The organism is Paenarthrobacter sp., assembly GCF_031180005.1.
Taxonomy (GTDB): Bacteria; Actinomycetota; Actinomycetes; order Actinomycetales; family Micrococcaceae; genus Arthrobacter.
The window spans coordinates 113,217-169,747 of the sequence record NZ_JAPSHI010000003.1; the positions used below are offsets into that span (position 1 = coordinate 113,217).

Here is a 56,531-nt window from a genome sequence, read left to right on the forward strand (position 1 = left end):
ACCAGGTCTGCGCGGACCAAGGGCTCACCTCCCGTGAGGCGGAGCTCCCGCACGCCTAAAGCGTTGACGCCGATGCGGACAATGCGGACGATTTCGTCTTTGGTCATCACCGCTTGTTTCGAGAGCCATTCCAGCCCCTCGGCAGGCATGCAGTAGGTACAGCGGAGGTTGCATTTGTCCGTCAAGGACAGGCGCATATCCGTCGCACGCCGACCATAGCGGTCCCACAGCCCGGCGGGCGTGCCTGCAGGACGTGGGGGCGGAACTGCCACGCCGCTTTCCGTGCTGCCTGTGGCACCGCCCGAGGGGGGTACCGGCATGCCTAGCTGAACACTCATAAATTCAGGCTACGCCACCTCGGCTGGATCAGTGACACCCGTTATAGTCGCAGACCTCCAGCCACGCAGTGGTGATTCAGGCAGTTCTTACGGATTCCATACACTTGTGCTCCCTGGGCCCGGATCGAGTGCTGCGCAACGTCCGCAAACCTATGCTGAAAGCGTGACCACAAATACGGCATCATCAGCGGAGCCCGGAAATCGTCGCATCCTCCTGGTAGAGGATGAACAGACCATCGCCGACGTTGTCCGCGATTACCTGCTGAAAGCAGGATTCCAAGTGGACATGGCGGGGGACGGCTTCACCGCCCTCAAGCTGGCAGCCTCACGCCAACCCGATCTGGTGATCCTGGACCGGATGCTGCCGGGACTGGACGGTGTTGAGGTGTGTCGCCGACTCCGCCAAAGCATGAGCGTGCCCGTCATCATGGTCACGGCCCTGGGAACCGAAGACGACCGGATTCTGGGCTTGGAGATGGGAGCGGACGACTACGTCACCAAACCCTTCTCTCCGAGGGAACTGGTCCTTAGGGTGAAATCACTACTGCGCCGGAGCATCAAGGACTTCGCGCCCGAACCGCCGGTTGAAGCCGCAGGACTCGAACTCGATCCCGCTTCCCGGACAGTCACGCATGATGGAGTTCCCCTGGCACTGACCGTCCGCGAATTCGACCTCCTGGCTTTTTTGATGCGCAGGCCACACCAGGTCTTTAGCCGGGAAGAACTTATCAAGGCAGTGTGGGGATGGGACTTCGGCGACCTGTCCACGGTCACGGTCCACGTCCGGCGCCTGCGGGAGAAGATCGAAACCAACCCCACCAAACCCGAACTACTCAAGACCGTATGGGGTGTCGGCTACCGCTTCGACAACAAGCGGTATGACGCCGTCCCTGTGAGTCCGGACGATGAAGAGGGTGAGCATGGAGGGCAGTGAGCTATGGACCATCCTCGCGTGGGTCCTGTTCTGGGCCGTGCTCATCGGGGCCGCCACATGGGTGCTCCTCCGGCTGCTTCGCCGGGCGTCGGTACTCGCACAGATCTGCTTGGTGGTGGTGGCTACCGTCGCCGTGCTGGTGGCGGGAATGGTCAGTGCCTTCAACGCAATGTTCATTTCCGCGAGGGACCTTGAAGTCATGTGGTACATTCTCGCCACGGCCTCGGCTGTTGCCGTTGCGCTGTCCCTCATGTTGGGTGCGGGCGTCTCCAGGAACGCTGCGCACTTGGTTGACGCCGCCCGGCGCCTGGGCCGGGGCGAAACCCTGGAAGACACCGTGGCCGACGGTCGGGGGAGTGCTCCGGCCATGACGTCCGAACTCGCAGGGCTGGCCAAGGAACTTGAGGCCAGCAGCCGTAACCTGGCCGAATCCCGGGAACGCGAAGCCGCCGTAGAGACTGCCCGACGCGAGCTTGTGTCGTGGATTTCCCATGATCTCCGAACACCCTTGGCCAGCATGCGCGCCATGACCGAAGCCCTTGAGGACGGTATGGCATCAGATGTGCAGGGCTACTACCGGAAGATCATCGGGCAGACCGAACAAATGACGGCCATGGTCAATGACCTCTCGGAACTGTCCAAGATCCAGGCGGGCACTCTCCGCCTGAGCACGGAACCCTTGGACCTTTACGACCTCGTCAGCGATGCGCTCTCGGACCTCGCGCCCTTGGCCGCGAAACGCGGCATCAGGCTCGACGGCGGCGGGGACCGCGAGTGCATGGCCGTGGCGGACGGACCAAGCCTCGCCCGGGCCGTGCGGAACATACTCCTCAACGCAATCATCTACAGCAAGCCGGGCAGCGATGTCCACGTCAGTGTTGGACGGGACGGCCTTGGTTGGGAAGGCGTTGCAGGGAAGAACGCTGGAAACGCCATTATCGCCGTACAGGACCAATGCGGAGGCATCCCGGACGAGGACCTCCCGCATTTGTTCCAAACGGGCTGGCAGAAAGACCCCGCCCGTGGAGCGAGCGAAGCACTGCAGGGCAGCTACAGCGGTGCCGGCATCGGCCTCAGCATGGTGGCTGGAATCGTCAAGGCACATAGGGGATCAGTCAAGGTGGACAACGTCGACGGCGGTTGCCGCTTTGTGTTGTCACTTCCGGCTGGAGGAACCCCACCCGAGTCTTCGATGCCTCACAGCCATCAACCCATCGCAACGGACAACCGCCTCGGAGGCACCACATGAGTACGCCCGCACCCGGTACCACCAAGCAGCGACGCCTTAGGGGGAAGGCTGCGCTGTGGGCTGCTGCCGCGGGGTTGGCTGCCGGCGCAGCCGGGATCGCGGCAGGCGAGCTGACCGCCGGCCTCTTGAGCCCTTTGGTTTCGCCGGTCACGGCCCTTGGCGGAGCGGTGATCGACGCCGTGCCGCCAGGGGTCAAAGACCTGGCAGTGCAGTTATTCGGAACCGCCGACAAGGTTGTGTTGGTCGCTTGCATCGTAAGCGTGGCAGGAATCCTTGCAGCGCTAGCTGGTGTCTTGGAACGCAACCGCAGCGGATGGGGCCTTGCCCTCGCCGGTCTGGCGGGTGCGGCAGGGCTGACCGCCGTCGTCACCCGAGCCCAGACAAGCCCCCAGGCAGCCCTTGCACCAATTGTTGCCGCTGTTCTCACCATGGTGCTGCTACGGACCCTCGTGCGTCGGCTTGCAACTTGGGAGCCCTCGGAAGAAACCCCCGCCCGTGGGGAAACGCCACTGGCTCGGCGGAGCTTCCTGAATGCCTTGGCTGGGACCTCCCTTGCCGCGGTCGTAGCGGGAACAGTGACCACCATCCTCACCAGGGCGACAGCGGTGGCGTCCGGTTTCCGCGGCTCCATGACGCTTCCGCAACCCGCTGCGCCGCCGCAAGCCATCCCGGCAAACGCGTCCCTGTCCGTGGATGGCCTCAGCCCTTTGGTCACCCCTAATGCCGATTTCTATAGGATTGACACTGCATTGGCAGTCCCGGCGATCGATCCCCCTGCCTGGAAACTCAAGGTCACAGGACTGGTGGAACGCGAAATTGAAATCGACTTCGCTACTCTCCTCGCCAAGCCAATGACAGAACGCCACGTCACCATCGCCTGCGTGTCCAACAACGTGGGCGGCGACCTCATCGGCAACGCGCTCTGGCTGGGTTGGCCGGTGAGGGAACTATTGGCAATGGCCGGGCCAAAAGCCGGCGCGGATATGGTCCTGTCCACCAGCAACGACGGATGGACGGCCAGCACTCCTTTGGAGGCCCTTACAGATGACCGCGACGCGCTCCTGGCCGTCGGCATGAACGGTGAGCCGCTGCCACTTGAACATGGATTCCCGGTGCGGATGATCGTACCGGGACTCTACGGTTTCGTCTCGGCCACCAAATGGCTAACGGAACTGAAAGTCACACGATTCACCGACGACACCGCGTACTGGACGACTCGGGGCTGGAGCGATCGCGGGCCCATCAAAACGCAATCGCGCATCGATGTGCCCCGCAGCGGAAGAAGCGTTCAAGCGGGCCAGGTCCAATTCGGCGGTGTGGCCTGGGCCCAGCACAGGGGCATCAACCGCGTGGAGCTGCGCGTGAATCGCGGATCATGGCAGCAGGCTATGCTGGCTGGCGCAATCTCCACCGACACTTGGTGCCAGTGGCAATTGGGCATCGACCTGACGCCAGGTGAGTACGAAGTGCAGGTCCGGGCCACCGATTCCACAGGTGAACCCCAGACCGAAGACAAGGCACCTGTGGCTCCCGATGGCGCCACGGGCTATCACACCATCAACATCAAGGTGGGATGAGGCCCTAGTCTGGGTACGTCCGGAGAATTCCCGGAAGCAAGTGTGTCCACACAGGAGGATATCCGTGCCCAGATCTGTTGCAGCCCACCGCCAGGCAGTGGTGGATCTGCTCACCGGCGTCGTTTCGGGGAAGGGCAACGTCACCCTGCCACTGCTGGAGGCGCTGGGTAAGGCGCTGGCCGTCGATGTCTACGCGCCGCTCTCCTTGCCCCCTTTTGCCAATTCCCAAATGGACGGTTTCGCCGTCCGCTCTGCAGATATTCCCGACGGCGGTGCAGAGCTCCAGGTAGCTGAGCCGGTTCCGGCAGGTGCCGCGCCGGCAGCACTCAAACCGGGTTTTGCCGCCCCCATCATGACCGGGGCCATGATCCCCGACGGTGCCGACGCCGTCGTGCCCATTGAAAGGGCGACGCCAGACTCTTTCCCGGACCCTGCCACAGTGGGGGCTGTTGTAGAACTGCCTCCGGTCGCTCCCGGCACCTACGTGCGGGACAGCGGCAGCGACATCGCGAAGGGCGCACTGGCGCTGCCCGCGGGTACGCGGATGGGACCCGCGCAGTTAGGGCTTTTGGCGGCGTTGGGGCTGACAACCGTTGAAGTCCGGGAACCATGGCGCGTCCTCCTGGTCACAACCGGCGACGAGGTAGTGGAACCGGGGGAAGACCTCACGGCCGGCAAGATTTTCGACTCGAACGGAACACTCCTCGAGGCCTCCATGCGACAGGCCGGCCTGGATGTGGTCCGTACTGGAATATCCGATGACGATCCCTCCAAGCTGCTGGCGGTCCTCCGCCGTCACGCCGCGCCGTCGGACAGGCGTGTCGATGTCATTGTTACCACGGGGGGAGTGAGTAAGGGCGCCTACGAAGTGGTCCGGCAAGCACTGGCGAACCAGCCGGTGGATTTCCTCCCGGTGGCCATGCAGCCAGGTGGACCGCAGGGACTGGGCAGTTTTGACGGTGTTCCGTTCCTTGGCTTCCCGGGAAACCCGGTCAGTTGCCTGGTCTCATTTGAGATGTTTCTCAGGCCGGCACTTTCGCGGGTACTGGGAACGCCCGCGCCGAGGCCGGTGATGAAGGCCCGCTTGGCCGAATCGCTGGCCTCGCCGGAAGGCAAGCACCAGGTCCGTCGGGGGACCTTGGACCCGGACGGAACGGTCCGGATGGAAGGTGGTGCAGGTTCGCACCTCGTCCATGCCCTGGCTCGGGCGAATGCCTTGGTTCATATACCCGGCGACGTCACGGAACTCACCGACGGGGACGAAGTGGAAGTATGGATGCTGTGAATCAAACTCCCGCGACTACAGAACACTCCGGTGGCCTGACCCACCTCAGGCAGGACGGAACTGCACAGATGGTGGATGTCTCCGAAAAAGCCGTCACCACACGTGTTGCAACTGCTACTGCAACTGTCCGCAGCACCCCCAACGTATTGACACTCCTGGGTGCCGGCGAGCTGCCCAAGGGCGATGCCCTCGCCGTGGCCCGGGTAGCAGGGATCATGGCGGCGAAGAAGACTCCTGAGCTGATTCCGCTGTGCCATCCGTTGCCGATCTCCAAGGTCACTGTGGACTTCGAGCTGGGCACCGACTCGGTTGAAATCCTGGCCACTGTCAAGACACGGGGGGTGACCGGCGTCGAAATGGAGGCATTGACGGCAGCTTCCGTAGCGGCCCTGAGCGTCTACGACATGATTAAGGCCGTGGACAAGCACGCAGTGCTGACCGATATCCGCGTGCTGGCAAAGAGCGGCGGGAAAAGCGGCGACTGGGACATCTCCGGTGAGCCAACCGTAGAGGAGGCCGGCGCATGAGCGCGTGCGAGCCGAACGCTCTGCGGAAGGCCGGCGTCGTCATCGCATCAACCCGCGCAGCCGCAGGCGTGTACGCCGACGAAACGGGTCCGATCATCCTCGATTGGCTCAACGAGCACGGTTTCGACACTTTTCCCACCATGGTTGTGCCGGACGGTGAACCGGTTGGCGCTGCCCTAAGGGCGCTCCTGACGCAAGAGCCCGCCGTGGTCATCACCAGCGGTGGAACGGGTCTTAGCCCGGATGACCGCACCCCCGAAATGACGCTGCCGCTGCTCGAACGCGAGATTCCGGGCATCATGGAGGGTATCCGGCGCACCGGTGCCGCCAAAACCCCCATGGCCATGCTGAGCCGTGGCCACGCCGGGGCAGCGGGAAGGACTTTCGTCATCAACCTGCCTGGATCCCCGAAGGGCGTCATGGACGGATTAGCCGTCCTGGACCCTGTTATCGGGCACCTCTGCGAGCAACTGGAAGGAAGCCATGGGCACTGAAACAAACTTTGAGGTGGTCAGCGCTGTCCTTAGCGCCGAGCCCATTTCCGTGGACCAAGCCATCACGGCGGTCGAATCCGATACCGCCGGGGCAGTGGTCAGCTTCAGTGGCGTCGTTCGAAATCACGACGGCGGCAAGGCGGTGGACCGTCTAAGCTACAGTGCGCATCCCACGGCGCATCAGGTGATGTCAGACGTCGTTGCGCAGTTGGTCGCCGAGCACTCCGGTGAAGCCGCGCAGCCCGTTCGGATCTGGGCTGCCCACCGGATCGGCATGCTGGAGATCGGTGATCCCGCGCTGGTCTGTGCTGTGGCTGCCGCCCACCGCGGCCAGGCATTCGCCGTATGCTCCGAGCTCGTGGACCGGGTCAAAGAGCAGGTCCCCATCTGGAAGGAACAGTTCTTCACTGACGGCACCGTGGAGTGGGTTGGAGCAGGGGAGTAGGCCGGAGTAACGGTTCCTGCCGGGCTCCGGCCCGGCGGTAGGGTTAACGGCATGACCGAACAACTTGCTGTTGCAGTGCTGGGCGCCCACGGGCGTATGGGAATCGAAGCCGTTAAGGCTGTTGATGCAGCCGAAGACATGAACTTGGTAGCCGCTCTCGGCCGCGGCGATTCCCTGGAGAAACTGCTCCACGCTGGTGCGCAGTACGTCGTTGACCTGACCGTTCCGGACATCACGGAGACCAACGTTCGGTTCGCCGTGGAACACGGCATCCACGCAGTTGTAGGTACCACGGGTTGGGATACCCACCGGCTTGATTCCTTGCGGAACCTCTTGGAACAGAAACCGGACACCGGCGTTTTGATCGCCCCGAACTTCGCCCTCGGATCGGTGCTTGCGTCCGCGTTCGCTGCGAAGGCGTCACAATACTTCGAGTCCGTGGAGATCATCGAACTGCACCACCCCAACAAGGTGGATGCTCCATCCGGAACCGCAGTGAGGACGGCACAGCTGATCGCCGAGGCGCGCCAGGAAGCCGGCGTCCCGGCGAGCCCGGACGCCACTGAAACCGCGTTGGATGGCGCCCGGGGCTGTGACGTGGACGGGGTTCGTGTCCACAGCGTGCGCCTCCGTGGCCTGGTGGCTCATCAGGAGGTGCTTTTCGGCGGTCCCGGTGAGCAGCTGACGCTGCGCCACGATTCGTTTGACCGCGCCTCCTTCATGCCCGGCGTCCTGCTGGGGCTTCGGAAAGTTGCAGCCAACCCCGGTCTCACCGTGGGCTTGGACGGCTACTTGGACTTGGGGCTCTAGGACCATGGGCAATTTCTGGACTTCTTTGAAGAGGAACCGCACCAAAATCTGGGTGGGGGCCATCACCCTGCTGTTGGTGCTTTACCTGGTGGTTTCCGTCCAACGTTCGTTCCTCTTGCTTGGCGACCCCAACCTGGTAGCCAAGGGAATTGGAGCGGCCTATCTGGTCCTGCCGGTTGTTGGCGCATGGGCACTCATCCGTGAGCTGCTTTTTGGTGCCCGTACCGAGCAGATGGCCAAGGTCCTGGAGGCCGAGGGCGGGTTGCCGGTGGATGACCTTCCCCGCACTCCGGGCGGGCGAATAGTCCGCGCTGCTGCTGACGCCGAGTTTGAGAAGTACCGCGCAGAGGCCGAGGCCGCTCCGGAGGACTGGCGCTCCTGGTTCCGGCTGAGCTGCGCCTACGACGCCTCAGGCGACCGCAAACGTGCCCGTGCGTCCATGCGCGACGCCGTGAAGCTCTTCAGGTCTCAACCCACTGCAGCGGGCCGGTGACTGCCCAGTCTTGATGCGGTGTGGGCTACCCATTCCAGTGGTCCACGGCGTTGGAGAACGGCGAAACAGACTCCGATGACTACCGCAGTGAGTGCTTGGGCCCAGTACATGCCCTCGTCCGTCCACCCCGAGGGCAACGGCTGGTTGGTGAAACCGGACACTACCCAAACGTGGGCTGCATAGAGGCTCAGGGTCATGGCCCCGGGCCCGCTCAGCAGGATCAGGAAGTTGACCTTGATCCGCTCCGCCAGGGTGCCGAGCAGCAGGAACAAACCGACCACTGCCGCAGCTACGCCACCGCTATGCAGCAGGTCAAGGCTGGTCCCCGCATGCGGGGCTGCAGTGGCAAGCCACCACCAGGAGCCTGTCTGTTCCAAGCCGGTGACATTTACCTGAAGCATGCTCTCCAGTGGATATCCCCTGGTGACCGGGAGGGCTGACAATGCAGTCCGTCCGCCCCATGCTTCCATGGCCAGGATTCCGGCGACTTTTGCCAAGCCGGCCACCGCGATTCCGCAGGTAAGCAGCAGAACCTGGACCCTCGCCGTCGTCAGCGCCAATCGTCCAATCACCAATCCGAGCAGCAGGTACGAGATCCACTGGAATACCGGGTAATAGCCGGTGAAGAAGAGGTCGGCGAGGAGGCGTCCCGGCGTCCCGACATCCTCCCAGTTGGGGTTGTGTCCCAACTTCAGGGGAGGGTTGGCGTCCAGCAGCAGAGGCCGTACCAGATACGCCAGCAACGGGGACAACAGGATCCAACCCAGTGCCCAGAAGCAGAGCGCTTTGAGCCGGAGGCCAAGGAACGGCAGGATGCACAGGAACAGGACGGCGTAGTGAACCAGGATTATGGCGACGTTGACATCCAGGCCGCCCAGCATCAGTCCGACGACGGCGATCACCAAGGCGCGCATGGCAACTCCACCTCGTGCCGCCCACAGTTCCGTGCCGCTGCGGGGCTCCTGCTTGCCTGTACTGAGCGCCAACCCGATGCCGGCCAGTACGGCGAAGAGCGCCGCGGACCGTCCTGAAAACACCAGCCCCACGAACGTCGGCTCCCACTGAGGGGAGGGTCCGAAGGTGGGCATCAAGTGCGTGGCCATCATTCCCAACAGCGCCGCGCCCCTGGCAGCATCTATCCCGGTAAGCCGCCCGGCGATCGGCCGGCCGCCGGGCGCTTTTCGCGTCGGGGCCGTCTCTTGCGAAGTCATGCAGCGATCGTCTCATAAGCCGCTGTGCGGCAACTGTGATGTGACACAAACCCCCTTGTGTTCGAATATATGTTCGAATAACATTGCCGCATGAACGATGTTCCCAAGCAGCCGGAAGGCCTTCAAGGGCCCATGAAGGCCATGAGTCCCGGTGTGGTCGATTTCCTGTTCAGGCAACTCGTGGCCGGCGAGCCTCCGGAAGACACTCAATGGCGCCGCGAAGGTACTGCCCTGGCTGAGCAGATACCGGGAGCCGAGCTGGCCCGCCGGTTATCCGAGACGGATCTGGCATCGCTGACGCCCCTTGAACTCTTTGAGTACGTCCGCGCCTCGCAGCGTCTTGTGGCATGGGCGGAACAACTCAAGGAGCGGGCTGTGGCACACTACTGCGCGGAGGAGCCCGCGCGGGCTCCGAAGCCGGCGTGCTAATCGCCGAATAGGATGGCGGGGTGAGCAATCCACCGCAAGTGGCCCAGCGTCCCAAACCGCTGGCTGGCCGAACATCGGCAAGAAGCCTGCCATGGTGAATGAGGACCATCAGGCGGGACCCATTCTTCCAACCAGCCGGTCACAGGGTAACGTTTTTCGTATGTCTGACTTGCGCGCCCACGTTCCCGCCCTTGGTACCCTGCTGACCGCCATGGTCACCCCGTTCACTGAGGACGGCAAGGTGGACTATGACCAGGCCGCAGCGCTGGCGGAAAAGCTCGTTCAGGATGGTTGCGATGGACTCGTGGTCACCGGTACCACTGGAGAGACCTCAACCCTCACGGACGATGAGAACCTTGGCATGTTCCGGGCCGTAAAAGAGGCCGTTGGCGGCAAGGCCGCCATCATTGCCGGGACCGGCACCAACGACACCGCCCACTCCGTGCACCTCTCGCAGCGTGCAGCCGAACTCGGCGTCGATGGTCTCCTGATTGTCACCCCTTACTACAACAAGCCCAGTCAGGCAGGCGTTCGCGCCCACTTCGAGACGATTGCCTCGGCCACGGACCTGCCCGTCATGCTCTACGACATTCCGGGCCGTTCCTCCATTGCAATCGCTCCCGAAACCATGATTGCGCTCGCGAAGCACCAGAACATCGTGGCCGTCAAAGACGCCAAAGCGGACTTCGCTGCCGCCACGCGCGTCATGGCTGAGACGGACCTGCTCTTCTACTCCGGTGATGACGGATTGACGCTGCAGTGGATGGCGCTGGGCGCTGTCGGCCTGGTGGGAGTCACCACCCACGTCGCTACACGCCGCTTCCGTGAGCTGATCGACGCCGTTAACGCCAGCGACCTCGCCAAGGCAAGGGCCATCAACTTTGAACTGGAACCCGTCATCCGTGCAACCATGACGCGGGTCCAAGGCGCTGTAGCCGCCAAGCAGATTCTCAAGTGGCAGGGAGTCCTGCCCAACTCGGTTGTCCGTTTGCCCCTCGTGGAGCCGGACGCGGCCGAGATCGAAATCATCCGCGGGGATTTGGCGGAAGCCGGAATGGACTTCGACGTCCAGGACGGTTCCGCCGGAAAGTAGCAAAACATGACCCAAACCGCCCTTCCCGGACTGGTTACTCCGCCGAAACTGCCGAAAGGCACGCTGCGGATTGTCCCGCTCGGTGGACTGGGAGAGATTGGCCGAAACATGGCCGTCTTCGAAATCGACGGCAAACTGCTGGTGGTTGACTGTGGCGTGCTCTTCCCCGAGGAGACCCAGCCCGGCGTCGACTTGATCCTGCCTGATTTCTCCTACATTGAGGACCGCCTGCAGGACATCGTAGGCGTCGTGCTGACCCACGGCCACGAGGACCACATTGGTGCTGTTCCCTACCTCCTGCGTCTCAAGGCCGACATCCCTCTCATCGGATCCCAGCTGACCCTTGCCCTGGTGGAAGCCAAGCTTCAGGAACACCGGATCAAGCCGTACACGCTGACCGTTACGGAAGGGCAGGTGGAGCAGTTCGGCCCATTCGAGTGCGAGTTCGTGGCAGTAAACCACTCCATTCCGGATGCGTTGGCAGTTTTCATCCGCACAGAGGGTGGAAACGTCCTCCATACGGGCGACTTCAAGATGGATCAGTTGCCGCTGGATGGTCGTATCACGGACCTCCGGCACTTTGCCCGCTTGGGCGAAGAAGGCGTGGACCTGTTCATGGCAGACTCCACCAACGCGGACGTGCCGGGCTTTACCACTGCCGAGAAGGAAATCGGCCCCACCCTGGACCGCTTGTTCGGACAGGCCAGGAAGCGCATCATCGTAGCGTCCTTCTCGTCCCACGTGCACCGTGTCCAGCAAGTCCTGGATGCCGCAGCCAAGCATGGCCGCAAGGTGGCCTTCGTGGGCCGATCCATGGTCCGCAACATGGCCATCGCAGCCAAGCTCGGTTACCTCGATGTCCCGGAGGGCATCCTGGTGGACATCAAGAACATCGACAACATGCCGGATGACCGCGTAGTCCTCATGTCTACCGGCTCTCAGGGTGAGCCGATGGCCGCGCTCTCCCGTATGGCCAACGGCGACCACCGTGTGATCGTGGGCAAGGGCGATACCGTGATCCTTGCCTCCAGCCTCATCCCGGGCAACGAGAACGCCGTTTTCCGTATCATCAACGGCCTCCTCAAGCTCGGTGCCGATGTGATTCACAAAGGCACAGCAAAGGTCCACGTGTCCGGGCACGCAGCCGCCGGTGAGCTGCTCTATTGCTACAACATCCTCGAGCCCCTCAACGCGATGCCCGTTCACGGCGAAACCCGCCACCTGATTGCCAATGGCAACATCGCGCTCGAATCGGGCGTTCCCTCCGAGGGCATCATCCTGAGCGACAACGGCACAGTTATCGACCTCAAGGACCACAAGGCGCATGTGGTCGGCCAGGTGGAAGTCGGTTTCGTCTATGTAGATGGTTCCAGCGTGGGCGAAATTACGGATGCCGACCTCAAGGATCGTCGCGTCCTGGGGGATGAGGGCTTCATTTCCGTTATCACGGTCATCAGCCGCACCACCGGCAAGATCGTGTCCGGCCCGGAGATCCACGCCCGTGGCGTGGCCGAGGATGACTCCGTCTTTGATGAGATCATTCCCAAGATCAACGCCGCGCTCGAAGAAGCTGTGCTTAACCACACGGACCACACCAACCACCAGTTGCAGCAGGTGGTTCGCAGGATCATCGGCACGTGGGTCAACCGCAAGCTTCGCCGCCGTCCCATGATTATCCCGGTAGTCCTGGAAGCGTAGCCAACCGGCAACATGCATGCCCAAGGGGGCCTGAAATCCGCGGATTTCAGGCCCCCTTGGGGTAGCGTGGCACTTATGGCGACCCGTACTACCTCCACGCCACGAGGCAGCTCCAGCAGTAAATCCGGCGGCACAGGCCGGAGCACAGCCGCATCCAAAACCAGCGGAGCTGCTTCGAAAAGCAGCGCTGCCGCGAGCAAAAGCGGGCGTGGCAGTACTGCCCGTACCAAGCAAGCGGCCGCCGTCGAGCCTCAAGCTCCGCTGCCGTTGCGAATGCTCTCAGGTTTCTGGCAGGGGATCGGTCATGTAGTAGGTGCCGGGGTGCGGCGCATCGGTTATGACGTCAGCGATCTCGACCCCGATGACCGCCGGGATGGCGCAGCGCTGTTCAATTTGATCTTGGGTATCGCGATCGCCACCTTCGCCTGGTGGGGTCTGACGGGCTGGCTCCCGGACATGGTCTACAGCGTGGTCAACGGCACGTTCGGGTGGATGTCCCTGGTCCTGCCCTTCATGCTGTTCGTCTGTGCTTTCCGGCTTTTCCGAAAGCCGCAGGACGGTCGTGGGAACAACCGTGTGGGCATTGGCTTCATGATCATGACCCTTGCCGGTTCGGGCCTGGCCCATGTCATTGGCGGCCTCCCCACAGTGGCGGACGGCTTCGACGGACTGCGCAAGGCTGGCGGAATGCTGGGCTTCCTCGCAGCTGCGCCGTTGGCTGCAATCCACGTGGCTGTCCCCGTTGTCCTTTACGGACTGTTGGCTTTTGTGTCCGTGTTGATTGTCACGGCCACGCCGTTTGGTGCCATTCCGTCCCGGATCAGGGGTGCGTACGAACACCTCATGGGTGTTGACCTTATGGACGAGTCCGGCAAGGACGCCCACGACCGCAGCTACCTCTACGAGAACGACGCCGCCGCCAAGCCAAAGAAGAAGAAACGTATGCGCTTCTTCGGCAAGGACGAGGAAACAGATACGAGCTTGGAGGGTTACGTCGGGGACGAGGCTTTCGAGCACGCCATAGTCGACGACGACGAAACTCCAGGTGCGTCCGCACCGCGCGTTCCGCCGGGTGTACGTCGTCCAACGCAGGCAGAGATCGCCGTCGGGAAGATCAAGGCCGCCCAAGGCCTGGGTGCCACCCCCGGGATCGAAAACCCCACCGAAGCCATTCCGATTCTTACTCCGGAGATGACCGCCCCCGCGGCTCCCGCAGCCCAGGTTCCCGCGAAGCCTGCAGGGGCGCCGCTCCCGCAGACACCCATTCCGCAGCGCACGGAGCAATTGTCCCTTGCAGGCGATGTTACCTACACCCTTCCGGCATCGGACTACCTGACGCCCGGCTCCATTCCGAAGGAGCGCACGGAAGCCAATGACGCCGTCGTCGCTGCACTGACCGATACCCTGACGCAGTTCAACGTAGAAGCCGCGGTGACCGGCTTCAGCCGCGGTCCCACTGTGACGCGCTATGAGATCGAACTGTCTCCGGGTACCAAGGTGGAACGCGTCACCGCGTTGTCCAAGAACATCTCTTACGCCGTGGCGTCCAGCGATGTGCGCATCCTGAGCCCGATTCCCGGCAAGTCCGCCATCGGCATCGAAATTCCCAACACGGACCGTGAAACCGTGTCACTGGGCGATGTACTGAGGAGCCAGAACGCACGACGGACCGACCACCCGATGGTCATGGGCGTCGGCAAGGACGTCGAGGGTGGCTACGTGGTGGCCAACCTCGCCAAGATGCCCCACTTGCTCGTCGCCGGTGCCACCGGTGCCGGTAAGTCGAGCTTCGTGAACTCCATGATCACCTCCATCCTCATGCGCGCCACGCCGGATGAAGTACGCATGGTCATGGTTGACCCCAAACGCGTGGAACTCACGGCCTATGAGGGCGTCCCGCACCTCATCACGCCCATCATCACCAACCCCAAGAAAGCCGCTGAAGCCTTGCAGTGGGTGGTTCGCGAGATGGACGCCCGCTACGACGACCTCGCAAATTACGGCTATAAGCACATTGACGATTTCAACAAAGCGGTCAGGGCGGGCAAGGTTGTGCCGCCTGTGGACTCCAAGCGAGTTATCAAGCCCTACCCGTACCTGCTGGTGATCGTTGACGAGCTGGCCGACCTCATGATGGTTGCCCCTCGCGACGTTGAAGATTCGATTGTCCGAATCACCCAGCTCGCACGTGCCGCCGGCATCCACTTGGTGCTTGCAACGCAGCGCCCATCCGTGGACGTCGTGACGGGCCTGATCAAAGCCAACGTTCCATCCCGTATGGCGTTTGCGACATCGTCCGTTACGGACTCCCGTGTTGTGCTGGACCAGCCGGGCGCCGAGAAGCTCATTGGACAAGGTGACGCGCTGTTCCTTCCCATGGGTGCTTCCAAGGCGATGCGTGTCCAGGGTGCCTGGGTTACTGAATCCGAGATCCATAAGGTTGTGGAGCACGTCAAGGGACAGTTGCAGGCCGTCTACCGTGACGATGTCGCTGCCGAGGCGCCCAAGAAGCAGATCGACGACGACATCGGAGACGACCTCGAGGTCCTGCTTCAGGCAACAGAGCTTGTGGTGACCACGCAGTTCGGCTCAACGTCCATGCTGCAACGCAAGCTCCGTGTGGGCTTTGCCAAGGCCGGGCGCCTCATGGACCTCCTGGAGTCCCGCGGCGTTGTCGGTCCCTCGGAGGGCTCCAAGGCGCGCGATGTCCTGGTCAAACCCGATGACCTCGCCGCGGTGCTTGCCGCGATGAAGGGCCAGGAGTCACCCGCAGCGCCCGACGCACACACTGCGGCCCTGAGCGATAATGCGAACTCGAACATCGCCGTCGGAGGCTATGCCGAAGACCTTGTCCAGGCGGACCTGGACAACCGGACGCAGGCCATCGAATATTACGACGGCGCTGATGGGCCGAATGACGACGAAGAGGGTGGCGAGGACGCTTGGTCACTGACGGGGCGTTAGCCCAAAGAAGGTAGCCTTGTGGGGTGACTACAGCCGAGGGTGATAACGCAACTTCCAGCAGCTCCGACGTCTGGAACCTACCCAATATCCTCACGATGCTCCGGATCGTCCTGGTTCCCTTCTTCGTATGGTTCCTGGTGGCGGACGACGGCGAGTACGGGATTTGGCGTTGGGCGGCTGTTGTGGCCTTCGCAATCGCAATCTATACGGACAAGCTCGACGGCGACATCGCCCGGGCGCGTGGCCTGATCACCAATTTCGGCAAGATTGCCGATCCCATTGCCGACAAGCTGCTGATCGGTTCCGCGCTGGTACTCCTCTCCATCCTGGGTGAGCTGCCCTGGTGGGTAACCATCCTTATCCTGGTACGCGAATGGGGAATTACCGCTCTTCGGTTCGTAGTTATCAAGTACGGCGTCATGCCGGCTTCCCGTGGTGGCAAGCTGAAAACGGTAGTCCAGACCGTGGCCATATTCCTTTACATCCTGCCGCTGAAGGCGATCGCTCCGTGGCTCGGGGACGTCGCCTTCTGGGTCATGATGGTGGCGCTGGCCATCACCTTGTGGACCGGCGTCGAGTATGTTGTCCAAGCTTTGAAGCTTCGCGCGGCCGGGCGGCGTGCATGACGCACAATGAGGGCGCATCAGCCGCCGCGCAAACGTCGACGGCGGCAGTCGCTATTGCTCTTGGGAGCAAACTCACAGTGGCTACGGCTGAGTCGCTAACCGCGGGAATGGTTGCCGCAACGCTGGCCAACACGCCGGGAGCGTCCGGGATGCTGCAAGGTGGCGTGGTTGCTTACCAGAACGCAGTGAAGGCCGGTGTTCTGGGGGTGCCGCAGAAGCTGCTTGCCGATGTCGGATCCGTTGACGGTCAGGTAGCCGAAGCCATGGCCGACGGGGCCCGGCGCATCTGCGGCGCCGATCTTGGAATTTCCACCACGGGTGTGGCCGGACCAGAGCCGCACGACGGCAAAGCAGTAGGAACCGTGTTCATCGGAATTGCCGGTAAATCCGGAACCGAAGCGTTTGAGTACAGTTTTTTGGGGGACAGACAGTCCATAAGGGAGCAGGCTTGCGAGGCCGCCTTGGCGCGTCTGCTTGCTGCACTGAGTGACGTTGGTTACCGTTCGTAAAGTAGTCGGGAACAAAAACTGATTGCCAATAGTTGTGTCATTGTGTCGCTTCGGAAGAGCCGGGGCGCCTAGGATGTAAAAACCAACCCGGTCCGCCAGCCAGCGAACCGGATGAATGAGGGAGCAAGGCGATACAGATGGTAAAGCAGCCCGTATCCGTGAACGGCGTTGTCCGCTGGAAGGATGTGGGCTTGGCTGATCAGGCACAGAGCGAACAGAAGGAGCGCAAAATGGTTGTACTACGCCACGAGATCGGTGATGTACTGCGCGATGTCCGCCAGCGTCAGGGCCGTACCCTCCGCGAGGTTTCGCACAGCGCCCGCGTCTCACTTGGCTACTTGAGTGAAGTTGAACGCGGCCAGAAGGAGGCTTCGTCCGAGCTCCTGTCCTCTATCTGCACAGCCCTGGATGTTCCGTTGTCCCACATGCTTCGCGAAGTCAGCGACCGCGTGGCCGTCGCAGAAGGTGTTGCAGTTCCGGACACCGTTCCGCAGGAATTCTCCCAGCGCTACGGTCGCGACCTGGACCTCACGGACGACTTCCCGCAAGGAATGCTCTCCGGAGCCCGGTAACCGTTCCACCAGAACCATGGAAAAGGTCCCCAGCCTCAGGCTGGGGACCTTTTTTCATGAGTTTGGTATGTCGGTTGCGGCAGGTGCTGCTCAAACGTCTGCGGGCTTGTCCTCGTCGTCGATTTCCTGCTCCTTCACGTTGAGTACGCCGTCACCGTAAATGGCGTTGAGGCGGCCCATGTAGTCAGCAAGCGTCTGGACATCCTCCAAAGGCCATTCGCCAAGTCGTTCACGGAAGACCTGCCTGCGGGCATCTTGAACCTGGTGCATCTTCTCTTCGCCCTTGTCCGTCAATCGGATGGACTGGGCCCTGCCGTCCTGGGGATCCGCTTCCTTATAGACGAGGCCAATGCTCTCCAGGAAGGCGATCTGGCGACTTACGGAAGGCTTGCCCACCCCGATGCAGGTGGCGAGATCGGTGAGTCGGATAGGGCCCTCCTTGCGAATGACTGTGAGGAGCCCATAGGCGGCCGGTTCCATGTCCGGATGTACCTGGCGTGACAACTGATGCGAGATGGAACGGGCGCGGCGCCAGAGCAGGCTCAGCTGGTGTTCTACCTGCTGGAGGGCGTCGTCCACGGCGTTGCCTGGCACGGCAGGACCTGGCGTGCTCTGGAGGGGATTGCTCATGGCAACCATTCTAGAGTCCGGCGCCATGAGAGACTCTATCCGTGAGGGCAAGTGACTTTTGGCGATTAATGGACGACGAATTCGGGGCAGGCTACTCCCGGGTCCTGGCCAACTCGCTGGTACTTGCCGGCGTCGGCGGGAGAACTGCCGTAGAGGCTTTGGCCTCCGGTTATCAACCTCGGGAAGTCTGGTTGGCCGTGTGCGAGGTCCAGGACGTTCCCCCCGAACGCAGGCTGGGCAGGGACATCAAACCGGCGTCCAACTGAAGTCCGGCGCTTGGGGGTGGCTGCCCTGCAGGTTGGGACACGCCGGAACGTTGTTCGAATATCTGTTCGGATGGGGATATGCTCCTGTGAGAGGAAAATTGTTCTCGAAGGACGCATTCCAGAGCTTCCAGCAGCCCAGGTTATCCACATAGGCAGCGCAGGCTACTAAAAATGTCAGAGCACCGTAATAGCGTCAGACATGACAGGAAAGCGGCCTTTCGGGCCACTCCACAGCGAGAAAGCATCAGAGGTGTGAACCATGGCGGCAACCCCGGATCGTGAAAAGGCGCTCGAAGCAGCGCTTGCCCAGATCGACAAGCAGTTCGGCAAAGGCTCCATCATGCGCCTGGGTGATGACACCCGCGCCCCGATTGAGGTCATTCCAACCGGCTCCATTGCACTGGATGTCGCCCTTGGCATTGGCGGCCTGCCTCGGGGGCGCGTGGTGGAAATCTACGGTCCGGAATCCTCGGGTAAGACCACCGTGGCCCTTCATGCTGTAGCCAACGCGCAGCGCGCAGGTGGCATCGCGGCGTTCATTGACGCCGAGCACGCACTTGACCCGGACTACGCCGCCAAGCTTGGTGTGGACACTGATGCACTTCTGGTCTCACAGCCGGATACCGGTGAGCAGGCATTGGAGATCATGGACATGCTGGTGGGCTCCGGCTCGCTGGACATTGTGGTCATTGACTCCGTGGCTGCACTGGTACCCCGCGCCGAAATCGAAGGCGAAATGGGCGACTCCCACGTTGGTCTCCAGGCCCGACTCATGAGCCAGGCCCTCCGTAAGATCACGGGCCGCTTGAGCCAGACCAAGACCACCGCCATCTTCATCAACCAGTTGCGTGAAAAGATCGGCGTGTTCTTCGGATCTCCCGAAACCACCACTGGTGGTAAGGCCCTGAAGTTCTATGCCTCAGTGCGCATCGATGTTCGTCGCATCCAGACTTTGAAGGAAGGTGCCGACTCCGTCGGTAACCGCACCAAGGCAAAGATCGTCAAGAACAAGATGGCTCCGCCCTTCAAAATCGCCGAATTCGACATCATCTATGGTCAGGGCATCTCCCGCGAGGGAGGCATCATTGACATGGGTGTTGAGCACGGCATCATCAAGAAGTCGGGCTCGTGGTTCACGTATGACGGCGATCAGCTGGGCCAAGGAATGGAGAACTCGCGCCGATTCCTGCGTGACAACCCCGAGCTCGCCCAGGAACTGGAGCGCCTGATCAAGGAAAAGCTTGGCGTGGGTGTTGTCAAGGCCGAAGAAGATTCTCCGAAGCTGAAGGCCGTTGACGGCTAGGAGAGGCCCGGATCCGGATTCTTCCGTTGCGGCCGATCCCGAACCTGATCCCGAATCCGTGGCGCGTGCCATCGTCCTGAGGCAGTTGACGATGGCGCCGCGGAGTCGGCTTCAACTGTCGCGGAAACTCGCTGAACGGAATGTTCCCGAGCATGTGGCTGAGGCAGTTCTGGACCGTTTCGAAGAAGTCCAACTGATCGATGATGCTGAGTTTGCCAGGATGTGGGTCCGCAGCCGTTCCCAGAGCAAGAAGCTAGCCAAGGGCGCAATCCGTCGGGAACTGGCAGACAAAGGCATCGAGCTTGATGCGGCGGAGGAAGCCCTTTCGCAGGTGAGTGACCAAGACGAAGAACTGGCTGCCCGGGAGCTCGTTCAGCGCAAGCTGCGGCCCAGCATGGATCTGACGGACCGGGCCGAACGGGACAAGTACACCCGACGGCTTGCGTCGATGCTGGCGCGCAAGGGGTACGCACCGTCCATGGCGTTCAGGATCGTCGGTGAGGTGCTGGCAGAAGCCGGTACCCTTGAGTAGTGAGTTTGACCATTCCTTCCCCATCAGCTGCCGCCACTCCTTCTGCCGAGCCCAGGACCTATCAGGTTCGGACTTTTGGCTGCCAGATGAACGTCCATGATTCAGAGCGCATGGCGGGGCTTCTGGAAGAAGCCGGTTACGTACCCGCTGACGGTGAGGTTGCCGACGTCGTGGTCTTCAACACGTGCGCTGTGCGGGAGAACGCAGACAACAAACTCTATGGAAACCTTGGCCAGCTTCGGCAGGTTAAAGAAGCGAACCCCGGAATGCAGATTGCCGTCGGTGGTTGCCTGGCCCAGAAGGACCGCGACACCATTGTGAAGAAGGCGCCGTGGGTTGATGCCGTGTTTGGAACGCACAACGTGGGAGCCCTACCGGCCCTGCTGAGCCGCGCCCGGCACAACAACGAGGCGCAACTCGAGATTCTCGAATCCTTGGATGTGTTCCCGTCAACGCTCCCTACCAAGCGTGACTCTGTGTATGCGGGGTGGGTGTCAATCTCTGTGGGTTGCAACAACACCTGCACGTTCTGCATAGTGCCCTCGCTTCGTGGCAAGGAAAAAGACCGGCGTCCCGGGGAGATTCTGGCGGAAATCCAGGCTCTCGTGGATGACGGAGCTGTGGAAGTCACGTTGCTCGGCCAGAACGTGAATTCCTACGGTGTGGAATTCGGTGACCGCCAGGCGTTCTCCAAGCTCCTGCGCGCATGCGGTGAAATCGAAGGTCTGGAACGTGTTCGTTTCACCAGCCCCCACCCCGCTGCATTTACGGACGATGTCATAGACGCCATGGCTGAGACACCCAACGCCATGCCGCAGTTGCACATGCCGCTGCAGTCCGGCTCGGACAAAGTGCTGAAGGACATGCGCCGTTCGTACCGTTCCAGCAAATTCCTGGGAATCCTGGACAAAGTGCGTGAACGGATCCCGCATGCCGCCATCACTACCGACATCATCGTGGGCTTCCCGGGCGAAACCGAGGAAGATTTCCAATCGACCCTGGATGTCGTGGAGAAGTCACGGTTCGCGTCCGCGTTCACGTTCCAATACTCCAAGCGGCCCGGCACCCCGGCTGCAGACCTTCCGGAGCAACTGTCAAAGGCCGTGGTGCAGGAGCGCTACGAACGCCTCACAGCGCTGCAGGACCGAATTGCCGCGGAAGAGAACGCCAAGCAGTTGGGGCGGAAAGTGGAAGTCCTGGTCACAGCGCAGTCAGGACGAAAGGCCGGCGAAACACATCGGTTGTCCGGCCGCTCGACGGACCAAAGGCTGGTGCACTTCTCAGTGCCGGCCGGAGCTGAAACTCCGCGGCCGGGTGACTTCGTCACGGTGACAATCACTGAGGCTGCGGCCTTCCACCTGGTAGCCGACCCTGCAACAGCAAGTGATTACTTTTTGCGCCGCTCCCGTGCCGGCGATGCCTGGGATCGCTCGCAGGCTGATTCTTGCGGGGTCCCGGCAACAGGATCGGCGTCGGGCAAGACGGGTGTGTCATTGGGCATGCCAACGTTGCCTGTTCGCCAAGCTTAGGGCCTGAGGCAGGATCTCATGTCGTTCTCCCGTCCGGAACCTCCTCAGCCTGTCATCGCCGTTGTTGGTCCCACTGGGTCCGGTAAGTCGGATCTGGGCGTCAATCTCGCTCTGGCCTTGAACGGCGAGGTGATCAACGCCGACGCCTTGCAGTTCTACCGCGGCATGGATATCGGAACTGCCAAGATCACTGTGGAAGAGCGCAGGGGTGTGCCACACCATTTGCTGGACACCATGGACGTCACGCAGGAAGCCAGCGTGGCGGACTTCCAAGATGAATGCCGCGCAGCCATCCAGGACATCCATTCACGGGGAAAGCGCGCCATCATTGTAGGTGGATCCGGACTATATGTGCGGGCTGCGCTGGACGTGCTGGAATTCCCGGGCACTGATCCGGTGCTCCGCAGGCATCTGGAAGAAGAGTTCGAAACCAAGGGGCTTGGGCCGCTGAGAGCCCGCCTTGAGCAAGTTGATCCCGTCTCGGCTGCCCGCCTCGGAGACGCCCGGCGAGTGATCCGGGCCCTGGAAGTGCACGGCCTCACTGGTCGCCCTTTCAGCTCTTTCATGCCCCAGCGCGAGTATTACCAGCCGGCCCTCCAGATTGGATTGGCGGTGGATCGGGATCAGCTGCGGGAACGTCTGGCGCTAAGGGTGCATCGGATGGTGGAAGCAGGGCTCCAACAGGAAGTCCAACGACTCGACGCCGTCGGGTTGCGGAGTGGCAAGACAGCTTCGCGCGCTTTGGGTTACGCCCAATTCCTGAAGGTTCTGGACGGCGGGATGACTGCGGATGCCGCCGCCGAGGAAACCATCGTGGCTACCAGGCAGTTTGCACGGCGCCAGCTGACATGGTTTCGGGCGGATCCACGAATCACTTGGCTCGAGTGGCAGGATCCGGAGCTTCTGGCTAAGGCAGTCAAAGCAGCCAAGGCGGTTGCTGCAGCCAGCGCGCCCACGAGCTAAGCGCTGCAATTTCTGGCCATACAGCCGCGGCAGGTAGCCTAGATCCATGGATGAAACCGCCGCAGTTCCCGCCCCGCAGCCCGCAACTGCCGGTGCTCCAGTGCCAGCTTCCAGCCTCGCCGGCCTGGAGTTCTCCAAGGGGCACGGAACGGGCAATGACTTTGTCCTCATCGCTGATCCCGGTGACGCCCATGAGATCACCGCCGAGCACGTGGCGCAGTTGTGCGACCGCCACGTGGGCATCGGGGGTGACGGTCTCATCAGGGCAGTTCCTTCCCGTTTTCTCCCGGAAGGTCGTGTCGCCCTTGAGCAGGATCCCGAAGCGGAGTGGTTCATGGACTACCGCAACGGAGATGGTTCGCTCTCTGAAATGTGCGGCAACGGCGTACGCGTCTTCGTTCATTTCCTGATTGCGCAGGGCCTGGTGGACCTTGGCCCCGGTCAGACTCTCACCATCGGCACTCGTGGCGGCGTCAAAAAGGTTGTGAGGACAGCCAACGGTTATGCCGTGGATATGGGCCCATGGGAGTTCATCTTCCCCAAGGAAGCCACCAGCAAGGCCATGGATGCACTTGTCAGCGCCGACGGCCTGGAAGTGGCGCGGCCCGGCCTGTCAGTCAGCATGGGCAATCCCCATACGGTAGTTGCCCTTGCGGAACTCAGTGAGCTTTCAGCCACACAGTTGTTCAAGGCCCCCGTGGTGGATCCCAAGCCCGCAAATGGGACAAACGTGGAGTTCGTTGTTCCCGCGGAGCCACTGGTGGAAGACGGCATAGGAACCATCACCATGCGTGTTCACGAGCGTGGGGTGGGGGAGACACAATCCTGCGGCACCGGCGCGTGCGCTGCTGCCGTCGCGATTCGTCACTGGGCGGGTGAAACGGCTCCGAACGACTGGCACGTCAAGGTACCGGGCGGCGTCGTGGGTGTGAAGTTCTTCCCTGGCGCGGGGGGCCGCGAGCATGTAGAACTCAGCGGCCCGGCTGTCATCGTGGCTACTGGGACGCTTTCCTGACACGGATGATCCTGAACGTTTTGGACGTGCTTTCACGGGAGACCGTGTAGGAGCTGTCCAGCTCGGTGGCAAGCCATCTCTGCAAGGAGTCGGAGCCCAGATTCTTCTGAACAACCAACCAGGCGTTACCGCCCGGTGCCAGCCGAGGCAGCCATGTCAGCAGCAGCGTATGGAGTTCGTCCTTGCCGATGCGGATGGGCGGGTTGGACCAGATGGTGTCGAACTCGACGGCGGGGTTTACCTCGTGCGGAAGGCTGGCTGTGACGTTGGTAAGACCGAGCACCGCCGCATTCTCGTTGGTCAGCGTGATGCAACGCTCATTCACATCCACGGCATGGACGTGGGCATGGGGCGCCAGCAGCCCCAAGGTGAGGGCAATCGGGCCCCAGCCGCAGCCGATGTCCAAAAGGTGACCCTTCGGTGAGGGCGGTGGAACCTCGGAGAAAAGTACCGCCGTTCCTTTGTCCACGCCGTCGGGACTAAAGATGCCCGACGAGGTCTGCAGCTGACGTGTGGCTCCTGCGAGTTCCACTGTGAGTGGCTTGCGGATGAACGGTCCGGCCGGTTGGGCGGTGAAATAGTGTGCAGACTCCATAATTTGCCAGATTAGTTGGCTAACGTCGGCTTGGGAAACTGCCTCCTTCCACGGCGGGTTGACAACGGCTGCTAAAGTGGAACGCATGTTCTTGATCTTCGAGTAATCAGCCGAAACACACCTGAGTCATCAGGTGTAGCACGGTACCGCCCGCGACGCAGCCCGCTTGGCCATTCAACCAAGCCCGCCTTCCGCCCGGCAGGTCCCCCTGGCTCAGTCCCTAACTCCTCTGTTCGGAGCCGGACACTCTGAAGATTCAGCCCCACATCTTAGTGGAGCAGCCATACCATCCGGCTTAACCCGTAGGCAGGCAGAGCATCCTCACCTTGGCCAAAGGACCCTCCCCGCGGAGTCAATCACGCCACATCCCAGCAGTCCCTGCCACCGAAAGGCACCGACTGCCCAGTACACAGGAGGCCCTTTTGGCCGATGCCCGTCAGCCGAGCGCGAATAGCGCCCCATCGAGCACCAAACCGCACTATTCTGGAATTGCCGAACAGTCTAAGGAGACCATGACCACCCAGAAGCACTCCGGATCCGATTCCGACGCCCAGGACATGAGTCCTGAACAAATCCAGGCCGTCATCGACCGGATTCTTTCCAAGGATGTACCTGCGCAGGCATCCGACGACAACGACGCCAACAGTGTGTTCGGCAAGGCGCAGGCTATTTCCACGCTGGATCAAGAACACAGTATCTACGACGGCGACCAGGAAGATTTGGCTGAACGCCGCGCCCTTCGCCGTACCGCGGGACTGTCCACCGAACTTGAAGACGTCACGGAGGTCGAATACCGGCAGTTGCGCCTTGAGCGCGTTGTACTGGCCGGCCTGTGGACTGAGGGGACTCTTGCGGACGCTGAGAACTCCCTCCGCGAGCTGGCGGCACTTGCAGAGACGGCCGGATCCGAAGTGTTGGACGGGTTGGTTCAGCGCCGGCAGAAGCCGGACCCCGGGACCTTCCTTGGTTCCGGTAAGGCCCAGGAGCTTAAGGACATCGTCGCCGCCACGGGCGCCGACACCGTGGTGGTGGACACTGAGCTCGCGCCCTCGCAGCGACGTGGCCTTGAGGACATTGTGAAGGTCAAGGTAGTTGACCGCACCACGCTGATCCTGGATATCTTCGCCCAGCACGCCAAGAGCCGCGAAGGCAAGGCACAGGTGGAACTCGCACAGCTCGAGTACCTGCTCCCCAGGCTTCGTGGTTGGGGCGACTCCATGTCCCGCCAGGCCGGTGGCCAGGTGGGTGGAGCAGGCGCTGGAATGGGCTCGCGTGGTCCTGGTGAAACCAAAATCGAACTTGATCGGCGCCGAATCCGCACCCGTATGGCCAAATTGCGTCGCGAAATCGCTGCGATGAAGCCTGCGCGTGAGACCAAGCGAGCCAACCGTCGTCGTAATGCGGTTCCTTCTGTTGCGATCGCCGGGTACACGAACGCCGGCAAGTCGTCCCTGCTCAACCGCCTGACTGACGCAGGTGTCCTGGTGGAGAACGCCCTGTTTGCCACGCTGGATCCCACAGTTCGCAAGGCGCAGACCCCGGACGGCATCGGTTACACCCTCGCAGATACCGTTGGGTTCGTCCGTTCACTCCCAACCCAGCTCGTTGAAGCTTTCCGTTCCACGCTGGAGGAAGTTGCGGATGCGGACCTGATCCTCCACGTGGTGGATGCATCCCACCCCGACCCCGAAGGGCAGATTGCAGCGGTAAGGGCCGTCTTCACCGAGGTGGATGCCCGCAAGGTTCCCGAGATCATCGTCCTTAACAAGGTGGACGTCGCGGATCCCTTCGTGGTGGAGCGCCTCAAGCAGAAAGAACCCCGCCACGCTGTTGTGTCCACCCGCACGGGCCAAGGCATCGCGGAACTGCTGGAAGACATCAGCCGGTCCATTCCCCGGCCTGGCGTGCGCCTTGAACTGCTGATTCCCTACGATCGTGGGGAAATGATCAACAAGCTGCACAATTCCGACTCTGAAATCCTCAGCCTTGAGCATGAGGAGAACGGGACCCGCGTAGTTGTCATGGTGCGCGAAGGCCTGGCCGCCGAACTGGAGCCGTTCGTCAGTAATGGTTGAGAAGGTGGCGGCGGACGCCGTCGAGTCGGTGGGGGAGAAGACCACCCTCGAGCTGTTGGATCGGGCTGTCGCCGGAATGGGCGGACAAAGCCGTGCCGGCCAGCACGAAATGGCCAAGCATGTCACCCGGGCCATCGAGACCGGGGAGCATCTATTGGTCCAAGCGGGAACGGGAACAGGTAAGTCGTTGGCATACCTGATTCCGTTGATCGCCCATTCCATGGACAGCGATAAGCCGACCCTCGTGTCCACCGCCACCCTGGCACTCCAGACTCAAATCGTTGGCCGGGACCTTCCCCGGCTGCTGGAGACCATCAACCCTGCCCTTGAGCGCCCGGTCAATGTGGCGCTGGTCAAGGGCAGGGCAAATTATGTCTGCCTGCAGAAACTCGAGGGCGGGTTCCCCAGCGAAGAGCCTTCCGAAGGGCAGCTGTTCTCCCTTGGCGAGGACACCAGCGTGCCCCACTTTGCTGCCTCCATGGGCGGACCGCAATCCCAGCTGGGTAAGGAAGTGGTCCGTCTCCGGGAATGGGCTGAGAAAACCGTTACGGGAGACCGTGACGAACTCATGCCCGGCGTCACGGACAGGGCTTGGCGTCAGGTGTCCGTGACGTCCATGGAGTGCCTGGGAGCCCAGAAGTGCCCTATGGCAGAAGAGTGCTTCAGTGAGCTGGCGCGCTCCAGGGCGGGTGAGGCCGATGTCGTGGTCACCAACCACGCCATGCTGGCCGTCAGCGCCTTTGAAGGCCTGGCCGTGCTGCCTGAGTACGACGTCGTGGTGGTTGACGAGGCGCACGAACTTCAGGACCGTGTGACGGGCGCTGTTTCAGGCCAGTTGTCGGTGGCCATGGTTCATGCAGCGGCATCAAGTGCCCGCAAGCACACGGCCATTACAGTTGACGCGCTCAACGCCGCCGCGGAGCGGTTGGATATGGCCATCGCCGGGGTGCCCAACGGGCTGTTGCCCAATGGCCCCAACGACGAACAGCTCGATTGCCTGGACCAGTTGAGGGACGCGACGCGCGCTGCGCTCTCGGATTCGAAGACGGATTCATCAAACGCAGTCGACGGCGGAAGGCAGCTGGCGCGTTCACGGCTCATGCTGATCCTGGAATTGTGCGAACGCATGCTGGCCGCCAAGGAGAACCGGGAAGTGGTCTGGTTCTCCCGGAACAGCACGTTCGACCCCCAGCAGGGCTATTCGCAACCTGATGAGACTGCCCCGGCCTTGATCAACATCGCCCCGCTCAGCGTTGCCGGACGGCTTCGCGAAGGGCTCTTTGCCGGCCACACCGTGGTGCTGACCTCCGCCACTCTGGCCATCGGCTCAGCTTTCGAACCGGCAGCAGGCGGACTCGGCCTCATCGGCGACGGCGCCCCGAGCTGGACTGGGATTGACGTGGGATCGCCCTTTGACTATCCCAAACAGGGTGTCTTGTATGTGGCGAAGCATCTGCCCAAACCCGGTCGCGGTACTTCGCCCGAGGCGCTGGACGAATTGGAAGACCTCATCCGCGCGTCCGGCGGGGGAGCCTTGTGCCTCTTCTCCTCACGGCGTGCGGCCGAAGAAGCAGCCGATGCCATGCGGCTTCGGCTGGATGTGGATGTCCTCTGCCAAGGCGAATCCACCATGGCGGCCCTCGTAAAGCAATTCGCGGATGAGCCGGACACCTGTCTCTTCGGAACTATGTCACTGTGGCAGGGCGTAGACGTTCCCGGCGGCTCATGCCGCTTGGTGGTCATTGACCGCATTCCCTTCCCGCGGCCTGACGATCCCCTGATGACTGCACGCTCCCGGGCAGTGGCACAATCCGGTGGTAACGGCTTCATGGCGGTCTCAGCCACGCATGCTGCCATTCGACTGGCGCAGGGTGCGGGCCGCTTGATCCGTTCGACTGGCGACAAGGGAGTGGTCGCGGTGCTCGATTCGCGACTCTCGACGGAACGCTACGGAGGCTTCCTGCGTGCCGCGCTGCCGCCGTTCTGGGCAACGACGGACCGAGCAGTGGTACGTGGCGTTTTGGAGCGTCTGGGCTCGTCTAAAGCCCCGTAGGGCGCCTAAAGGGAGCGCAGTACAGAAACAACTTTACCCATGATGGTCGCTTGATCGCCCAGGATGGGTTCGTACTGGGTGTTCTGCGGGAGCAGCCATGTGTGGCCGTCCCGCTGCCGGAAGGTCTTCACGGTTGCTTCGTCATCCAGGAGGGCTGCCACGATGTCACCGTTGATGGCATCGTTCTGGCGGCGGACCACTACCCAGTCACCGTCACAGATGGCGGCATCAATCATGGAATCGCCGGCCACCTTCAGCATGAACAATTCGCCATGCCCCACAAGTTGCCGGGGGAGCGCGAGCACGTCTTCCACCGTCTGGTCAGCCAGAATGGGACCACCGGCGGCAATGCGGCCCACCAGCGGGACCATGGCGGTGTCGCTGGCACTGGCCAGCTCTGTTACAGCAAGGCCACCCGCACTGCGAAGGGTGGCAGGCGCTTCCACGCCCGGAATGGTGCCACCGTCCAGGGTCAGCGGCATCAGGACTTCCATGGCGCGGGGACGTTTGGGGTCCCTGCGGAGATATCCGAGCTTCTCCAATTGGGACAGCTGATGAGTGACGCTCGACAAACTGGCCAGACCAACGGTGTCACCGATCTCGCGCATGCTGGGCGGGTATCCGTTGTCATTGACGGATCGCTGGATGGTCTCCAGGATCTTTTTCTGCCGGACAGTCAGGCTCTTGGGACTCTTCTGAGGCTGCTGGCTCCGCAGGGGTGCCCCGCCGCCCGTGGCTTTCGCTGCCATGTTCGCCAATGCCTTTCCATTCCGCCCCGAAGCGAGCCCGGGGTTGTCGGGTCTGCAAAAAATGTCAGACCCTCCTGTTCCACTGAAACAGTGCTGTTTCTTCACTCAAACGTAGGGCAGGCACAGGCGTTTATCAAACATTTGTTCTAGCGAGTCTCGACACCGTTCGTTGATAAGTGCTAAAAATGTCATAGCAAGGTTCGAATATGTGTTCTATAAACCTGAAGCTGGCACTGGATGTTCGAACAAAGTGTTCGAACATTCAGAGTCAGATGAGGGGAACGCAAAGAATTGGCCGCCAAGCACCGGGCACCCCGGAACCTGGCAATAGCTCAGAAGGGCTCAGCTCATGTCCGCAATCACTACGTTCGCTGAATTCCGCACCACTCAGGCGCCCGCTCGCCTGCGTCTGACCCGGCGGGGACGGATTGTCTTCTTCGGCATCCCGGCAATGCTGTTGGTGGCGGCGCTGCTGACCCTCGCCGGTTTCATCAACTCCCCGGCCAAGGCGTCGGACTCCCAGTCCCAGTTGCGTCCGCCTGTTGCAGTCACGGTCACGGTCCAGCCGGGGCAGTCCCTTTGGGGCATCGCCGGCGCCGCCGCTCCGGAGCGGGACCCGCGTGATGTCATCGCGGAGATCATCCAGCTGAACGACCTCCGCGGCGGCCGCATTCTGCCCGGCCAGCAGCTGTTCGTCCCTGCAAACTGAGTCGTCCACCATCCGCAGGAGCCGATCGCCCGGCGTCACAGTTAGTCGGCAGTCCCGGCCGCCCCTTAAACTGTGTTGGTGAGTGACCAGCTTGAGCGACTTGACCGACTTCCCCTCCGGACCAATCTGCGTGGACTGAGCCCCTATGGCGCACCGCAGCTTGACGTCCCCATCCTGCTCAACGTCAACGAAAACACCCATGGCGTCCCGGCAGATGTCCAAGCCGCCATCACCGAGGCTGTCGCCGCTGCGGCCACAGGGCTGAACCGCTATCCGGATCGTGAGTTCACTGAACTACGTGAAGCCTTGGCCGAGTACCTTGGCCACGGTCTCTCTCCGGACAACATCTGGGCCGCCAACGGATCCAATGAAGTCCTGCAGCAAATCCTCCAGGCATTTGGTGGACCGGGACGCAAGGCGCTCGGTTTCCCGCCCACGTACTCCATGTACCCTCTCCTGGCTAGTGGCACGGACACAGAGTATGTCGGCGGTGTGCGTGCTGACGACTACGGGCTGGACGCCGAATCGGCCGCCGCGCAGGTTCGCGAAACGGGTGCCAACATCGTGTTCCTGTGCTCACCGAACAACCCAACCGGTACTGGGTTGAGCTTGGACGTTGTTGAGGCCGTCTACGAGGCCGGCGAAGCGAGCCAAGCCATTGTGATCGTGGACGAGGCCTATCACGAGTTCGCGCACGACAATACTCCGAGCGCTTTGACGTTGTTGCCCGGACGTGAACGGTTGATCGTCTCCCGCACCATGAGCAAAGCATTCGCCCTGGCAGGTGCCCGGCTCGGCTACATGGCGGCAGCTCCGGAAGTCACAGACGCCATCAGGCTGGTCCGCCTTCCGTACCACCTGTCTGCCGTCACGCAGGCGACGGCCCTGGCGGCGCTCAACCACCGCGAAGCCCTTATGGCCGACGTCGAGGACATCAAGGTACAGCGCGACCGGATTGTGACCGAGTTGCTGCGTATGGGCCTCAAGCCCGCGGCGTCCGACTCCAACTACGTCTTCTTTGGCGGGCTCGAGGAGCCGCACAAGATTTGGCAGGGCCTGCTCGAGGCGGGTGTGCTGATTCGCGACGTCGGCATCCCTGGGCACTTGCGTGTCACTGCCGGAACCGAACCGGAAACCACCGCCTTCCTTGAAGCCCTGGAGGCACTGCTGGACGACGCGCCGCCACCGCACGCCTAAACTTGTTCATAGACCCAACCCATCCTCCGTGTATAAGGACGTCCCAATGAGCGAAACCGGCGCCACGCCGACCGCTGCCCGCACCGCGCGCATGGAGCGCACCACCAGCGAGTCTTCAGTCCTGGTGGAGATCAACCTGGACGGTTCCGGTGTCTCGGACATCAGTACCTCGGTTCCCTTCTACGACCATATGCTGACGGCCCTGTGCAAGCATTCCCTGATCGACATGACGGTGAAGGCCACTGGCGATACACACATTGATGCGCACCACACAGTGGAAGATGTCGCCATCACCTTTGGTGAGGTCCTGCGGACGGCACTGGGCAACAAGGCCGGCATCCGTCGCTTCGGTGAAGCAACGGTTCCTTTGGACGAAGCCTTGGCGCACGCCGTCGTTGATGTTTCCGGACGTCCCTACCTGGTGCACGGTGGTGAGCCGGCCGGGCAGGAGTACCACCTGATCGGTGGACACTTCACGGGCTCGTTGACACGCCACGTTTTTGAAGCCATCACGCTGCACGCCGGGATCTGCCTGCACATGAATGTCCTTGCCGGCCGCGACCCGCACCACATCGTCGAGGCCCAGTTCAAGGCCTTTGCACGCGCGCTGCGCGCAGCCCTCGAGTCCGATCCCCGTGTGGAGGGCATCCCGTCCACCAAGGGAGCACTGTGAGCGGCCAGGTTCTGAAGAACGGAGCAGTGGCTGACGCGACTGCCTCGGTGAAGCCGGAGTCGCCGGAAGGCAAGCCCACCGTAACTGTGCTGGACTACGGATCGGGCAACGTACGGTCTGCTGTCCGGGCGCTGGAGCGCGCCGGCGCCCACGTGGTTCTGAGCTCCAAGCCTGAGGATGTGCTCAACGCCGATGGACTCGTGGTGCCCGGCGTGGGTGCCTACGAGACGGTGATGAAGGAGCTCAAGTCCGTCGATGCCATCCGCATGATCGGACGCCGGGTTGCTGGTGGCCGACCTGTGCTGGCCATCTGCGTCGGCTTGCAGGTCCTCTTCGAAGCCGGTGTAGAGCACGGCACCGAATCCGAGGGTATGGCTGAGTGGCCGGGCAAGGTTGAACTCCTTCCCGCTCCCGTAGTGCCGCACATGGGCTGGAACACCGTGGACGTGCCGGAGGGCTCCAAGCTGTTCGCCGGCGTCGAACAGGAACGTTTCTACTTTGTGCACTCCTACGGTGTCCAGGAATGGAACTTCGACGTCGTTCAGCCCCGCATGGCTCCTCCCATGGTCACGTGGTCCGAACACGGTGCACGCTTCATTGCCGCCGTCGAGAACGGCCCGCTCTGTGCTACGCAATTCCACCCGGAGAAGTCAGGCGATGCCGGAGCCCGGCTCCTGCGAAACTGGGTGGACAGCCTCCGTAGGCCCGCTCCGGAAGCATCCGGAAGCGATACCGCCTAGATGTGGGGGTCGGTATTGCTGATGGCCCTCGCCGGCCTGCTGATAGGCGGGGGCATCTCCTTCCACCAGCAGAAAAAACCACGCTGGGTTTCCATTTGTTTCTATGTGCTGGCCGGGATGTCCCTGCTGGCCGCCTATCTCCTGACGCTGGGTACCTGAACCAGTCGCTCAATAACCGCGTCACTTTCGAACTCCAAGGACACACATGACCACCTCCGCCCAGTCCGTTCTGGAACTCCTGCCCGCCGTCGACATCGTTGACGGCCAGGCAGTCCGCCTCCTGCAGGGAGAAGCCGGCTCGGAAACCAGCTACGGTACACCGCTGGAAGCAGCCTTGAACTGGCAGAACGCCGGTGCCGAATGGGTGCACATGGTGGACCTCGACGCCGCTTTCGGCCGTGGAAACAACGCCGCGCTGATCAGCGAGGTCGTGTCGCAGCTCAACGTCAAGGTGGAACTCTCCGGCGGTTTGCGGGACGACGAATCCCTTGAGCGTGCCCTGGAGCTGGGCGTCGCGCGCGTGAACCTTGGAACGGCAGCGCTGGAGAATCCGGAGTGGACCCGAAAGGCAATCGACCGCTTCGGTGACAAGATCGCCGTCGGCCTTGACGTCCGCGGGACAACTCTTGCCGGACGGGGTTGGACCAAGGAGGGCGGTGACCTGTGGGAGGTTCTGGCACGCCTTGAGGACGCAGGGTGCGCCCGCTACGTTGTCACGGACGTCACTAAGGACGGAACCCTTCAGGGCCCGAACGTGGAGCTCCTTCGCCAGATGGTGGAGAAGACCGGCAAGCCCGTTGTCGCTTCAGGCGGTATCTCCAGCCTGGAGGACCTGCGCGTCCTGCGCGAACTGGTACCGCTGGGCGTTGAAGGCGCGATCGTCGGCAAGGCTCTCTACGCCGGTGCCTTCACGCTGCCCGAAGCGCTGGACGTTGCCGGCCGCCGCTGATGCCCCACAACGCAGGACATCAGCACGACGCCGGACATCAGCACGACGCCGGACATCAGCACGATCAGGGCGAGGCAAGGCGTGAGCTTCCCGGCCACATCGCGGCCGCCTTGGCCGGTGCCGGGGGAGCTACCGACTCTGCCGGCCAGCCCTGGGCCGGAAGGAGCCTCAGTGGTGACGACGCCAAAATCCACAACTTTGAGGACGACGACGGCTCGGCGGACGCCGATTATGTAGCCGCCATCGCGGCATTGATCAACGGAACCGGCAGCGAGGCAGACGTAGTTGCCTCCTTGGCGACCGCCAGGGTTTTCGTTCCCGTAGTTGCCCAGCTGGCTGAGGAAGCAGAAGGCGTCGATGGCCTCCATGCTGACAAGCAGGCCGACATGGCTTTGATCACACTCAAGGCCCCCGATGGACGCATGGCCATGCCGGTCTTCACGTCGGCAGCTGCCCTCGAGGCATGGCATTCGGAGGCGCGCCCGGTGGCCGTATACGCTGCGCGAGCAGCGCTTTCTGCAGTATCCGAGGGCGCGCAGCTGTTGGTGATGGACCCAGGCTCCGACTTCGCATTTGTTGTGCGACGCCCGGCGATGTGGGCCCTCGCCCAGCAGAAGGACTGGACGCCGTCATACCTTGATGATCAACTGGAGACTGCTCTCGTTTCAACGGTCTCGGCATTTCGGACCGTTCGTCGCTTGGAGACGCAACCCGGTGGCGGTGTTGCGTCCCTGACGGCCGACGGTCGTCAGGTACCTGGCGGCGGTGCAGGGCCGGAACTGCGTGTGGTGCTCTTCCTCGAAGATGGACTCGACGCTGTGGCTGTGCAGGCGCTCCTTGCCCAACTGAACGATGCGTGGGCACGGATGGATTCCTTTGCCGAGGGCGTTGATTCCATGGAAGTAAAACTGCAGCGCGCAGCACAGGAGCCCGCGCAGCATTAATGGCAGTGCCGGTTCCCGGGGCTGCCCTGGGGAACAAGAGGATTTAGCCAGTGAACTTCGCTCTCTACAAGGAGATGCTGTCCATCCGCCCCGTTCGGCGTCTGCTGGTAGTGGGCATGATTGCGCGCATTCCACACTCTGCGGCGGGCGTGCTCCTCACTCTGCACATCGTGCTGACCCTGGGCCAGGGCTACGCCGCGGCCGGTGCAGCAGCGGCCGTCATGACCATCGGCATTGCGCTAGGTGCACCCTGGCGTGGTCGCCGGGTGGACATGGTGGGACTGAGGAAGGCCCTGATCCCTTCGGTTGTGTCCGAAACGGTGATCTGGTCGATAGTCCCGCACGTTTCGTATGAGTGGCTGCTGCCATTGGTGTTTGTCGGCGGTCTTTTCACGCTGCCAATCTTCAGTGTTGTCCGCCAGTCGCTGGGCGTCATGGTGGATGGCGAGCAGCGGCGATCGGCCTTTGCCCTCGATTCCATCGCCACCGAGCTGGTTTTCATGATCGGCCCGGCTGTCGGCGCCATTGTTGCCACCAGCGGCTTCTCGGCGATCGGACTGACGGCAGTGGGCATTTCGGTATCCGTGGCCGGGCTGTTCCTTATGTGGTTCAATCCGCCCACTCGGAGCGAAGTGGTCTGTACACCGCAGGAGACCGCGGACAGGGCGGCGGCTGATCTCGCTGCTGCGGAGGCTGCCATGGTGGCGTCAGCGCCTGCCCACGTCCAGGAGGCGGCCTCGGAAATGGCCTCGGCAACCTCGCGCACAGCAGCCCTCCGGAGCCGCGTCGCCAGGAACTTCACCTGGTTTTCGGTTTCCGTTGCTGCACTCTTCGCAGTAGCCGCGGGATCGGGCATGGTGCTCAGTGGTTCCGATGTCAGCATCGTCGGGCTGTTGGAAAGGGGCGGACACGAGAATGAAATTGGCATCGTGTTCTTCTTCTGGTGCGCAGCGTCCGTGGTCGGTGGACTCATTTACGGGTCAATGAAGCGGACCATTTCGCCTATGCTCCTCCTGCTGGGCATGGCCGCCCTCACCATTCCGATGGGCTTTGCCCAAGACACCTGGACCCTCGCGTTCCTCTCGCTCCTGCCTGGCCTGTTGTGCGCCCCGGTTTTGTCGGCGTCGTCCGAAAAGGTGGCTGACCTTGTGGACGAGGAGCGCCGGGGTGAAGCGATGGGCTGGTACGGCTCGGCACTGACCGCAGGCGTTGCATTGGGCGCGCCTCTGGCCGGGGTTTTCATCGACACCGTGGGTCCGTCGGGTGGCTTTGCCGCCGTCGGGGTCGCCGGCGTCGCTCTCTGCGCTATTGGACTCGTCCTTACGTCCTTGCGTCGCCGGGCAGCCCGCGTGTGAAAACCTAAAAACCTGAAACTACACAATCGACGACGGCGGGCCGACCACATGTGGTCGACCCGCCGTCGTCGATTATTGCGGAAGTTGGGGCTAGTTCACCGGTCCGGTGAACTTTTCGCCCGGGCCCTTGCCCGGGGCGTCAGGAATGAGGGAAGCTTCGCGGAATGCCAGTTGCAGGGAACGCAAGCCGTCGCGCAATGGGCCGGCGTGCTGTGAACCGATTTCCGGGGCGGCTGCTGAGACCAGGCCGGCGAGGGCCGTGATGAGCTTGCGGGCTTCGTCCAAGTCCTTGAGGTCCTCGGCATTGGGGTCATCAGCCAGGCCGACTTTGACGGCTGCCGCACTCATGAGGTGAACGGCGCCGGTAGTTATAACTTCAACGGCGGGAACTTCTGCGATGTCGCGGATCTGCTGGGACACCCCGGCGTCCACGGCGGGGGAGGCGTCTTCGCCATAGGCGTTACGGGAATTGCTGTCTTCAGTGCTCATACTGGTAAGCTTGTCACAGACCGACTGGAAGTCGTTATTCACAGTCAACATCTGCAGTTCTTGCTCCCGCCCTCCGCAATGTGCGCTTGGCGGGTTGTTTCTGTAGAATTGACTTTCAGTTTGCAAGCGGAGTTCTCTCCCACCCGCGTCAGCCGTTCCCCTTGGGGACAGGATCCCTTTTCGGGACAAGAGGTTGCCGGGTACCTGGTCGGACACTGTTGGAGGCGTTGCCTCCGGGGGTGCGTACTTCCCATGAGGGAGTGCAGCCGATCTTCGAGGCCTTCGATTGCACCAGCAATTGGGGGCCTTCTCTATTTGCCGGTGACATCACCACAACCACAGGAGCTTTAACATTAGCGAGCCAAGAATCAATGAGCGTATCCGCGTCCCCGAGGTGCGGTTGGTCGGTCCTGCCGGCGAACAGGTAGGAATTGTCCGCATCGAGGACGCCCTGCGTCTTGCTGCCGAATCCGATCTCGATCTCGTTGAAGTTGCCCCGCAGGCTAAGCCTCCTGTTTGCAAGTTGATGGACTTCGGCAAGTACAAGTACGAAGCCGCCGTCAAGGCCCGCGAGGCCCGCAAGAACCAAACCAACACGGTTCTGAAGGAAATTCGCTTTCGCCTTAAAATCGACAAGCACGATTACGAAACCAAGCGCGGACACGCACTTCGGTTCCTGGGCGCCGGCGACAAAGTCAAGGCCATGATCCAGTTCCGCGGCCGTGAGCAGCAGCGTCCCGAGATGGGCATCCGCCTGCTGCAGCGTTTCGCCGAAGACGTTGCCGAGGTTGGCATCATCGAGTCCAGCCCGCGTATCGATGGCCGCAACATGGTCATGGTGATCGGACCGCTGAAGAACAAAGCTGAAGCCAAGGCCGAAGCCCGTCGCGCTACGCAGCGCGCTGAAGCCAAGGCGCAGAATGAGGCCAAGGCATCGGGGCGAGTAGACACCACGGGCGAGCAGGCTCCGCTGACGCAGAGCCTCGCCGACCTTCTTCCCGAGGGCTTCAAGGTCACCGAGGAGGAAACCAAGCAGGAAGCTGTCGAAGCACCCGAGGCCCAGGCAACGGTTGCTGAGGAAACTCCCGCTGTTGAGGAAGTTCCGGTTGCTGAGGAAGCTCCCGCTGTTGAGGAAGCTCCTGTTGTTGAAGAAGCTCCCGCTCCGGTTGTTGAAAAAGCACCCGTGGTCGAGGCTCCTGCAGCCAAGGCAGCTCCGGCCAAGGCGGCGCCTGCACCCGTGAAGGCTGCACCGGCCGCCAAGGCAGCACCGGCAGAAGCGGCCCCAAAGCCAGCTGTTCCGGCAGCTGCCCCGAAGCCTGCAGTTCCTTCGGCTCCGAAGCCCGTCGCCAAGCCGGCAGCTCCCAAGCCAGCAGCTCGGCCCGCAGCCCCCAAAGCTGCACCGAAGCCTGCATCACGTAAGACCAACTAGTTCTACGCCGCGGAGGCCCCGCCTCCATCGGCAAGCAACCAGCACGCCGGCCCTTGTAGGCCGGCTGCGCGAAAGAATCGCGGACTCGTCCGTGGATACGTAAGGAGATCGGTTCCCATGCCGAAGATGAAGACCCACAGCGGTGCTAAGAAGCGCTTCAAGCTGACCGGTACCGGCAAGCTGAAGCGTCAGCAGGCTAACCGTCGTCACTACCTGGAGCACAAGTCCTCCAGGCTGACCCGTCGCCTCGCCGGTGACAAGCTCGTCTTCAAGGGCGATGCCAAGGTCATCAAGAAGATGCTCGGCGTCTAAGTTCCAAGTTCTTTGGTTACTGCCATCCGGCAGGGACCGACTACACCAAAAGCCTTCTCAGGCCGGCCGGGTTACCGGCAGTAGCAGCTTGGGATAAAGATTTCTGAAGGAGTACGCACGTGGCACGTGTGAAGCGGGCGGTAAACGCCCACAAGAAGCGCCGGGTTGTCCTCGAACGCGCAAAGGGTTACCGCGGACAGCGTTCGCGCCTGTACCGTAAGGCCAAAGAGCAGCTGCTGCACTCGTTTGTGTACAGCTACGGCGACCGCCGCAAGAAGAAGGGTGACTTCCGTCGCCTCTGGATCCAGCGCATCAATGCTGCATCCCGCGCCAATGGCCTCACCTACAACCGCTTGATCCAGGGCCTGAAGGCCGCTGAGGTTGAGGTTGACCGCCGCATGCTGGCCGAGCTGGCTGTCTCTGACGCCAACGCTTTCGCGGCCCTGGTGAACATTGCCAAGGCTGCACTTCCGGCTGACACCTCCGCGCCGGCCGCTGCTGCTGCTGCTCCCAAGGCTGCCAAGGTTGCTCCGGCTGCTGCCACCGCAACGGCGGTCAAGGCTGTCGTTTCCGAGAAGCCGGCCATCGACGGCGCAGTTGCTGCTGACGGCGACGAGGCCCCGGAAGGCTACGCCATCAAGGGCAACGCCGAGTCCAAGAAGTACCACGTTCCGGGTTCCACCTGGTACAACACCACTGCCGCTGAGTACTGGTTCTCCACCGTTGAGGCTGCAAAGGCTGCCGGCTTTGAGCCTGCAGGTGGCGAAGCCCGCCAGCAGATCAAGAACTAGTCGCAACTGCCACTAAAGTTCTTTATATGAACGAAACCGGGCGCCCGCAAGACTTTCCGATGACCAACCCCCGAGCTGATCGGGTGAGGGACGTCGCCAAGCTTGCCGGGCGCCCGGCGCGTTTAAAACGCGGACGTTTCCTGGCTGAGGGTCCGCAGGCGGTGCGTGAGGCTTTGATCCTGCACCGTGAGCGCACCGCGGCCGGAGGTCCCGCCGTCGTGCATGAAGTTTTTGCCAGCGAAGCGTGTCTGGAGCGCCTCCCTGAGCTTGCCGACCTGGCGCGGGAAACGCAGCTCCGGCTTGCAAATGACGACGTCCTTTCCGCCATGGCGGACACCGTCAATCCGCAGGGGATCGTGGCCGTATGTAGTTTTGTTGATGTCAGCCTTGAGTCAGTGCTCGACGCCGGTCCACGCCTGATCGCTGTCATGTGCCAGGTGCGCGATCCCGGCAACGCCGGGACTGTTCTCCGTGCTGCCGATGCTGCCGGCGCCGACGCGGTTGTCCTTACTGGTTCGAGCGTGGACATCTACAACCCCAAGGCTGTCCGTTCGACGGCTGGCTCGCTTTTCCATTTGCCGGTTGTGCTGGGTGCCGATGTTGAGGAGTTGGTGGCACGCTGCCGCGATCGCGGTATCGGCGTCTTGGCTGCGGACGGATATGGAACCGTCAACTTGGACAAACTGCAAGACGAGAATGCGGCGCGGAGACTTGGGAATGAATCTGTAGCATCTGACTACGCGCTTGAGTCACCTACGGCTTGGCTGTTCGGCAACGAAGCACAGGGTTTGTCGGAGTCGGAGCTTGCGCTGGCTGACCATCGGGTGGCGGTTCCGGTGTATGGGGCAGCCGAAAGCCTGAACCTGGGTACTGCCGCCACGGTATGTCTTTACGCCAGCGCGCGTTCCCAGCAGGGCGCCCGACTGGAGAATGTGTAGACACGACATAGAGCGTCGAAGGCGGTCTTCCGGCTATCCCGCGCTCTTTAGTCGGGATCAGAAAGACAGCGGCTTTTTTCGCTCCAGCAGACCACTGACCAGAGCCACTCCGAGGCCCAGGACGGCAAGGACCGCGCCAACCAGTGCGGGAGCCACGTATCCCCAACCCCAGGCAATAACAGTGCCGCCCAGGAAGGCGCCCAGCGCGTTGGCGATGTTCAGGGCGGAGTGGTTCAGTGAGGATGCCAGCGACGCAGCGCCCGGTGCGGCGTCCAGGAGGCGGGTTTGCAACGCGGGAGTGAGCATGGAGCCCACACCGCCCACCACGAACGCCATGATGAAGGCAGCCCACGCCCAGTGCGCAGCAATGGCGTAGACCACCAGGGCCACGGCGATTCCCGGCATTACCCAGTAGATGGTCCCCATCACGGACTTGTCGGCCAGGCGTCCACCTAAGATGTTGCCCACCACCATGCCAAGTCCGTAGAGGGCAACAACGGCGGGGATCAGGTTCTCCGGTATGCCGGCCACAGAGGTCATGGTGTGTGCAATGTAGGTGTAAACGGCAAAGAAGCCGCCAAACCCGATGATGCCGATCAGGAGCGCCAGCCAAACCTGGAGCCGTTTGAGGGCTCCAAGTTCGCGTCGGATGCTGGCCTCGGGGTGGGCTGCTTCGAAGGGGACGAACTTCCACACCATGGTGACGGTAAGCAATCCGATGGCGCCCACAATGACGAAGAGGAGCCGCCACCCGAAGGTCTGCCCAACCCACGTGGCCAAAGGAACCCCGATGACGTTGGAGACCGTGAGCCCTGCCATCACCATGGAGATTGCCCAGCCCCGTTTGGTAGGGGCGACGAGTCCTGCTGCGATGACGGCTGCCACTCCGAAGAAGGCTCCGTGGGGAAGTCCGGAAGCAAAACGGGAGAGGAGCATTAATCCGTAATCCGGTGCGATGAAGGACGTCAGGTTCGCCAACGACAGGAACAGCATGAGTCCCAGGGCAAGATGCTTTCTGGGAAGCTTTGCCCCGAACGCAGCGAAGAGGGGAGCACCGATAACGACGCCCAAGGCGTACGCCGAGATGAGGTTGCCTGCCTCGGGGGTGCTGATGCCCAGCCCCTCCTCGATTTCCTTCAGCAGGCCCATCATGGCGAATTCGGTGGTACCGATGGCGAACCCGCCCATGGCCAAGGCCAGGATGGCCAAGCCAAGGTGTTTCCTTGCTGCTTTGGCGGTGGCGGGTGTGGACACGGTGGTAGTCATAAGCCTGCTTCTTGAGGGCGCCTTGTGGGCTGGGGGAACCTGGAGAAAATCCGATAATAAGTTTAGTCCGGGGCCCCGCGACTTGTCGCAGCTATGTGACGATGCCCATTCATCGGCCCCCATAGACTGTTTCGGTGACTGTACTGATTAACGTCGTGGGCGCCGCCGTCGTCGACTCCTTGGAAGCCCCCACCCGCCTTCTCGTTGCACGGCGTACTGCGCCGCCCCAATTTGCGGGCATGTGGGAATTTCCGGGCGGCAAGGTGGAAGCCGGTGAGACCGCGGAGGCTGCCCTGCACCGTGAACTCCGGGAAGAACTGGGCATTGAAGTGCAGCTCGGGCCGGAGCTGGACTCGGGCGCCATCGCAGGATGGATGCTCAATGACCGCGCCTCCATGCGTGTGTGGTTCGCCGAACTGACGTCGGGAGAGCCGCGGCCGCTGGAGGATCACGACGAATTGCGTTGGGTGTCATTGGCGGACCGTGACGAAGCTCTCAGCCTTCCGTGGATTCCGGCAGACCTTCCGATAGTCCGGGCGTTGATTAGCCGGGTAGGCGCTCCCGCCTGAGAACCGGGCGCTTGGAGGGAAGAGATGACCGCTTACCGTAGCCGGTGGCATTCAACCTAGAAAAGCGTCTGTTGTCCAGGAAGGGGAACGGAGGCGTCCACGGTGGCGGCCGCCGACCCAGTGACAGTGCGAGCATTCCGGTGGCTGAATCCGGATGTTCCGGTGAAGCCATACTTCGCCTTGAAGTAGGTGATCCTGCCGGTGAGCCAGGCACGGTACTCCTTGGAAGCATAGGAGCCTTGTCCATAGAGCCGCCGGTACTTGCCCACCAACTCCGGGTGTTCGGTTGCCAGCCATTTCATGTACCACTCACGGGTTCCGGGCTTAAGATACAGGGCGCCGGCGGTGACTCCTGTGGCGCCCGCCTTGGTCAGTTCCGCGAACAGGGAATCGAGGGCCTCGTCCGAATCCGTTAACCACGGCAGGATGGGCATGGCCATGACGCCGCACCCCAGTCCGGCGTCGCGGAGTCGGGCTATGAGCTTGAGGCGGGCCTTGGGTGAAGGGGTGCCAGGCTCTATGAGTTCCGCGAGGTCCTGATTGGTCATTGCCAGCGAGATGCCAAGGTCCACGGGGACCTGGGTGGCGGCGTGCTTGAGCAGGGGAATGTCCCTGGCCAGCAGCGTGCCCTTGGTCAAGATGGAGAAAGGCGTGCCGGAATCTGCGAGGGCCCGGATGATTCCGGGCATGAGCATATAGCGGCCCTCTGCGCGTTGATAGGGATCCGTGTTGGTACCGAGGGCGACTTGGGGCCGTTCCCAAGAAGGCTTGGCCAGTTCCCTTCGGAGAACTTCGGCGGCATTGATCTTGACCACCACTTGCGAATCGAAGTCCCGCCCGGCGTCGAACTCCAAATATGTGTGGCTCTTACGGGCGAAACAGTACACGCAGGCATGGCTGCATCCGCGATACGGGTTCACCGTCCACTCAAAGGGCATGTTCGAACCGGAAGGCACCTTGTTGAGCACTGACTTTGCGGTGACCTCATGGAAGGTGACTCCGGAGAATTCGGGTGTCGAGATGGAACGCACAAGCCCGGCCAGTGGCAGCAAGGCATCCGAGGCCGGGGCAGGGCCCGGAGCCTCGACACCACTGGTTTCTGACGCCGGTCCACGTGTAGGTGAAAGTGCTTGTGCGTCCCATCTCATGGACTCCATTCGAATGTATGTTCGAACGAATGTCAAGGCCGCGGAAGGCAAGCCCGGGATAGCCGGGGCGGGAGCATTGCTAAGGTTGGGCCATGATTCTGCTGACTGGATTCGAACCCTTTGGCGAGGACGATGCGAATCCTTCGTGGCTTGCAGCGCGGCGGGCGGCAGAGTTGCTCGGCGCAGAAGGCATCGCCGTTGAAGCCGTGCAACTGCCGTGCGTCTTTGGTGAGTCGGGGACCGTCCTCACCGACGCCATAGCCAGCCTGAACCCGGACGTAGTTCTCTGTGCCGGCCTGGCGGGAGGCCGTGGACGGATCTCCTTGGAACGCGTCGCCATCAATTGCGATGACGCCCGAATACCGGACAACAAAGGCCAGCGGCCCATCGATGAGGAAGTCATCCCGGGCGGGCCTGCAGCCTACTTCTCAAGCTTGCCCATTAAAGCCGCGCTCAGAGCCCTCCAAATCGCGGGAATCAAGGGAGAGGTCTCGCAGTCCGCGGGCACCTACGTGTGCAACCACGTTTTTTATGCTTTGATGCATGGCCTCGCATCCAAGCCGGGTACACGTGGCGGATTCGTCCATGTTCCCTATTCGCCGGAACAGTTGCCGGAAGGCAGCCCAACTCCGTCCATGCCTTTGGAATCGATGGCTGAGGGTCTTGCCGTCATTGCCCGGACGGCGCTGCACACACCGGCAGACGTGAAAATGTCGGCCGGAGGCATCCGCTAAACCAGTTCCCATTCCACCTTGATACTGGCTGAGACTGATGACTCTCCGGCTTCCACGGGCATGGCTTCTGCACTGAAGGAAGCCCGCACCATTCCGCCCAAAGGAATGGGTCCGCCATGCAGAGGCTCCTGGGACATGGACACCACCTGGCCAAGCCGCGCGGAAGCCAGTGACGCGTACTGTTCGGCTCGGGCCAAGGCATCCTGCCACGCGGCCTCCTGTGCCTGGGCTGCGACCGAGGAGGCATCCGCAAAGCCTTGTTCGATTCCGTTGATCCGGATGTCATCTCCACCGGCCGCAACTGCGGCGGCAATAGCAGCCGGAGCATCCGCCTGGGAACGGATGCCCACCTGCAGGTTCGTGGACGCCACGTACGCAGTCACCTTCTGCCCTTGTCCTTCCACCCAGACCAGATCGGCACGAAGGTTCAATCCGCTGGTTCGAAGGTCTACGTTCGAAACACCTGCTGAACGCAGACTGGCTGCGACAGCGCCAGCCGCTTTGCCGGCGTCGTCATAGGCCTTCGCGGCAGTGTCCCGACGCGTCTCCACGCCAAGCGTCAATGTCACCAGATCGGGGACGGCCTTTGCGCTCGCGGTCCCGGTAACGGTAATGGTTCGGTTCATGCTCAGGCCTCGATTCCCTTGCCTGCAGGGCCGTCCTGCCGGCGGTGGTGGTTGTCCATGTAGCCGCCGGCCACGAGGCCGGCCTGCCGTTCGAAGAAGTTACGCGAAGCCGGGTTCCCGCTGCGAAGCATGGACCAGCCGGCAGCGACGCTGTAGAGGGCAAGGAAAGGAAGCCCCAGGCAGTACGCGTACTGAGTGCTGTGCCGCTCCTCATGCCCCAAGAGCACCGTGTTGGTTCCGGCCACACCATGCGGCGCCCGGTACAGGACTACGTTCCCCACCGTAAACGCACCTGCGTGGGGGAGCTTCCAGTTGTACCCGGCAGCGATCAGAAGCCCCCGCGGGCCATGGGACACGGTGGAACGGGACACGGCTGCTACCGCCAGCCCCAGCGGGGTGGACAGGTTCAGGACGTTTGCGATCTGCCGTAAGCGTTGCGCCGGAGTCATGATGCCATGCTAGCGCCGTAGTGCCTGCCGCGGCGTTGGCAGCGATACGCTGTTCGAGCACCCGCACGTGTCAAAACAAGAAAATTGGGGGACGAGGGAAATGAAGGCGAAACGGGCCTTGGGCGGCGTCGGTTTACTGATCGCACTCATGCTGGCATTGACGGGTTCCGTCAAGCTCAACATGTCCGTGACGGTCAACAATGAAAAGAGCGTGGACTACGAGGTTGTCTACGCCATCCAAAAATCCGTGCTGGGCGAGAAGTCTTTCGACGAATTCATGGAGTCGAACGGTAGCGGAAGTCGGCAGATGGACATCCCCGATGGTGCGACCGTGGTGGACTACGAGGACGAGAAGTACAAAGGCAAGCGGATTACAGCCGCCAACCTGGACCCTGCAAAGCTCGCTGAATCGTCCAGCTCCGAGAGCCCCTTCGAACTGAAGAAAGAAGGGGACTTCTACGTCATCTCCATGGGTGGAGTGACCGGTGCTGAAAACGGTGACGCATCGTCGTCGGCCATGGCGAAGTCGATGTTCGACGAAGCCTCCGTAAAGTTCACCTTCCCGGGAAAGGTGGTGGAAGCCAAGGGCGCAACTGTCGACGGCAATTCGGCCACCTTCGACATGCTTTCTGTCAACGAGTCGGTAGTCCAGGCCAAGGCCGAGGCCAACGCGGGAATTCCGATGTGGATCATCTGGATACTCGTCACAGTCCTCGTCGTTGCCGCCGCCCTGATTCTGCTGTTTGTGCTGCTGCGCAAGAAGGCAGCCCGGCAAGCGCCGGCGTTCGCAGCTGCGACCCCATACGGGCAGCCGGGTTTCGCGCCCCAGACAGGGCAGGCGGGTTACGCTCCGCAACAGCCGGCCTACGACCCGCAGCAACCACACGCGCAGCAGCAGCCGCCCTACTCGCCGCAGCCCCCGGTTCAGCAACCGGGGCAAGCGCGCGACGAGCGCCTGTGAGGTTCAACTAGACTGAAGGGTAGTGCCTGCCGTCCGCGGCGAGCACTACCCTTTTCGTTTTGCAGGTCCGCCTTGCCGGGCCGCTCCCTACTCGTAGCTAAGAACAGTAGATGACTGACACTTTGCCAGGCGCTGCCATCCCGAATCCGCTGGATGAAGCCGCCATCACCGCTGCCGTCGAGGACGCCATTGCCGCCATTTCGGCTGCGTCCTCCCTCGAAGAACTCAAGGCTGTGCGCCTCACCCACACCGGTGAGAAGTCGCCTCTGAGCCTGGCTAACCGTGTAATCGGTGGCTTGGCCAAGGAGCACAAGGCTGCCGCAGGCAAGCTCATGGGTTCCTCCCGTGGCCGGGTCAACAAGGCGCTCGCAGCCCGGACCGAAGTTCTCGAGGCCGAGAATGACGCCCGCATCCTGGTCGAAGAAACCGTTGATGTTACGTCCGCTCCGCGTCGTCGTCGCGCCGGTGCCCGCCACCCGCTGTCCACGTTGCAGGACCGCGTCTCGGACATCTTTGTTGGCATGGGCTGGGAAATCGCCGAAGGCCCGGAGGTGGAGTCCGAGTGGTTCAATTTCGATGCCCTTAACTTCAAGCCGGATCACCCGGCACGCGAAATGCAGGACACGTTCTTTGTGGAGCCCCCGGAAGCGCACCTGCTCATGCGCACGCACACGTCCCCGGTGCAAGTCCGTTCCATGCTTGAACGCGAAGTGCCCATCTATGTGCTGTGCCCCGGCAAGGTCTTCCGCACGGATGAACTGGACGCTACGCACACTCCTGTCTTCCACCAGTTCGAGGGACTGGCGATCGACAAGAACCTGAGTATGGCGGACCTTCGTGGCACGTTGGAGCACTTCGCCCGCCAGATGTTCGGCGACGAAGCTTCCATTCGCCTGCGCCCCAACTACTTCCCGTTCACGGAGCCTTCCGCCGAACTGGACATCTGGCACCCGGGTGCCAAGGGTGGTCCCCGCTGGATTGAATGGGGCGGCTGCGGCATGGTCAACCCCAACGTTTTGCGGGCAGCCGGTATCGATCCGGACATCTATTCAGGTTTTGCCTTCGGCATGGGCATTGAGCGCACGCTCATGTTCCGCAACGAGGTTGGCGACATGCGCGACATGATCGAAGGCGACGTACGTTTCAGCGAGCACTTCGGGATGGAGATCTAACAGTGCGTATCCCACTTTCCTGGCTGCGCGAATTCGCGCAGGTTCCGGCCGATGCAACGGCCGAAGACGTCATGGCTGACCTGGTCAAGGTTGGCTTTGAAGAAGAAGCAGTCCACCGTCCCACGGATGAGTTGACGGGTCCCGTTGTGGTTGGCCAGGTGTTGAGCCTGGTCAAGGAACCGCAGACGAATGGGAAGACCATCAACTGGTGCCAGGTCCGAGTTGTTCCCGAGGGACAGGAGCAGACCCTCACCGGAAAGGGCATTGATCCTTCCGGCGTGCAGGGCATCATTTGCGGTGCCCACAACTTTGTTGAGGGCGACAAAGTAGTTGTCACGCTGCCCGGTGCCGTGCTGCCTGGAAACTTCCAGATCTCCGCACGGAAGACCTACGGACACCTGTCTGCGGGCATGATAGCGTCCGTCCGTGAACTCGGCATCGGCGATGACCACGACGGCATCCTTGTCCTGTCGCGTATTGGACTGGACCCGGAAATCGGCACCGACGCGATGGAGTTGCTGGGTCTCTACGACCAAGCAGCGGAAATCAACGTCACACCGGACCGCGGTTATGCCTTCTCCATCCGTGGTGTGGCCCGCGAGTACGCCCACGCCACCGGAACCACCTTCGTGGACCCGGCATCCAAGGTGGTGGCTCCGGCCACCCTGCAGGGCGGCTACGGCGTCAAGCTGAACGACGACGCTCCCATTTACGGTAAGGCTGGCTGCGACCGTTTCGTGGCCCGCACGGTTCGTGGCGTTGACGCTTCCCGTCCCACCCCGCCATGGATGTCCGCGCGACTTCGCTTGGCCGGCGTTCGGTCCATCTCGTTGCCGGTTGATATCTCCAACTACGTCATGCTTGAGCTCGGACAGCCAAACCACTGCTACGACCTCGACAAGCTCGCGGGCGACATCGTGGTGCGTCGCGCAGTGGCGGGGGAGAAGATCACCACCCTGGATGAGAAGGAGCGCACGCTCGACGTCGAGGACCTGCTGATCACCGATGACTCCGGTGCCATCGGCATTGCCGGTGTAATGGGCGGTGCCCACACCGAGGTTTCCGACTCCACCACGAACATCCTGGTGGAAGCGGCGCACTTCGATGAGGTCTCCATCGCGCGTTCCCGTCGCCGCCATAAGCTGCCCTCCGAAGCCTCGAAGCGCTTCGAGCGGGGCGTGGACTGGCATGTGGCCCACGTTGCTGCCCAGCGCGTAGTGGATCTGTTGGTCGAGCTCGCCGGTGGCACGGCGGACGAGGCAGGGACCGACGTCGGAACCGCACCTGACGCCGTGACTATCGACTTGCCTGCTGAGTTCGCTTCCGCCCGAATCGGCATTGACTTCACGGACGAGCAGATCACCACTTCGCTTGAGGACCTTGGCGCCGTGGTGGAGAAGACGTCCACCGGTTACCGGGTTACTGCTCCGAGCTGGCGCAACGACCTCGAAACCAAGGAAGACCTGTCCGAGGAAATCGCCCGGCTGGTTGGCTATGACAACATCCCTGCCACTCTTCCGGTTGCGCCTCCGGGCCGTGGGCTCAGCCGAAGCCAGCAGCAGAAGCGCCGGGTTGTCCAGGCGCTGGCGGATGCGGGGCTCACTGAAGTGTTGTCCTACCCGTTCGTCTCCAAAGCCGCCAATGACACGTTCGGTGTTCCCGCTGAAGGTGGCGCTCGGCCGGCTCTGAAGCTGGCGAACCCCATCAGTGAGGAGCACGGATTCCTCCGTACGTCCATCCTTCCTGGACTGATCGAGGTTGCCCGCCGCAATCACTCGCGCGGCTTCCGCGATCTGGCTCTGTACGAAGTCGGTTCGGTCTTCCTTCCCGGCGAGAAACTGGGCACGGATTCCATTCCGCCCCTGGGCGTCAAGCCGGCCGACGAGGTGCTGGACGCGCTGTACGACGGCGTCCCGCACCAACCGTTGCACATCGCCGCTGTTATGACCGGCCACGATTCTCCCGCCGCGGCCACGCACACCCCGCGTGCATGGGATTGGGCCGATGCTCTGGATGTAGCACGTCTCATGGCGGATGTCTTGGGTGTGGAACTGGTTGTTAGTCAGGGTAGCCACCAGGCGTTCCACCCGGGACGCGCGGCTCAGCTTGCGCTGCGCAACGGCGACGTTGTGGGTTACGCCGGTGAACTTCACCCGAAGCTCCTCGCTGCGCACGATATGCCTGCGCGGTCCGTAGCTGTTGAGGTCAACGTGGAAGTATTGTTTGAGGCGGCCGCTGATGTGATCGTGGCCAAGCACATCTCCGGGTACCCCGTGGCGACACAGGACGTTGCCCTGGTTGTCCCGCAGGACGTTCCGGCAGACCAAGTACTGGCCGCACTCCGCGAAGGAGCAGGTGTACTTCTTGAGGATGTCTCGCTGTTCGACGTCTATGTTGGTCCCGGCATCGAGGACGGCAAGAAATCGCTGGCTTTCGGCCTGCGTTTCCGTGCAGACGACCGCACACTGACGGCTGACGAGGCTTCCGAAGCACGCGCAGCAGCTGTGGCCGTGGCGACTGAGCGCTTCGGAGCAGTCCAGCGCTGATCCTTACCGCAACTGATCGGAATCCCCGGGACCTATTGGTCCCGGGGATTTTTATCTTATTGCCGCACCCTCGAATTGCCTCAGCTCGGTGAAGTAGCCCGGATGGGTTAAACCGCCTAAAGTGTTCCCTGAGGCAAGCCGGCAACACCTGCGAGAGAACCTGAATGACAAGTCCTGGTCCACGTCCCTTCCCGGTCGCCGGGCCCGCGCATCCCCTGGATTACTGGCTCTCCCCGGAGCTGGCCCGGATCAGCCCGTCCGGAGCCCCTTCCCGGTTACGGCAATTGGCCGACGCCCAAGGCACCCTTGCCGCAGCATGGAGCAGCGCGATCAGCGGCGGCATCCTCATGGTCGTTGCGGGTGTCTTCTTCGCAGCAATTACAGGCAACCTCACAGTCTTTCTGACTCTGGCTCCGTTAGGAGCCGCTCTGACGGTCTCGGGCGTTTTCTCGTGGAATCGGGTGCGTGCTTCGCTGCCCGACACCAACAGGCTCCTCATCTCCCGAGGACCAGGTTCTGTTCGCAGCGCCCTTTGGACAGTGGTGCTGATGGCCGCAGTGCAGGGCGGGATCGTGGCCACGGTGATGCCCGGGGCCGTTGCCCGAGGTGCGACGACAGTAATCACGCTCGCCGGTTGTTACGTCTTATTGGTGGCTCTTCTGGTGGTCTGCATCCTCATACCCTCGGCAGTCATAAGCCGTGCCCGGCAGTCCTTTCGGCAAAGGGTGCAAGAAAACCCTATTTTTCGGAAGGCGGTCGAGGACGATCTGGTTACGTGGCGGGACCCGTATGGAAATGCCGGGTATGGTCCGCTCTAGAAGACGACACGTGGCTTGGAAGTCGTGATGGACAGCCCAATACTCGAGTTGCGGAAGCTCGACGATTTGCTGGTTCCGGACATCCGCGTCGAAGCCCTCGGCCAACCAGCCCTGGATCGTGCCGACAAATTCACCAACCCCGCAGACCGGGAAGATTTCATCGCCGGCCGGCTGGTCTTGCTGAACTTTGCCGCTTCGCTCCTCGACGTGGATCCTGCTCGACTCGTCCCTGACTATCACTGCCCGCAGTGCGGCTCCCGCCAGGACCACGGTCGCCCCGGGTTCCTGCTCGACGGCGTTCCGGCACCTCTGGTGCTCAGCTCCTCCAGAGCGTCGGGCCGGGTGCTGCTGGCCGCCGTCGTGCATCCAGCGGATGGCCTCCGGCTGGGTGTGGACCTTGAATCGGTTGACGGGGTTGGCTTTGGCGGCTTCGACGACGTCGCATTGACCTCAAACGAGAAGCGTTTCCTGGCGTCAGTTCCGGAGAGTGAGCAGACCAGACAGCGCGCCCGTCTCTGGGCGCGCAAGGAAGCCTGGCTGAAGATGACCGGTGAAGGCCTGCGCCATAACCCTGCGGAACTGGATGTCTTGGAGATCTCCGGTCTACGCGACATCGCCCGCACGAAACTACCGGACGAATTGGTTGCTGCTCTAGCCCTCGGTTAACGCGCGGAAGGCAGCGGCGGCAGCCCGGCCTCGTAGAGCCATGGACGGAGAATCGACGCAGCATCGAAGCCGGGAATGAACGAATCCGCAGCCTCAACGAACGTCTCTGTTGAAACCGATCCGTGACGGTTAGCGGCCGTCCAGTGCTGAAGGAAACCGAAGAACGCCTCATCGCCGGCTGCCATGCGCACAGCGTGAACGGCCAAGGCCCCGCGCTTGTACACGCGGTCATCGAACATCAGCTCAGGGCCGGGGTCTCCCACCAGCAGGTCCTGCGGCCCGGCGTCGAGCCTTTTCCACGCGGCCGTTGCCCGGGCAGCGACCGTCATGGTGCGGGATTCCTCGGACCACAACCACTCGGCATAGCAAGCGAAGCCTTCATGCAGCCAGATGTCCTTCCAGCTGCTCACCGTCAGCGAATTACCAAACCATTGGTGGGAAAGCTCGTGCGCGATCAGGCGCTGTGCTTCCCACGCTTCCCGCATGTGGTTACGGCCAAAGATGGAGACGGTCTGGGCCTCAAGGGGAATTTCCAGCTCATCCTCAGTGACAACCGAGGTGTAGTCGGCGAAAGGGTATGGGCCGAAGCAGTCCTCGAAGGTGCGCATCATGTCCGGCTGCCGCCGCAGGCCTTGGAGGGCGTCCACTGCCATTTCGGATGTGACTGCCACGAACTGGGGGACCCTGTGTTGGGTATCGTCCGGGTGCAGGGGAACCTTGACGTAGCGCCCGATCTGGACGGTGGCGAGATAGGTAGCCATCGGCTCGGTCTGTTCGTAGACCCACGTTTCCCGGCTGGACTTCCGGGAGTGCGCGACGAGCTTGCCGTTGCACACTGGCCGGTAATTGTCGTCAGTGGTCACCGAGATGCGGAACGTCGACTTGTAGCGGGGATGGTCATTGCAGGGGAACCATGACGCCGCACCGTTGGGCTGGCCGGCCACCAATACGCCGTCGTTCAATTCCTCCCAGCCGACGTCGCCCCAAAGGCCCCGGCGAGGCTTCGGATTACCGTCGTAGCGGATCTCAAGGTCAAACTGCTGGCCCGCCTTGAGCGGGGACGCCGGCGTCAGTACGAGGTGTTCGGCCCTGTGGCTGAACTTCTGCAGCTTCTTGCCGTCCAACTGAGCCTTGCTTGCCCTCAGGCCCACCAGGTCAAGGACAATCTGCGAGGCCGGTTCCAACGCCGTGCAGTGCAGGACCGCCTTGCCCATCAGCTTGTTGCTGCCCAGCCTGACATCGAGGTCCAACTCGTACCTGTCCACGCGGTAGCTGCTGCTGCCGTGATTCAAGGCGTAGGGGTCGGCTTCGGTCAGGGGGCTAGTGATTGGTGCGGTCATGATCCGTCCAATCTACTTGAGGCGCGGCACTTGTGCAGACGGACCCACCCACGGGCTGACCGGGTTGCCCATCCAATACGTCCCGGCCGGGACGGTTTCGCCACGCATGACCAACGACGCCGGCCCAACGGTACCGCCGTCGCCGATGCTCGCCGCGGGGAGGATGACGCCGTGCGGACCCATTGTGGCACCGTTGCCGAGCGTCACGGTGTCCAAGCTCATGACGCGGTCGTGGAAGAGGTGCGTCTGGACCACGCAGCCACGGTTGACTGTGGAGTTCTCGCCCAGGGTCACGAGGTCGGCTTCGGGGAGCCAGTAGCTTTCGCACCACGTTCCGCGTCCGATCTTGGCTCCCAGTCCGCGCAACCACCACACCAGGGCAGGTGTTCCGGCAGCCGACCGGGCAAACCACGGCGCACTGACCATTTCAATGAAGGTGTCTACAACCTCGTTGCGCCAAATGAACGAGCTCCATAGCGGGTGTTCGCCAGAGCGGATGGTCCCCACCAGAACCCACTTGGCCACAATGGAGCTAAGCGCCGCTACAGCGCCTGCTGCCAACATAACCAGGCCCCCCAGGACTGCAGCAATCCAGTAGCCCCATCCGCGTGCGATCCAGTCCAGCACAAGCATCACGCTCACGGCAATGGCCACCGTGAGAATGACCGGTATCAGGCGACACAGTTCCCATAATGCCCTCGCAATCTTCAGTTTGAGGGCCGGGCGGAAGGTGCGGGTTTGGTCGGCATTGACGGTGGTGCGGCGCAATCTGACGGGCGGACTGCCAAGCCATGAGGTGCCGGATTTTGCCTTGGCAGGTGTGGCCGAAAGAACGGCGACAAGGGAGTTCTTTGGCACATTGCGTCCTGCGGCCGTCATTCCGGAATTGCCAAGGAAGGAGCGCTTCCCGATTTTGGCCGGAGCAATTTTCATCCAGCCACCGCCGAGCTCGTACGAGGCCACCATGGTGTCGTCAGCCAGGAAGGCGCCGTCGCCGATGGTGGTCATTTTTGGAACCAGCAGCACCGTGGAGGCCTCCACGTTCTTGCCGACCTTGGCTCCGAGGAGTCGCAACCAGAGCGGCGTGAAGAGGCTCGCGTAGACGGGGAAGAGGAGGTCTCGAGCCATGTCCAGAAGGCGCTCGGTGGCCCAGACCTGCCATCCGATGCGGCTGCGCACCCGGTAATAGCCCTCTTTCAGGCCCAAACCGAGAAGCCTCGCCACGATCAGGATGAGCACCAGATTGCCGAAGAACCACACCAAGGCCGCAAGCGGAACGGCCAGGGCGATCTGTGGAAGCGCTGTTTCCAGCGAATCATGGCCCTGGATGAAATTCAGGACCACCAGTGCGCCAGCGAACGCAGAGATGTAGGGAATGAGCGCCAGTAGAGCCGATGCGCTGGCAAAAGCGGAGAACCAGAGACGGTCGACGACGGGCCGGCGGCTGCTCGTTTCCGGCCATTCGTGCTTGGCTTTGCCGCGGCGTTCTGCGGGGGAGCCGGCCACGAGGTGCCCGGCTTTCACTTTGCCCAGCACAGCGGATCCAGCATCGACGTGGGCACCTGCACCGATAGTCGCCCCGGGCATGAGGGTGCTGCGTGCGCCTACGACGGCACCGGCCCCCACATGGATTTGTCCGATGTGGACTGAATCGCCATCCACCCACCAGCCCGATAGATCTACTTCGGGCTCGATGTTTGCTCCGCTGCCCAGTGACAACAGGCCGGTAACAGGGGGCAAAGAGTGCAGGTGGACGTCCTTGCCGATCTTTGCACCCAGGGCACGCGCGTAGTAGGGGACGAACGGGGCGCTGGCAAGGCCGATGGCACCTGAGAGATCCTGGATTTGTTCCGCGAGCCACAGTCGCAAATGAGTCTTGCCCGACCGCGGGTATGTTCCGGGTTCAATCCTGCCGAGCAGCACCCTTGCCGCAACAACGGAGATCGCCATCCGACCCAAGGGGCTGACGAAGACCAGCCACGACGCTGCGATCCACCACCAGGAGACCACGGGTGCCGCCGCGAATCCGGCGAAGTCTGCCAGGAGTTTGTTGGCAGCCATCAGGTAGGTCAGCCACCGCATTCCCACCAGAATGTGCAGCGGGACGCCCATGAGGACCTGGAAGATTTGTGACTTCAAAGCGGTAGGACGGACGCTGCGCTCAGCGGCGGGCCCCGGCGAACCTCCGTCGGGAATTGATAGCCGTGCAGTGTCAATCAGTGCCCCCACGCGCGGCGTCGCATAAATATCGGCGACGGTGATGGTGGGGTAACGGACGCGGAGGGCAGAAACAAGTTGGGCCGCCGCCAAGGACCCGCCGCCATAGGCGAAGAAATCGGCGTCGAGCGAACTGACGGGGCTGCCCAGCACGGACTCCCACTGGTCCACCACCCACCGGGCGTCATCGGGCAGATTCATCGGGGCGTTGTCGGCCTCGGTGGCGCCGGCTCCTGCCAGAGGCCAGGGGAGTGCATGGCGATCTACTTTGCCGCTGGTTTTGGTGGGGAGGGAACCGACGGTGCTCAGCAAGGGGATCAGGGCCGCCGGGAGGCTTTCTCCCAGCAGCTTGCGAGCCTTGTCCAGGTCCGGCTCGTAACCGTCAACGGGAGCCAGGTAACCTACCAGGATTTGGTTGCCGGCCGCCGTCGTCTGTACTGCCGCAGCCGCGCCAGCTATCCCGGGCAAGGCTTGAAGGGCCGCATCTACTTCGCCCAGTTCGATCCGGCGTCCACCCAGTTTGACCTGCTCATCGGCGCGACCCATGAAGATCAGGCCCTCGGTTTCGAATCGAACCAGGTCACCTGAACGGTACGCGCGTTCCCATCCAAGTGTTGTCATGGGGGCATACTTCTCGGCGTCCTTCGCAGGATCGAGGTAGCGGGCCAGCCCTACGCCGCCGATGATCAACTCGCCGATCTCACCTTCGGCGACCGGAACCCCGGTGGAATCGACGACGGCGAGGTCCCATCCGTCCAGCGGCAAACCGATCCGAACGGGGCCGGGTCCGCCCAAGGGAGCCGCGCAGGCAACGACGGTGGCCTCAGTGGGCCCGTAGGTGTTCCACACTTCACGACCATCCACTGCCAAGCGCTCGGCCAATTCAGGTGGGCATGCTTCGCCGCCGAAGATGAGCAAGCGGACACTTTCCAATGCCTCGGCCGGCCACAGCGCGGCAAGGGTGGGCACAGTTGAAACCACGGTAATGCCGTGGTTGATGAGCCAGGGACCGAGGTCCATGCCCGTTCGAACAAGGGCCCGTGGTGCGGGCACCAGGCAGGCTCCGTGCCGCCAGGCCAGCCACATCTCCTCACAGGAAGCATCGAAGGCTACGGAAAGGCCGGCAAGTACCCGGTCCTGGGGGCCGATGGGCTCAGCCTGGAGGAAGATCCGGGCTTCAGCGTCGACGAACGCTGCTGACGAACGGTGCTTCACTGCAACGCCTTTGGGGGTCCCGGTGGATCCGGAGGTGAAGATGATCCAGGAGTCGTCGTCCAATCCGGGCGCGGCTGACGCTGAGACAGCTTCCTTAGCCGGGCCGGATAGCTGGATGTCCAGGCCAGCAGCAATGACTGCCCCTACCTTGGCTTCGCCGAATACCAAACGGGCCCGCTCTTCGGGGTCGTCCGCGTCCACGGGAACATAGGCTGCCCCAGCCATGAGAATTCCCAGTATGGCGATGTAGAGCTCATTGGTGCCGGACGGGATCCGGACGCCGATTTTGTCCCCTCGGCCGAGCCCTGCACTGTTCAACCGGGCGGCAAACGCGCGTACGGCCCTGAGTAGCTCGGTGTAACTCAAGGACTGGTGCCCGTCGTCCAAAGCCGACGCCTCGGGGAATGATGAAGCGGTCTCTTCCAGGATGTCAACGAGAGTACGCTCGGCCGGGGCGGCAGCGCTTCCAGGTAGCTGGGGACGGTAGGTCATCAGGGCAGGCGTCGTACCGGCCCCAGCGGGATGTTCTGTGCTCACGTTCGTCAGCTTTCCGCAGAAAGATGAACAAAAGGTGTCCGGCGTTTCCTACGCGTCAGGCTGTGTTGCCCCACTGTTCGCTTTTTGCACATGTGGCGTTCAAAAAGGGTCAGGGAACCAGCAGGACTTTTCCGGTTGTACGGCGGCCCTCGAGGTCCCTATGGGCTTGGGCGGCCTCCGCGAGCGGGTACGTTGCACCCACCCTGACAGCAAGGGTGCCGTTGGCGGCGGCGTCGAAAATCTCGGCTGAACGCCACCGGCGTTCCTGGGCGTTCTGAACAAAGTGCGCCATGGTGGGCCTCGTCAGCGTTAGCGAACCTGCGGCGTTCAAACGCTGGGGATCGAACGGTGGTACCGGGCCGGAGGCGGCACCAAAGAGCACCATGGCACCCCGGATGCGCAGGCTTTTTAAGGAGTCGTCGAACGTGTCCTTGCCTACGCCGTCGTACACCACGTTGACGCCCTCGCCGTTGGTGAGTTCACGGACCTTGTCAGCGAAACCTTCATAGCGGAGCACTTCATCGGCGCCCGCCAACGTGGAGAGGTCGGCCTTCTCAGCAGAGGAGACGGTGGTGATGACGCGCGCGCCGCGGGCCTTGAGCAGTTGTGTCAACAGCAGGCCCACGCCGCCGGCACCTGCGTGCAGGAGGACGGTGTGTCCGGGCTCCACCCTGAAGGATGAATTCATCAGATAGTGCGCGGTGATTCCCTGCAGCGGCAGGGCTGCGGCGGTGTGGTCATCCACGCCGGCAGGAACCGGAAGCGCCTTGCTCGCGT

Annotated in this window: 56 protein-coding genes (2 of these 56 cut by a window edge); 43 read left to right on the forward strand and 13 right to left on the reverse strand. The window is 62.3% G+C overall.

Annotated features, from left to right (window positions below; genetic code table 11):
• Positions 1–338 carry the 5' portion of a GTP 3',8-cyclase MoaA gene (gene moaA, locus RIF72_RS04095; RefSeq protein ID WP_309073582.1) on the reverse strand. 802 nt of this gene lie to the left of the window's left edge, so 338 of the gene's 1,140 nt are visible here — the first part of the coding sequence; it begins with the start codon at positions 336–338; its stop codon lies off the left edge, out of view.
• Positions 339–501: 163 nt separating this feature from the next.
• Here moaA and RIF72_RS04100 point away from each other — a divergent pair, with 163 nt between their 5' ends.
• Genes RIF72_RS04100 through RIF72_RS04140 form a run of 9 tightly spaced genes read left to right on the forward strand, consistent with a single transcriptional unit; the run spans position 502 to position 8,152 of the window.
• Complete coding sequence (locus RIF72_RS04100; protein ID WP_309073583.1) at positions 502–1,272, forward strand: response regulator transcription factor; 771 nt, start codon at positions 502–504, stop codon at positions 1,270–1,272.
• On the forward strand, positions 1,259–2,521 hold the full coding sequence (locus RIF72_RS04105; protein ID WP_309073584.1) for a HAMP domain-containing sensor histidine kinase: 1,263 nt from the start codon (positions 1,259–1,261) through the stop codon (positions 2,519–2,521). The genes RIF72_RS04100 and RIF72_RS04105 overlap by 14 nt, the downstream gene beginning before the upstream one ends.
• Positions 2,518–4,098: a molybdopterin-dependent oxidoreductase gene (locus tag RIF72_RS04110; protein ID WP_309073585.1), complete on the forward strand. Its 1,581-nt coding sequence runs from the start codon at positions 2,518–2,520 to the stop codon at positions 4,096–4,098. The genes RIF72_RS04105 and RIF72_RS04110 overlap by 4 nt, the downstream gene beginning before the upstream one ends.
• 58 nt (positions 4,099–4,156) lie before the next feature.
• The gene (gene glp, locus RIF72_RS04115) at positions 4,157–5,383 is read left to right on the forward strand and encodes a gephyrin-like molybdotransferase Glp (RefSeq protein WP_309073647.1); all 1,227 of its coding nucleotides are present in this window, start codon (positions 4,157–4,159) and stop codon (positions 5,381–5,383) included.
• Positions 5,371–5,910: a cyclic pyranopterin monophosphate synthase MoaC gene (gene moaC, locus RIF72_RS04120; RefSeq protein WP_309073586.1), complete on the forward strand. Its 540-nt coding sequence runs from the start codon at positions 5,371–5,373 to the stop codon at positions 5,908–5,910. The genes glp and moaC overlap by 13 nt, the downstream gene beginning before the upstream one ends.
• Entirely contained in the window at positions 5,907–6,404 is a 498-nt protein-coding gene (locus RIF72_RS04125) for a MogA/MoaB family molybdenum cofactor biosynthesis protein (protein WP_309073587.1), read from the forward strand. Before moaC ends, RIF72_RS04125 begins: the two co-directional genes overlap by 4 nt.
• Positions 6,394–6,849: a molybdenum cofactor biosynthesis protein MoaE gene (locus RIF72_RS04130; protein WP_309073588.1), complete on the forward strand. Its 456-nt coding sequence runs from the start codon at positions 6,394–6,396 to the stop codon at positions 6,847–6,849. The genes RIF72_RS04125 and RIF72_RS04130 overlap by 11 nt, the downstream gene beginning before the upstream one ends.
• Before the next feature lie 51 nt (positions 6,850–6,900).
• Entirely contained in the window at positions 6,901–7,659 is a 759-nt protein-coding gene (gene dapB / locus RIF72_RS04135; protein ID WP_309073589.1) for a 4-hydroxy-tetrahydrodipicolinate reductase, read from the forward strand.
• Positions 7,660–7,663: 4 nt separating this feature from the next.
• Positions 7,664–8,152: a hypothetical protein gene (locus RIF72_RS04140; RefSeq protein WP_309073590.1), complete on the forward strand. Its 489-nt coding sequence runs from the start codon at positions 7,664–7,666 to the stop codon at positions 8,150–8,152.
• Here RIF72_RS04140 and RIF72_RS04145 read toward each other — a convergent pair.
• Positions 8,128–9,363, reverse strand: a complete 1,236-nt coding sequence (locus RIF72_RS04145) for a heparan-alpha-glucosaminide N-acetyltransferase domain-containing protein (protein ID WP_309073591.1) — start codon at positions 9,361–9,363, stop codon at positions 8,128–8,130. The two genes, RIF72_RS04140 and RIF72_RS04145, sit on opposite strands and share 25 nt — an antisense overlap.
• Before the next feature lie 90 nt (positions 9,364–9,453).
• Between RIF72_RS04145 and RIF72_RS04150 the strand changes: the two genes are divergently transcribed.
• The 7 genes from RIF72_RS04150 to RIF72_RS04180 all read left to right on the forward strand — a co-directional run bounded on the left by RIF72_RS04150 (position 9,454) and on the right by RIF72_RS04180 (position 17,254).
• A complete protein-coding gene (locus tag RIF72_RS04150; RefSeq protein ID WP_309073592.1) occupies positions 9,454–9,792 on the forward strand; it encodes a hypothetical protein in 339 nt (112 codons plus the stop codon).
• A gap of 160 nt (positions 9,793–9,952) precedes the next feature.
• Entirely contained in the window at positions 9,953–10,885 is a 933-nt protein-coding gene (dapA, locus tag RIF72_RS04155; protein ID WP_309073593.1) for a 4-hydroxy-tetrahydrodipicolinate synthase, read from the forward strand.
• Positions 10,886–10,891: 6 nt separating this feature from the next.
• Positions 10,892–12,583 carry a ribonuclease J gene (locus RIF72_RS04160; protein WP_309073594.1) on the forward strand — a complete coding sequence of 564 codons (1,692 nt, stop codon included), beginning with the start codon at positions 10,892–10,894 and terminating at the stop codon, positions 12,581–12,583.
• A 75-nt stretch (positions 12,584–12,658) separates the two neighbouring features.
• Positions 12,659–15,547, forward strand: coding sequence for a DNA translocase FtsK (locus RIF72_RS04165; protein WP_309073595.1), 2,889 nt, complete (start codon positions 12,659–12,661; stop codon positions 15,545–15,547).
• Between the two features lie 23 nt (positions 15,548–15,570).
• Positions 15,571–16,173, forward strand: coding sequence for a CDP-diacylglycerol--glycerol-3-phosphate 3-phosphatidyltransferase (pgsA, locus tag RIF72_RS04170; protein WP_309073596.1), 603 nt, complete (start codon positions 15,571–15,573; stop codon positions 16,171–16,173).
• The gene (locus RIF72_RS04175) at positions 16,170–16,682 is read left to right on the forward strand and encodes a nicotinamide-nucleotide amidohydrolase family protein (RefSeq protein ID WP_309073597.1); all 513 of its coding nucleotides are present in this window, start codon (positions 16,170–16,172) and stop codon (positions 16,680–16,682) included. Before pgsA ends, RIF72_RS04175 begins: the two co-directional genes overlap by 4 nt.
• A 137-nt stretch (positions 16,683–16,819) precedes the next feature.
• Positions 16,820–17,254, forward strand: coding sequence for a helix-turn-helix domain-containing protein (locus tag RIF72_RS04180; RefSeq protein WP_014921288.1), 435 nt, complete (start codon positions 16,820–16,822; stop codon positions 17,252–17,254).
• A gap of 90 nt (positions 17,255–17,344) precedes the next feature.
• Here the strand turns inward: RIF72_RS04180 and RIF72_RS04185 are convergent, their stop codons facing one another.
• Positions 17,345–17,884 (reverse strand): MarR family transcriptional regulator, encoded by a 540-nt coding sequence (locus tag RIF72_RS04185; protein ID WP_309073598.1) that lies wholly within the window; start codon positions 17,882–17,884, stop codon positions 17,345–17,347.
• Positions 17,885–17,952: 68 nt separating this feature from the next.
• Between RIF72_RS04185 and RIF72_RS04190 the strand changes: the two genes are divergently transcribed.
• The 6 genes from RIF72_RS04190 (at position 17,953) to dapF (ending at position 23,492) form a co-directional block, all read left to right on the forward strand.
• Complete coding sequence (locus RIF72_RS04190; RefSeq protein WP_309073599.1) at positions 17,953–18,150, forward strand: DUF3046 domain-containing protein; 198 nt, start codon at positions 17,953–17,955, stop codon at positions 18,148–18,150.
• A 259-nt stretch (positions 18,151–18,409) separates the two neighbouring features.
• Positions 18,410–19,453: a recombinase RecA gene (gene recA / locus RIF72_RS04195; protein ID WP_017198006.1), complete on the forward strand. Its 1,044-nt coding sequence runs from the start codon at positions 18,410–18,412 to the stop codon at positions 19,451–19,453.
• Positions 19,443–19,985 carry a regulatory protein RecX gene (locus tag RIF72_RS04200; RefSeq protein WP_309073600.1) on the forward strand — a complete coding sequence of 181 codons (543 nt, stop codon included), beginning with the start codon at positions 19,443–19,445 and terminating at the stop codon, positions 19,983–19,985. Before recA ends, RIF72_RS04200 begins: the two co-directional genes overlap by 11 nt.
• Positions 19,985–21,514, forward strand: a complete 1,530-nt coding sequence (miaB, locus tag RIF72_RS04205; RefSeq protein WP_309073601.1) for a tRNA (N6-isopentenyl adenosine(37)-C2)-methylthiotransferase MiaB — start codon at positions 19,985–19,987, stop codon at positions 21,512–21,514. Before RIF72_RS04200 ends, miaB begins: the two co-directional genes overlap by 1 nt.
• 18 nt (positions 21,515–21,532) lie before the next feature.
• Entirely contained in the window at positions 21,533–22,477 is a 945-nt protein-coding gene (miaA, locus tag RIF72_RS04210; RefSeq protein ID WP_309073602.1) for a tRNA (adenosine(37)-N6)-dimethylallyltransferase MiaA, read from the forward strand.
• 46 nt (positions 22,478–22,523) lie between these two features.
• Positions 22,524–23,492: a diaminopimelate epimerase gene (dapF, locus tag RIF72_RS04215; protein ID WP_309073603.1), complete on the forward strand. Its 969-nt coding sequence runs from the start codon at positions 22,524–22,526 to the stop codon at positions 23,490–23,492.
• Here dapF and RIF72_RS04220 read toward each other — a convergent pair.
• The gene (locus RIF72_RS04220) at positions 23,473–24,087 is read right to left on the reverse strand and encodes a methyltransferase (RefSeq protein ID WP_309073604.1); all 615 of its coding nucleotides are present in this window, start codon (positions 24,085–24,087) and stop codon (positions 23,473–23,475) included. The genes dapF and RIF72_RS04220 overlap by 20 nt on opposite strands.
• A gap of 512 nt (positions 24,088–24,599) precedes the next feature.
• Between RIF72_RS04220 and hflX the strand changes: the two genes are divergently transcribed.
• Both hflX and RIF72_RS04230 read left to right on the forward strand, forming a co-directional pair.
• Positions 24,600–26,162 (forward strand): GTPase HflX, encoded by a 1,563-nt coding sequence (gene hflX / locus RIF72_RS04225; protein WP_309073605.1) that lies wholly within the window; start codon positions 24,600–24,602, stop codon positions 26,160–26,162.
• Positions 26,155–28,215 (forward strand): ATP-dependent DNA helicase, encoded by a 2,061-nt coding sequence (locus RIF72_RS04230; protein ID WP_309073606.1) that lies wholly within the window; start codon positions 26,155–26,157, stop codon positions 28,213–28,215. The genes hflX and RIF72_RS04230 overlap by 8 nt, the downstream gene beginning before the upstream one ends.
• 5 nt (positions 28,216–28,220) lie before the next feature.
• Here RIF72_RS04230 and lexA read toward each other — a convergent pair whose 3' ends face one another.
• Positions 28,221–28,964 (reverse strand): transcriptional repressor LexA, encoded by a 744-nt coding sequence (lexA, locus tag RIF72_RS04235; protein ID WP_309073607.1) that lies wholly within the window; start codon positions 28,962–28,964, stop codon positions 28,221–28,223.
• Positions 28,965–29,313: 349 nt separating this feature from the next.
• Here lexA and RIF72_RS04240 point away from each other — a divergent pair, with 349 nt between their 5' ends.
• From RIF72_RS04240 to RIF72_RS04275, 8 genes are all read left to right on the forward strand, one after another.
• Complete coding sequence (locus tag RIF72_RS04240) at positions 29,314–29,673, forward strand: LysM peptidoglycan-binding domain-containing protein (RefSeq protein ID WP_309073608.1); 360 nt, start codon at positions 29,314–29,316, stop codon at positions 29,671–29,673.
• A gap of 78 nt (positions 29,674–29,751) precedes the next feature.
• Positions 29,752–30,870: a histidinol-phosphate transaminase gene (locus RIF72_RS04245; RefSeq protein ID WP_309073609.1), complete on the forward strand. Its 1,119-nt coding sequence runs from the start codon at positions 29,752–29,754 to the stop codon at positions 30,868–30,870.
• Between the two features lie 46 nt (positions 30,871–30,916).
• A complete protein-coding gene (gene hisB, locus RIF72_RS04250; RefSeq protein WP_309073610.1) occupies positions 30,917–31,543 on the forward strand; it encodes an imidazoleglycerol-phosphate dehydratase HisB in 627 nt (208 codons plus the stop codon).
• Positions 31,540–32,283: an imidazole glycerol phosphate synthase subunit HisH gene (gene hisH / locus RIF72_RS04255; RefSeq protein ID WP_309073611.1), complete on the forward strand. Its 744-nt coding sequence runs from the start codon at positions 31,540–31,542 to the stop codon at positions 32,281–32,283. Before hisB ends, hisH begins: the two co-directional genes overlap by 4 nt.
• Positions 32,284–32,442 (forward strand): hypothetical protein, encoded by a 159-nt coding sequence (locus RIF72_RS04260; protein ID WP_309073612.1) that lies wholly within the window; start codon positions 32,284–32,286, stop codon positions 32,440–32,442. It begins immediately after the preceding gene.
• Positions 32,443–32,488: 46 nt separating this feature from the next.
• Positions 32,489–33,232 carry a bifunctional 1-(5-phosphoribosyl)-5-((5-phosphoribosylamino)methylideneamino)imidazole-4-carboxamide isomerase/phosphoribosylanthranilate isomerase PriA gene (gene priA, locus RIF72_RS04265; RefSeq protein ID WP_309073613.1) on the forward strand — a complete coding sequence of 248 codons (744 nt, stop codon included), beginning with the start codon at positions 32,489–32,491 and terminating at the stop codon, positions 33,230–33,232.
• Positions 33,232–34,176: an SseB family protein gene (locus RIF72_RS04270; RefSeq protein WP_309073614.1), complete on the forward strand. Its 945-nt coding sequence runs from the start codon at positions 33,232–33,234 to the stop codon at positions 34,174–34,176. Before priA ends, RIF72_RS04270 begins: the two co-directional genes overlap by 1 nt.
• Before the next feature lie 50 nt (positions 34,177–34,226).
• Positions 34,227–35,531 (forward strand): MFS transporter, encoded by a 1,305-nt coding sequence (locus tag RIF72_RS04275; RefSeq protein ID WP_309073615.1) that lies wholly within the window; start codon positions 34,227–34,229, stop codon positions 35,529–35,531.
• 90 nt (positions 35,532–35,621) lie between these two features.
• Here RIF72_RS04275 and RIF72_RS04280 read toward each other — a convergent pair whose 3' ends face one another.
• A complete protein-coding gene (locus RIF72_RS04280; RefSeq protein ID WP_309073616.1) occupies positions 35,622–36,020 on the reverse strand; it encodes a DUF1844 domain-containing protein in 399 nt (132 codons plus the stop codon).
• A gap of 394 nt (positions 36,021–36,414) precedes the next feature.
• On the opposite strand from RIF72_RS04280, the gene infC reads away from it, so the two are divergent.
• The 4 genes from infC (at position 36,415) to RIF72_RS04300 (ending at position 39,490) form a co-directional block, all read left to right on the forward strand.
• Positions 36,415–37,449 carry a translation initiation factor IF-3 gene (gene infC / locus RIF72_RS04285; RefSeq protein WP_375164194.1) on the forward strand — a complete coding sequence of 345 codons (1,035 nt, stop codon included), beginning with the start codon at positions 36,415–36,417 and terminating at the stop codon, positions 37,447–37,449.
• Between the two features lie 117 nt (positions 37,450–37,566).
• Entirely contained in the window at positions 37,567–37,761 is a 195-nt protein-coding gene (rpmI, locus tag RIF72_RS04290) for a 50S ribosomal protein L35 (protein ID WP_011774324.1), read from the forward strand.
• A gap of 119 nt (positions 37,762–37,880) precedes the next feature.
• Positions 37,881–38,552 carry a 50S ribosomal protein L20 gene (rplT, locus tag RIF72_RS04295; protein ID WP_309073617.1) on the forward strand — a complete coding sequence of 224 codons (672 nt, stop codon included), beginning with the start codon at positions 37,881–37,883 and terminating at the stop codon, positions 38,550–38,552.
• Between the two features lie 26 nt (positions 38,553–38,578).
• A complete protein-coding gene (locus tag RIF72_RS04300) occupies positions 38,579–39,490 on the forward strand; it encodes an RNA methyltransferase (protein WP_309073618.1) in 912 nt (303 codons plus the stop codon).
• 57 nt (positions 39,491–39,547) lie between these two features.
• Here RIF72_RS04300 and RIF72_RS04305 read toward each other — a convergent pair whose 3' ends face one another.
• Complete coding sequence (locus RIF72_RS04305; protein ID WP_309073619.1) at positions 39,548–40,756, reverse strand: MFS transporter; 1,209 nt, start codon at positions 40,754–40,756, stop codon at positions 39,548–39,550.
• Between the two features lie 134 nt (positions 40,757–40,890).
• Here RIF72_RS04305 and RIF72_RS04310 point away from each other — a divergent pair, with 134 nt between their 5' ends.
• Positions 40,891–41,325: a (deoxy)nucleoside triphosphate pyrophosphohydrolase gene (locus tag RIF72_RS04310; protein ID WP_309073620.1), complete on the forward strand. Its 435-nt coding sequence runs from the start codon at positions 40,891–40,893 to the stop codon at positions 41,323–41,325.
• Positions 41,326–41,381: 56 nt separating this feature from the next.
• Here the strand turns inward: RIF72_RS04310 and RIF72_RS04315 are convergent, their stop codons facing one another.
• A complete protein-coding gene (locus RIF72_RS04315) occupies positions 41,382–42,473 on the reverse strand; it encodes an Rv2578c family radical SAM protein (RefSeq protein ID WP_309073621.1) in 1,092 nt (363 codons plus the stop codon).
• Positions 42,474–42,565: 92 nt separating this feature from the next.
• Between RIF72_RS04315 and pcp the strand changes: the two genes are divergently transcribed.
• A complete protein-coding gene (pcp, locus tag RIF72_RS04320; protein ID WP_309073622.1) occupies positions 42,566–43,207 on the forward strand; it encodes a pyroglutamyl-peptidase I in 642 nt (213 codons plus the stop codon).
• Here the strand turns inward: pcp and RIF72_RS04325 are convergent.
• Entirely contained in the window at positions 43,204–43,833 is a 630-nt protein-coding gene (locus RIF72_RS04325) for an SIMPL domain-containing protein (RefSeq protein WP_309073623.1), read from the reverse strand. The genes pcp and RIF72_RS04325 overlap by 4 nt on opposite strands.
• Before the next feature lie 2 nt (positions 43,834–43,835).
• Entirely contained in the window at positions 43,836–44,282 is a 447-nt protein-coding gene (locus RIF72_RS04330) for a hypothetical protein (protein WP_309073624.1), read from the reverse strand.
• 100 nt (positions 44,283–44,382) lie between these two features.
• Between RIF72_RS04330 and RIF72_RS04335 the strand changes: the two genes are divergently transcribed.
• The 5 genes from RIF72_RS04335 (at position 44,383) to RIF72_RS04355 (ending at position 50,445) form a co-directional block, all read left to right on the forward strand.
• Positions 44,383–45,243: an LppM family (lipo)protein gene (locus RIF72_RS04335; protein ID WP_309073625.1), complete on the forward strand. Its 861-nt coding sequence runs from the start codon at positions 44,383–44,385 to the stop codon at positions 45,241–45,243.
• A 110-nt stretch (positions 45,244–45,353) separates the two neighbouring features.
• Positions 45,354–46,415, forward strand: a complete 1,062-nt coding sequence (gene pheS, locus RIF72_RS04340; protein WP_309073626.1) for a phenylalanine--tRNA ligase subunit alpha — start codon at positions 45,354–45,356, stop codon at positions 46,413–46,415.
• 2 nt (positions 46,416–46,417) lie between these two features.
• Positions 46,418–48,961, forward strand: a complete 2,544-nt coding sequence (pheT, locus tag RIF72_RS04345; RefSeq protein ID WP_309073627.1) for a phenylalanine--tRNA ligase subunit beta — start codon at positions 46,418–46,420, stop codon at positions 48,959–48,961.
• A 164-nt stretch (positions 48,962–49,125) separates the two neighbouring features.
• Complete coding sequence (locus RIF72_RS04350) at positions 49,126–49,779, forward strand: hypothetical protein (protein WP_309073628.1); 654 nt, start codon at positions 49,126–49,128, stop codon at positions 49,777–49,779.
• A 27-nt stretch (positions 49,780–49,806) separates the two neighbouring features.
• Positions 49,807–50,445, forward strand: coding sequence for a 4'-phosphopantetheinyl transferase superfamily protein (locus RIF72_RS04355; protein ID WP_309073629.1), 639 nt, complete (start codon positions 49,807–49,809; stop codon positions 50,443–50,445).
• Here the strand turns inward: RIF72_RS04355 and RIF72_RS04360 are convergent.
• From RIF72_RS04360 to RIF72_RS04370, 3 genes are all read right to left on the reverse strand, one after another.
• Positions 50,442–51,785, reverse strand: a complete 1,344-nt coding sequence (locus RIF72_RS04360; protein WP_309073630.1) for a M1 family metallopeptidase — start codon at positions 51,783–51,785, stop codon at positions 50,442–50,444. The genes RIF72_RS04355 and RIF72_RS04360 overlap by 4 nt on opposite strands.
• Before the next feature lie 12 nt (positions 51,786–51,797).
• Positions 51,798–55,709, reverse strand: coding sequence for a Pls/PosA family non-ribosomal peptide synthetase (locus RIF72_RS04365; RefSeq protein WP_309073649.1), 3,912 nt, complete (start codon positions 55,707–55,709; stop codon positions 51,798–51,800).
• A 154-nt stretch (positions 55,710–55,863) separates the two neighbouring features.
• Positions 55,864–56,531 carry the 3' portion of a quinone oxidoreductase gene (locus RIF72_RS04370; RefSeq protein ID WP_309073631.1) on the reverse strand. The gene runs 298 nt beyond the window's last position, so the window shows 668 of its 966 coding nt (coding positions 299–966); the start codon falls outside the window, past its right edge — the gene reads right to left on this strand; the stop codon is at positions 55,864–55,866.

Coding starts and splice junctions, on each gene's coding strand:
- RIF72_RS04360 (WP_309073630.1), bottom strand. CDS start 51,785: ATGACCGCACCAATCACTAGCCCCCTGACCGAAGCCGACCCCTACGCC.
- RIF72_RS04165 (WP_309073595.1), top strand. CDS start 12,659: ATGGCGACCCGTACTACCTCCACGCCACGAGGCAGCTCCAGCAGTAAA.
- miaA (WP_309073602.1), top strand. CDS start 21,533: ATGTCGTTCTCCCGTCCGGAACCTCCTCAGCCTGTCATCGCCGTTGTT.
- RIF72_RS04220 (WP_309073604.1), bottom strand. CDS start 24,087: ATGGAGTCTGCACACTATTTCACCGCCCAACCGGCCGGACCGTTCATC.
- lexA (WP_309073607.1), bottom strand. CDS start 28,964: ATGGCAGCGAAAGCCACGGGCGGCGGGGCACCCCTGCGGAGCCAGCAG.
- RIF72_RS04260 (WP_309073612.1), top strand. CDS start 32,284: ATGTGGGGGTCGGTATTGCTGATGGCCCTCGCCGGCCTGCTGATAGGC.
- RIF72_RS04140 (WP_309073590.1), top strand. CDS start 7,664: ATGGGCAATTTCTGGACTTCTTTGAAGAGGAACCGCACCAAAATCTGG.
- pcp (WP_309073622.1), top strand. CDS start 42,566: ATGATTCTGCTGACTGGATTCGAACCCTTTGGCGAGGACGATGCGAAT.
- pheS (WP_309073626.1), top strand. CDS start 45,354: ATGACTGACACTTTGCCAGGCGCTGCCATCCCGAATCCGCTGGATGAA.
- RIF72_RS04315 (WP_309073621.1), bottom strand. CDS start 42,473: ATGAGATGGGACGCACAAGCACTTTCACCTACACGTGGACCGGCGTCA.
- RIF72_RS04105 (WP_309073584.1), top strand. CDS start 1,259: ATGGAGGGCAGTGAGCTATGGACCATCCTCGCGTGGGTCCTGTTCTGG.
- RIF72_RS04270 (WP_309073614.1), top strand. CDS start 33,232: ATGCCCCACAACGCAGGACATCAGCACGACGCCGGACATCAGCACGAC.
- RIF72_RS04175 (WP_309073597.1), top strand. CDS start 16,170: ATGACGCACAATGAGGGCGCATCAGCCGCCGCGCAAACGTCGACGGCG.
- RIF72_RS04125 (WP_309073587.1), top strand. CDS start 5,907: ATGAGCGCGTGCGAGCCGAACGCTCTGCGGAAGGCCGGCGTCGTCATC.
- RIF72_RS04305 (WP_309073619.1), bottom strand. CDS start 40,756: ATGACTACCACCGTGTCCACACCCGCCACCGCCAAAGCAGCAAGGAAA.
- RIF72_RS04355 (WP_309073629.1), top strand. CDS start 49,807: ATGGACAGCCCAATACTCGAGTTGCGGAAGCTCGACGATTTGCTGGTT.
- RIF72_RS04190 (WP_309073599.1), top strand. CDS start 17,953: ATGGACGACGAATTCGGGGCAGGCTACTCCCGGGTCCTGGCCAACTCG.
- RIF72_RS04240 (WP_309073608.1), top strand. CDS start 29,314: ATGTCCGCAATCACTACGTTCGCTGAATTCCGCACCACTCAGGCGCCC.
- RIF72_RS04185 (WP_309073598.1), bottom strand. CDS start 17,884: ATGAGCAATCCCCTCCAGAGCACGCCAGGTCCTGCCGTGCCAGGCAAC.
- RIF72_RS04300 (WP_309073618.1), top strand. CDS start 38,579: ATGAACGAAACCGGGCGCCCGCAAGACTTTCCGATGACCAACCCCCGA.
- RIF72_RS04230 (WP_309073606.1), top strand. CDS start 26,155: ATGGTTGAGAAGGTGGCGGCGGACGCCGTCGAGTCGGTGGGGGAGAAG.
- RIF72_RS04160 (WP_309073594.1), top strand. CDS start 10,892: ATGACCCAAACCGCCCTTCCCGGACTGGTTACTCCGCCGAAACTGCCG.
- RIF72_RS04330 (WP_309073624.1), bottom strand. CDS start 44,282: ATGACTCCGGCGCAACGCTTACGGCAGATCGCAAACGTCCTGAACCTG.
- recA (WP_017198006.1), top strand. CDS start 18,410: ATGGCGGCAACCCCGGATCGTGAAAAGGCGCTCGAAGCAGCGCTTGCC.
- RIF72_RS04145 (WP_309073591.1), bottom strand. CDS start 9,363: ATGACTTCGCAAGAGACGGCCCCGACGCGAAAAGCGCCCGGCGGCCGG.
- rpmI (WP_011774324.1), top strand. CDS start 37,567: ATGCCGAAGATGAAGACCCACAGCGGTGCTAAGAAGCGCTTCAAGCTG.
- hisB (WP_309073610.1), top strand. CDS start 30,917: ATGAGCGAAACCGGCGCCACGCCGACCGCTGCCCGCACCGCGCGCATG.
- RIF72_RS04350 (WP_309073628.1), top strand. CDS start 49,126: ATGACAAGTCCTGGTCCACGTCCCTTCCCGGTCGCCGGGCCCGCGCAT.
- dapF (WP_309073603.1), top strand. CDS start 22,524: ATGGATGAAACCGCCGCAGTTCCCGCCCCGCAGCCCGCAACTGCCGGT.
- dapA (WP_309073593.1), top strand. CDS start 9,953: ATGTCTGACTTGCGCGCCCACGTTCCCGCCCTTGGTACCCTGCTGACC.
- RIF72_RS04365 (WP_309073649.1), bottom strand. CDS start 55,709: ATGACCTACCGTCCCCAGCTACCTGGAAGCGCTGCCGCCCCGGCCGAG.
- RIF72_RS04150 (WP_309073592.1), top strand. CDS start 9,454: ATGAACGATGTTCCCAAGCAGCCGGAAGGCCTTCAAGGGCCCATGAAG.
- priA (WP_309073613.1), top strand. CDS start 32,489: ATGACCACCTCCGCCCAGTCCGTTCTGGAACTCCTGCCCGCCGTCGAC.
- moaC (WP_309073586.1), top strand. CDS start 5,371: ATGGATGCTGTGAATCAAACTCCCGCGACTACAGAACACTCCGGTGGC.
- RIF72_RS04280 (WP_309073616.1), bottom strand. CDS start 36,020: ATGAGCACTGAAGACAGCAATTCCCGTAACGCCTATGGCGAAGACGCC.
- RIF72_RS04110 (WP_309073585.1), top strand. CDS start 2,518: ATGAGTACGCCCGCACCCGGTACCACCAAGCAGCGACGCCTTAGGGGG.
- RIF72_RS04130 (WP_309073588.1), top strand. CDS start 6,394: ATGGGCACTGAAACAAACTTTGAGGTGGTCAGCGCTGTCCTTAGCGCC.
- RIF72_RS04325 (WP_309073623.1), bottom strand. CDS start 43,833: ATGAACCGAACCATTACCGTTACCGGGACCGCGAGCGCAAAGGCCGTC.
- RIF72_RS04335 (WP_309073625.1), top strand. CDS start 44,383: ATGAAGGCGAAACGGGCCTTGGGCGGCGTCGGTTTACTGATCGCACTC.
- dapB (WP_309073589.1), top strand. CDS start 6,901: ATGACCGAACAACTTGCTGTTGCAGTGCTGGGCGCCCACGGGCGTATG.
- RIF72_RS04180 (WP_014921288.1), top strand. CDS start 16,820: ATGGTAAAGCAGCCCGTATCCGTGAACGGCGTTGTCCGCTGGAAGGAT.
- hflX (WP_309073605.1), top strand. CDS start 24,600: ATGACCACCCAGAAGCACTCCGGATCCGATTCCGACGCCCAGGACATG.